The sequence below is a fragment of the Corynebacterium sp. HMSC074C04 genome, from assembly GCF_001838295.1.
Classification (GTDB): Bacteria; Actinomycetota; Actinomycetes; order Mycobacteriales; family Mycobacteriaceae; genus Corynebacterium; species Corynebacterium amycolatum.
Genome location: NZ_KV836264.1, coordinates 94,288 through 151,958, shown reverse-complemented (window position 1 = coordinate 151,958; position 57,671 = coordinate 94,288). Strand labels below are relative to the sequence as shown.

Annotated in this window: 49 protein-coding genes, 1 pseudogene and 1 riboswitch (1 of these 51 running past the window's edge); of the genes and pseudogenes, 18 read left to right on the top strand and 32 right to left on the bottom strand. The window is 59.4% G+C overall.

From position 1 onward, the window contains the following. The 24 genes and pseudogenes from HMPREF3011_RS00665 to dacB form a co-directional block, all read right to left on the bottom strand. A protein-coding gene (locus tag HMPREF3011_RS00665) for an acyl-CoA dehydrogenase family protein (protein WP_070840975.1) crosses the window boundary here: on the bottom strand, window positions 1–889 show its 5' portion. Its footprint begins 323 nt before the window's first position; the window shows 889 of its 1,212 coding nt (coding positions 1–889); the start codon lies at window positions 887–889; its stop codon lies beyond the left edge, outside the window. A 42-nt stretch (window positions 890–931) separates the two neighbouring features. Beyond that, window positions 932–2,338: an acyl-CoA dehydrogenase family protein gene (locus tag HMPREF3011_RS00660; protein ID WP_038626632.1), complete on the bottom strand. Its 1,407-nt coding sequence runs from the start codon at window positions 2,336–2,338 to the stop codon at window positions 932–934. A gap of 122 nt (window positions 2,339–2,460) precedes the next feature. Continuing rightward, a complete protein-coding gene (locus tag HMPREF3011_RS00655) occupies window positions 2,461–3,948 on the bottom strand; it encodes a metallophosphoesterase family protein (protein WP_038626634.1) in 1,488 nt (495 codons plus the stop codon). A 131-nt stretch (window positions 3,949–4,079) separates the two neighbouring features. Continuing rightward, window positions 4,080–5,612: a lysine--tRNA ligase gene (gene lysS / locus HMPREF3011_RS00650; RefSeq protein ID WP_038626637.1), complete on the bottom strand. Its 1,533-nt coding sequence runs from the start codon at window positions 5,610–5,612 to the stop codon at window positions 4,080–4,082. A 70-nt stretch (window positions 5,613–5,682) separates the two neighbouring features. Continuing rightward, a complete protein-coding gene (locus HMPREF3011_RS00645; protein ID WP_038626639.1) occupies window positions 5,683–7,245 on the bottom strand; it encodes a polyamine aminopropyltransferase in 1,563 nt (520 codons plus the stop codon). After that, window positions 7,246–7,755 carry a DUF350 domain-containing protein gene (locus HMPREF3011_RS00640; protein ID WP_080972847.1) on the bottom strand — a complete coding sequence of 170 codons (510 nt, stop codon included), beginning with the start codon at window positions 7,753–7,755 and terminating at the stop codon, window positions 7,246–7,248. It lies immediately after the preceding gene. Between the two features lie 2 nt (window positions 7,756–7,757). After that, window positions 7,758–8,222 carry a DUF4247 domain-containing protein gene (locus HMPREF3011_RS00635; RefSeq protein WP_049181136.1) on the bottom strand — a complete coding sequence of 155 codons (465 nt, stop codon included), beginning with the start codon at window positions 8,220–8,222 and terminating at the stop codon, window positions 7,758–7,760. A 4-nt stretch (window positions 8,223–8,226) separates the two neighbouring features. Then, complete coding sequence (locus HMPREF3011_RS00630) at window positions 8,227–8,766, bottom strand: DUF2617 family protein (protein ID WP_141745472.1); 540 nt, start codon at window positions 8,764–8,766, stop codon at window positions 8,227–8,229. Between the two features lie 11 nt (window positions 8,767–8,777). Further along, entirely contained in the window at window positions 8,778–9,407 is a 630-nt protein-coding gene (locus tag HMPREF3011_RS00625) for a DUF4178 domain-containing protein (RefSeq protein ID WP_038626641.1), read from the bottom strand. Window positions 9,408–9,562: 155 nt separating this feature from the next. Next, window positions 9,563–11,758: a PhoX family protein gene (locus HMPREF3011_RS00620; protein WP_070840974.1), complete on the bottom strand. Its 2,196-nt coding sequence runs from the start codon at window positions 11,756–11,758 to the stop codon at window positions 9,563–9,565. 246 nt (window positions 11,759–12,004) lie between these two features. Further along, window positions 12,005–12,427 (bottom strand): aspartate 1-decarboxylase, encoded by a 423-nt coding sequence (gene panD / locus HMPREF3011_RS00615; RefSeq protein WP_038626645.1) that lies wholly within the window; start codon window positions 12,425–12,427, stop codon window positions 12,005–12,007. 314 nt (window positions 12,428–12,741) lie between these two features. Next, a pseudogene (panC, locus tag HMPREF3011_RS00610) lies at window positions 12,742–13,683 on the bottom strand (pantoate--beta-alanine ligase); the annotation flags it as partial. A gap of 97 nt (window positions 13,684–13,780) precedes the next feature. Next, the gene (locus HMPREF3011_RS00605; RefSeq protein ID WP_038626649.1) at window positions 13,781–14,701 is read right to left on the bottom strand and encodes a Rossmann-like and DUF2520 domain-containing protein; all 921 of its coding nucleotides are present in this window, start codon (window positions 14,699–14,701) and stop codon (window positions 13,781–13,783) included. Between the two features lie 64 nt (window positions 14,702–14,765). Next, on the bottom strand, window positions 14,766–16,016 hold the full coding sequence (locus HMPREF3011_RS00600; RefSeq protein WP_038626651.1) for a DUF6779 domain-containing protein: 1,251 nt from the start codon (window positions 16,014–16,016) through the stop codon (window positions 14,766–14,768). After that, window positions 16,013–16,519, bottom strand: coding sequence for a DUF3180 domain-containing protein (locus tag HMPREF3011_RS00595; RefSeq protein WP_038626653.1), 507 nt, complete (start codon window positions 16,517–16,519; stop codon window positions 16,013–16,015). The genes HMPREF3011_RS00600 and HMPREF3011_RS00595 overlap by 4 nt, the downstream gene beginning before the upstream one ends. A gap of 2 nt (window positions 16,520–16,521) precedes the next feature. Next, on the bottom strand, window positions 16,522–17,034 hold the full coding sequence (gene folK / locus HMPREF3011_RS00590) for a 2-amino-4-hydroxy-6-hydroxymethyldihydropteridine diphosphokinase (protein ID WP_038626655.1): 513 nt from the start codon (window positions 17,032–17,034) through the stop codon (window positions 16,522–16,524). Continuing rightward, a complete protein-coding gene (gene folB, locus HMPREF3011_RS00585; RefSeq protein WP_005510214.1) occupies window positions 17,031–17,435 on the bottom strand; it encodes a dihydroneopterin aldolase in 405 nt (134 codons plus the stop codon). The genes folK and folB overlap by 4 nt, the downstream gene beginning before the upstream one ends. A 5-nt stretch (window positions 17,436–17,440) precedes the next feature. Beyond that, window positions 17,441–18,382 (bottom strand): dihydropteroate synthase, encoded by a 942-nt coding sequence (gene folP / locus HMPREF3011_RS00580; protein WP_038629186.1) that lies wholly within the window; start codon window positions 18,380–18,382, stop codon window positions 17,441–17,443. Window positions 18,383–18,468: 86 nt separating this feature from the next. Further along, entirely contained in the window at window positions 18,469–19,044 is a 576-nt protein-coding gene (gene folE / locus HMPREF3011_RS00575; protein ID WP_049181131.1) for a GTP cyclohydrolase I FolE, read from the bottom strand. 9 nt (window positions 19,045–19,053) lie between these two features. After that, window positions 19,054–21,726, bottom strand: a complete 2,673-nt coding sequence (gene ftsH, locus HMPREF3011_RS00570) for an ATP-dependent zinc metalloprotease FtsH (protein WP_070840973.1) — start codon at window positions 21,724–21,726, stop codon at window positions 19,054–19,056. Between the two features lie 269 nt (window positions 21,727–21,995). Continuing rightward, on the bottom strand, window positions 21,996–22,580 hold the full coding sequence (gene hpt, locus HMPREF3011_RS00565) for a hypoxanthine phosphoribosyltransferase (protein ID WP_038626661.1): 585 nt from the start codon (window positions 22,578–22,580) through the stop codon (window positions 21,996–21,998). 122 nt (window positions 22,581–22,702) lie between these two features. Then, entirely contained in the window at window positions 22,703–23,776 is a 1,074-nt protein-coding gene (gene tilS, locus HMPREF3011_RS00560; protein WP_224786628.1) for a tRNA lysidine(34) synthetase TilS, read from the bottom strand. Next, window positions 23,769–25,049: an amidase family protein gene (locus HMPREF3011_RS00555; RefSeq protein WP_052155545.1), complete on the bottom strand. Its 1,281-nt coding sequence runs from the start codon at window positions 25,047–25,049 to the stop codon at window positions 23,769–23,771. The genes tilS and HMPREF3011_RS00555 overlap by 8 nt, the downstream gene beginning before the upstream one ends. Window positions 25,050–25,097: 48 nt before the next feature. After that, window positions 25,098–26,348, bottom strand: a complete 1,251-nt coding sequence (dacB, locus tag HMPREF3011_RS00550) for a D-alanyl-D-alanine carboxypeptidase/D-alanyl-D-alanine endopeptidase (protein WP_246821369.1) — start codon at window positions 26,346–26,348, stop codon at window positions 25,098–25,100. Window positions 26,349–26,360: 12 nt separating this feature from the next. Between dacB and HMPREF3011_RS11285 the strand changes: the two genes are divergently transcribed. From HMPREF3011_RS11285 to HMPREF3011_RS00530, 5 genes are all read left to right on the top strand, one after another. Next, window positions 26,361–26,639 (top strand): hypothetical protein, encoded by a 279-nt coding sequence (locus HMPREF3011_RS11285; protein WP_246821368.1) that lies wholly within the window; start codon window positions 26,361–26,363, stop codon window positions 26,637–26,639. Between the two features lie 60 nt (window positions 26,640–26,699). Then, window positions 26,700–27,173 carry an inorganic diphosphatase gene (locus tag HMPREF3011_RS00545; RefSeq protein WP_005510088.1) on the top strand — a complete coding sequence of 158 codons (474 nt, stop codon included), beginning with the start codon at window positions 26,700–26,702 and terminating at the stop codon, window positions 27,171–27,173. A 153-nt stretch (window positions 27,174–27,326) separates the two neighbouring features. Continuing rightward, window positions 27,327–27,623, top strand: coding sequence for a rhodanese-like domain-containing protein (locus tag HMPREF3011_RS00540; RefSeq protein WP_038626665.1), 297 nt, complete (start codon window positions 27,327–27,329; stop codon window positions 27,621–27,623). A gap of 157 nt (window positions 27,624–27,780) precedes the next feature. After that, window positions 27,781–28,635 carry a MarR family winged helix-turn-helix transcriptional regulator gene (locus tag HMPREF3011_RS00535; protein WP_038626667.1) on the top strand — a complete coding sequence of 285 codons (855 nt, stop codon included), beginning with the start codon at window positions 27,781–27,783 and terminating at the stop codon, window positions 28,633–28,635. Beyond that, entirely contained in the window at window positions 28,632–32,681 is a 4,050-nt protein-coding gene (locus HMPREF3011_RS00530; RefSeq protein ID WP_070840971.1) for a Pls/PosA family non-ribosomal peptide synthetase, read from the top strand. The genes HMPREF3011_RS00535 and HMPREF3011_RS00530 overlap by 4 nt, the downstream gene beginning before the upstream one ends. A 306-nt stretch (window positions 32,682–32,987) precedes the next feature. Here the strand turns inward: HMPREF3011_RS00530 and metE are convergent, their stop codons facing one another. Beyond that, window positions 32,988–35,297 (bottom strand): 5-methyltetrahydropteroyltriglutamate--homocysteine S-methyltransferase, encoded by a 2,310-nt coding sequence (gene metE, locus HMPREF3011_RS00525; RefSeq protein WP_038626671.1) that lies wholly within the window; start codon window positions 35,295–35,297, stop codon window positions 32,988–32,990. 38 nt (window positions 35,298–35,335) lie between these two features. Beyond that, a riboswitch (cobalamin riboswitch) is annotated at window positions 35,336–35,508 on the bottom strand. A 214-nt stretch (window positions 35,509–35,722) separates the two neighbouring features. Here metE and HMPREF3011_RS00520 point away from each other — a divergent pair. Continuing rightward, window positions 35,723–36,844, top strand: a complete 1,122-nt coding sequence (locus tag HMPREF3011_RS00520) for a Dyp-type peroxidase (protein ID WP_038626673.1) — start codon at window positions 35,723–35,725, stop codon at window positions 36,842–36,844. 239 nt (window positions 36,845–37,083) lie between these two features. Here the strand turns inward: HMPREF3011_RS00520 and ppk2 are convergent, their stop codons facing one another. After that, window positions 37,084–37,983 carry a polyphosphate kinase 2 gene (gene ppk2, locus HMPREF3011_RS00515; RefSeq protein WP_005510168.1) on the bottom strand — a complete coding sequence of 300 codons (900 nt, stop codon included), beginning with the start codon at window positions 37,981–37,983 and terminating at the stop codon, window positions 37,084–37,086. A 153-nt stretch (window positions 37,984–38,136) separates the two neighbouring features. Between ppk2 and HMPREF3011_RS00510 the strand changes: the two genes are divergently transcribed. Further along, window positions 38,137–38,613, top strand: a complete 477-nt coding sequence (locus HMPREF3011_RS00510; protein ID WP_038626675.1) for a DIP1984 family protein — start codon at window positions 38,137–38,139, stop codon at window positions 38,611–38,613. A 456-nt stretch (window positions 38,614–39,069) separates the two neighbouring features. Here HMPREF3011_RS00510 and groL read toward each other — a convergent pair whose 3' ends face one another. Next, window positions 39,070–40,695 (bottom strand): chaperonin GroEL, encoded by a 1,626-nt coding sequence (gene groL, locus HMPREF3011_RS00505; protein WP_038626677.1) that lies wholly within the window; start codon window positions 40,693–40,695, stop codon window positions 39,070–39,072. A gap of 366 nt (window positions 40,696–41,061) precedes the next feature. Between groL and HMPREF3011_RS00500 the strand changes: the two genes are divergently transcribed. The 8 genes from HMPREF3011_RS00500 (at window position 41,062) to HMPREF3011_RS00465 (ending at window position 50,180) form a co-directional block, all read left to right on the top strand. Then, complete coding sequence (locus tag HMPREF3011_RS00500; RefSeq protein WP_038626679.1) at window positions 41,062–42,447, top strand: dipeptidase; 1,386 nt, start codon at window positions 41,062–41,064, stop codon at window positions 42,445–42,447. A gap of 225 nt (window positions 42,448–42,672) precedes the next feature. Next, window positions 42,673–43,227 carry a 2-isopropylmalate synthase gene (locus HMPREF3011_RS00495; protein WP_038626681.1) on the top strand — a complete coding sequence of 185 codons (555 nt, stop codon included), beginning with the start codon at window positions 42,673–42,675 and terminating at the stop codon, window positions 43,225–43,227. A 219-nt stretch (window positions 43,228–43,446) separates the two neighbouring features. Beyond that, window positions 43,447–46,584, top strand: a complete 3,138-nt coding sequence (locus HMPREF3011_RS00490; protein ID WP_070841000.1) for a Na+/H+ antiporter subunit A — start codon at window positions 43,447–43,449, stop codon at window positions 46,582–46,584. Further along, window positions 46,581–47,096 (top strand): Na(+)/H(+) antiporter subunit C, encoded by a 516-nt coding sequence (locus HMPREF3011_RS00485; RefSeq protein ID WP_038626682.1) that lies wholly within the window; start codon window positions 46,581–46,583, stop codon window positions 47,094–47,096. The genes HMPREF3011_RS00490 and HMPREF3011_RS00485 overlap by 4 nt, the downstream gene beginning before the upstream one ends. Continuing rightward, window positions 47,086–48,789: a Na+/H+ antiporter subunit D gene (locus tag HMPREF3011_RS00480; RefSeq protein WP_038626684.1), complete on the top strand. Its 1,704-nt coding sequence runs from the start codon at window positions 47,086–47,088 to the stop codon at window positions 48,787–48,789. Before HMPREF3011_RS00485 ends, HMPREF3011_RS00480 begins: the two co-directional genes overlap by 11 nt. After that, window positions 48,789–49,442: a Na+/H+ antiporter subunit E gene (locus HMPREF3011_RS00475; RefSeq protein ID WP_070601049.1), complete on the top strand. Its 654-nt coding sequence runs from the start codon at window positions 48,789–48,791 to the stop codon at window positions 49,440–49,442. Before HMPREF3011_RS00480 ends, HMPREF3011_RS00475 begins: the two co-directional genes overlap by 1 nt. Further along, on the top strand, window positions 49,423–49,833 hold the full coding sequence (locus HMPREF3011_RS00470) for a monovalent cation/H+ antiporter complex subunit F (RefSeq protein WP_070840970.1): 411 nt from the start codon (window positions 49,423–49,425) through the stop codon (window positions 49,831–49,833). Before HMPREF3011_RS00475 ends, HMPREF3011_RS00470 begins: the two co-directional genes overlap by 20 nt. Further along, entirely contained in the window at window positions 49,830–50,180 is a 351-nt protein-coding gene (locus tag HMPREF3011_RS00465) for a monovalent cation/H(+) antiporter subunit G (RefSeq protein WP_038626688.1), read from the top strand. Before HMPREF3011_RS00470 ends, HMPREF3011_RS00465 begins: the two co-directional genes overlap by 4 nt. 170 nt (window positions 50,181–50,350) lie before the next feature. Here HMPREF3011_RS00465 and HMPREF3011_RS00460 read toward each other — a convergent pair whose 3' ends face one another. The 4 genes from HMPREF3011_RS00460 to HMPREF3011_RS00445 all read right to left on the bottom strand — a co-directional run bounded on the left by HMPREF3011_RS00460 (window position 50,351) and on the right by HMPREF3011_RS00445 (window position 53,693). Continuing rightward, a complete protein-coding gene (locus HMPREF3011_RS00460; protein WP_038626690.1) occupies window positions 50,351–51,574 on the bottom strand; it encodes a glutamate--cysteine ligase in 1,224 nt (407 codons plus the stop codon). Window positions 51,575–51,591: 17 nt separating this feature from the next. Next, window positions 51,592–52,149 carry a hypothetical protein gene (locus HMPREF3011_RS00455; RefSeq protein WP_070840969.1) on the bottom strand — a complete coding sequence of 186 codons (558 nt, stop codon included), beginning with the start codon at window positions 52,147–52,149 and terminating at the stop codon, window positions 51,592–51,594. 224 nt (window positions 52,150–52,373) lie between these two features. Continuing rightward, window positions 52,374–53,303 carry a LytR C-terminal domain-containing protein gene (locus HMPREF3011_RS00450; RefSeq protein ID WP_222867383.1) on the bottom strand — a complete coding sequence of 310 codons (930 nt, stop codon included), beginning with the start codon at window positions 53,301–53,303 and terminating at the stop codon, window positions 52,374–52,376. A gap of 42 nt (window positions 53,304–53,345) precedes the next feature. After that, the gene (locus tag HMPREF3011_RS00445; RefSeq protein ID WP_070840968.1) at window positions 53,346–53,693 is read right to left on the bottom strand and encodes a DUF3263 domain-containing protein; all 348 of its coding nucleotides are present in this window, start codon (window positions 53,691–53,693) and stop codon (window positions 53,346–53,348) included. Window positions 53,694–53,888: 195 nt separating this feature from the next. On the opposite strand from HMPREF3011_RS00445, the gene HMPREF3011_RS00440 reads away from it, so the two are divergent. Both HMPREF3011_RS00440 and HMPREF3011_RS00435 read left to right on the top strand, forming a co-directional pair. Then, on the top strand, window positions 53,889–54,470 hold the full coding sequence (locus HMPREF3011_RS00440) for a peptide deformylase (RefSeq protein ID WP_038626702.1): 582 nt from the start codon (window positions 53,889–53,891) through the stop codon (window positions 54,468–54,470). A gap of 3 nt (window positions 54,471–54,473) precedes the next feature. After that, entirely contained in the window at window positions 54,474–55,646 is a 1,173-nt protein-coding gene (locus tag HMPREF3011_RS00435; RefSeq protein ID WP_052155547.1) for an N-acetylglutamate synthase, CG3035 family, read from the top strand. Window positions 55,647–55,692: 46 nt separating this feature from the next. On the opposite strand, the gene HMPREF3011_RS00430 is transcribed toward HMPREF3011_RS00435, so the two are convergent. Next, window positions 55,693–56,520 carry an RDD family protein gene (locus HMPREF3011_RS00430; RefSeq protein WP_222867038.1) on the bottom strand — a complete coding sequence of 276 codons (828 nt, stop codon included), beginning with the start codon at window positions 56,518–56,520 and terminating at the stop codon, window positions 55,693–55,695. 121 nt (window positions 56,521–56,641) lie between these two features. Here HMPREF3011_RS00430 and HMPREF3011_RS00425 point away from each other — a divergent pair, with 121 nt between their 5' ends. After that, the gene (locus tag HMPREF3011_RS00425; protein ID WP_070840967.1) at window positions 56,642–57,439 is read left to right on the top strand and encodes an exodeoxyribonuclease III; all 798 of its coding nucleotides are present in this window, start codon (window positions 56,642–56,644) and stop codon (window positions 57,437–57,439) included. The last annotated feature ends 232 nt before the right edge of the window (window positions 57,440–57,671 follow it).

The following is a 57,671-nucleotide window of genomic DNA, read 5'->3' as shown; positions in this document are numbered from 1 at the left end:
CGCTCTGGGTGTGTGCCGGTGCATCGTAGTCAATCTCGATGCCAGCCTCTTCCAGAATGCGACGCAGCTCTTCCAGCGAAGCACGGGAGACACCGATGGCCATACCGGCAACCAGCGGAAGAGTGTTGTCGAAGGTCGCCATTGCGCCGGCGAAGGACTTCTTAACGTCAATGTCCGGGGAACCCAGCAGATTCTCCTTCGGGACGCGGACGTTGTCCAGGCGGAGCACTGCAGTATCCGAGGAACGAATACCCAGCTTCTCTTCCAGGCGCTCCACGGTGAAGCCCGGGGTGCCCTTCTTCACCAGGAAGGACTTGATGGCAGCGCGGCCCTTGGACTTGTCCAGGGTCGCCCACACAACGACGGAATCGGAACGCTCACCAGCAGTAACGAAGATCTTCTCACCGTTGATGACGTACTCGTCACCATCGAGCTTGGCAGTGGTGGAAACAGCGGAGGAGTCAGAACCGAAGGACGGCTCGGTAATTGCCATGGAAGCCCAGGTCTTACCGAAAGCCTCCAGCTGCTCATCAGTAGCAACAGCTGCGATAGCTGCGTTACCCAGACCCTGGTACGGCAGGGACAGGGTCAGACCCACGTCACCCCAGCAAGTCTCAATAACGTTGAGCAGCGAAGCCATGTTGCCACCGTTTTTCACACCGGTACGCTTCTTTTTCTTGTCATCGCCACGTCCACCGGAAGCACCGGAGAAGCCACGGCCACCATCTGCCATGCCGTCCATCATGGAGGCAAGGGTGTCGAGTTCCTTCGGGTACTCGTGCTCAGCGAGATCGTACTTACGGGAAATCGGTCGGAAGATCTCAGCGGCGGCCTGATGCGACTGGGACGCGCCCGCCTTGAGGAACTTCGGCAGTTCGAGGTTAATCATTTTCTTTCCTCTTAATTCTTTTCGGCTGAAGTATCTAGCGGTTTACAGAACGACGATGCCTTCGGCGACACCAATTGCGCGGAGGTCACGGTACCAACGCTCAACCGGGTGCTCCTTGGTGAAGCCGTGTCCACCGAGCAGCTGCACACCGTCGGAACCAATCTTCATACCCTTTTCCGTGGCGAAGGTCTTAGCCAGAGCTGCCTCGCGAGCGAAGCCGCGGCCCTGGTCAGCGCGGGAAGCACCGCGGAGGGTGATCATACGGAGACCATCGAGCTCAATCTTGATATCGGCGACCATGAAGGCCACTGCCTGGCGGTGGGAAATCGGCTCGCCGAATGCCTGACGCTCGTTGACGTAAGGAATGACGTAGTCGAGAACTGCCTGAGAAGTACCCATTGCAAGCGCAGCCCAGCCGAGGCGGGAACGACGCAGAATGTCGAGGTATGCCTCTTCACGATCCTCAGCAGAGGTGCTAGCACCGCCGAGAATGTTCTCAGCCGGAACCTTGACATCCTTCAGGATGACACGGCCCATTGCGGCACCGCGCAGACCCATGGACGGGTCAGCCTCAACGTGGAGGCCCTCAGTGTCGGACTCAACGATAACCAGAGCTGGCTTACCCTCGAGCTCAACACCGATGATGAACAGCTCAGCTGCGCCGGCGTTCGGAACGAAGGACTTAACACCGTTGAGTACCAGCGAATCGCCCTCGCGCTTCGCGGTGGTTTCAGGCTTGCGCGCGTCGAAAAGCGGACGCGGCTCTGCGAGAACAACAGCGGCAGCCGGGACGTTCTCGCCAGCGAATGCCGGCAGGTAGGTCTTCTGCTGCGAGTCGGAGCCGTGAGCGGTCAGGGTGGCAGCGACACCGGCCGGAGCCAGCACAGCCAGAGCCAGACCCATGTCTCCGTAAGACAGAGCCTCTGCGACCAGCGCGTTGGTGGTGACGTCCTCACCTGTAGCGATGCCCTCGAAAGCCTCCGGAACGTTGATCATGGTGACGCCCAGCTCAGAAGCCTCAGAGACGAGGTTCTCCGGCGGAGTTGCCTCGTGGTCGGACTTGTAAGCAGCCTCGCGCAGACGAGACTCAGCGAACTCCTTCACCGTCTCGACGATCATCTGCTGATCCTCGGTCGGGGTGAGGTCGAAGAGCTTCTTTGCCTTCTCCTCGGCTGCGGCCTCCTGTGCAGCCTGGGCTTCCTCAGCCGGACGCTCCGGCTTACCGGAACCGGAAATCTTCTTAAACTGACGATTCGCGGCACCAAGGGTCTTAAAACCGGACTTGGTGGACTGGTACACCACGCGGTCGATCTTTGGCTGAAGGTCGTACTTCTGGGCGAAGTCCGAACCAGTAATCGACGTGATGAACCGCATTGCCGCTCCGATAGCGTCGCGACCAGGGTTATTGCGGCCGACAGTCGAATCTTCGCGGTTCTTCTTCTCGCTCATGTGATCATGGCCTTTCGAGTCAGAACTATTACTGGCATAACAATAAATGAATCACGTGACCGTTGTCACAGGAATTGAAAAAACATTGCCAAGTAACAGAAAACTTTCAGGTTTCTAACTTGTCAGGCGATAACACGGTTAACAACGTAGTTGCGATCAGCGAGCTCACCAAGCAGCGCCTCGGGCTCGAAGCCGTACATCGCCCAACGGGCACGCGCAGTCCACGCAAGCGCATCTTCACTGCTCAAACGATGGAAATTAACCTGGTAACCACCGGAATAGACATGCAGCAGCGTGTAGCCACCGGGGTATGCCTTGCACGCGCCGGTCTCCAAATAATCAACGCCGGCACCAAAATCACCGCGAGTACGCTTTGCACGGTGGGTGTGACCTGCTCCCGCGAAGAATACACCCGAAGCGTCGTTAAGCAGCTGCTGCAAACGTCGTGCATCAGCGCTATTGAGAATGAATATGGGGCCGGCAGCATTTGTCCAGCCAGCCTCAGAAGTAATTGGGTGATGAGCCAGCACAACCGTCGGCTTGTTGGGGTCGCGCTGTAGTTCTTGCTCTAGTGCATCGAACTGTCCCGGGCTAATCTCGCCACCGGACTGATCCAATTTCGACGAATCCAGACCGATGACGCGGACCGGCCCCTGCTGAGTGACCCACAGTTCTTGTCGCGGACGCCCCAGTAGGACTCCGAAGGGATCGCGATGATCTTCGGTGCCCTCCAAAACCGGGAATTCGTCGTAGCCAGCAGACGGATCGGCATCTGGCTTATGCGGACGATCGTGATTTCCGCGGGTGACAAACCACTGCTGCCCCTGAGCGCCAAAAGTATTCATAATCTCGGCAAATCGACGTACCTCCACCGGACGTGCCTCCGACGTGGCATCACCGTTGATGAAAACCCTTTCAATACCCATCCCCCGAAGCTCAGCGAGGGCAGCCGTCAACATGACCTCGGGGTACGGTGCGGCACCGGCTTCAGGGAAAATAGGTGCAGGCAAATTGCCGACAACAATACCGTGCCCGTTTTCGCCGATATGCGTGTCGTTGAGGATGGCAATCGTGGTCAGATACTCCCCCTCCGGAGCGACCAACGTCGTGAACCGTCCAGTTTGTTCAGGCGTATCGGGGAGGTTTCGGGTAATTAATCCCGGCTCGGCGACCAGCCCATTCGATCGACATTCGAAACGGTACGTGGTTCCAGGCCGCAGCTTATCGACGGTCACAAAGTGGTAGCCAACCTGCGCCTCGTCCTTATACACCACGGGCAGCTCGCCGCCCTCATCAGCGTCGACTGGCACTAGCGCAACTTCAGTATCGGCCGGTGCCAGTGGAGCCAGCTTCCCCCACGCTGGATGTGGGCCTGCATACGTCGCCCACGAAAATGTCACTGACGTATCGGTCACGGTCACGACTTCCAGATCCGTCACCACGAGGCCACTGGTCAAACCTGTTAATGGAAACGGCGCCTGGTTCGGAGCCGCCGATGCAACTGCTCGCGTCCCGACGCTATTGACGGCCACCGCTACCGCTCCCGCTGCTGCTCCCAAGCGCAATACGGATCGCCGATTAATTTTCTTATTCCCATTTACCGAAGTCATGGGTGAAGAAATTACGGGATAAAGATAATCCCGGTGATAACACCGGGATAACTACACATGAATTCGCCGACCAGCCGTAATTTTCCGGCTGACCACTACTTGAATAACTTCATGCTAAAAAGAAGCGTCGCTTACGCTTCCGGCTTCACAATCGGGAACAGCACGGTTTCGCGAATACCGAGACCGGTCAAGGCCATCAGCAGGCGGTCAATGCCCATACCCACACCGGTCGTCGGCGGCATGCCCTGTTCCATTGCGTGCAGGAAGTCCTCGTCTAGAACCATGGCCTCGTCGTCGCCACCGGCGGCCAGTCGCGCCTGGTCCTCGAAGCGCTCACGCTGGACAACCGGGTCAACCAGCTCGGAGTAGCCGGTAGCCAGCTCGAAGCCACGGACGTAAAGATCCCACTTCTCGGTCACGCCCGGCTTGGAGCGGTGCTGACGAGTCAGCGGAGAGGTCTCGACCGGGAAGTCGCGGACGAAAATAGGACCGTCGAGCTGATCTTCACAGAGCAGCTCCCAGATTTCCTCGACCAGCTTGCCGTGGCCCCAGCCGCCCTTCTCCGGAACCTCAAGTCCAATCACGTCGGCGATTGCTTTTAGCTCCTCGACGGTCGAGTCGATGGTGACTTCCGGCTGACCAGGGAACTTGCGAGCAAGTGCCTCGTTCAGCGACGGGTACATCTCAATCTGCTTCCACTCGCCGCCGAAGTCGAACTCCGTGCCGTCGGCAAGCGTAACGGTCGTCGAACCGAAGACCGCGACGCAGATTTCCTGAATGACCTCGCGGACGGTGCGGGCGGAGTCATCGTAGGTGCCGAAGGCCTCGTAGTACTCCAGCATCGCGAACTCCGGGCTGTGCGAGGAGTCGATGCCCTCGTTACGGAAGTTACGGTTAATCTCAAAGACTCGCTCCATACCGCCGACGACGCAGCGCTTGAGGAAAAGCTCCGGCGCGATACGCAGGTAGAGATCAATGTCCAAAGCGTTGGAATGAGTCACGAATGGACGTGCAGCTGCACCGCCGTGCAGAGTCTGCAACATCGGGGTTTCGACCTCGAGGAAACCGCGACGTTCAAGGGCGTGGCGCAGCTCGCGGATGACCTTGATGCGAGTCAGTGCGTTAGTACGAGCCTGCTCACGCATAATCAGGTCCGTGTAACGGTGACGCACACGGCTGTCCTCGGACAGATCAGCGAACGACACCGGCAATGGACGCAGAGCCTTCGAGGCCATCTGCCACTTGGTAGCCATTACGGACAACTCGCCGCGGCGCGAAGAAATTACGCGGCCAGTAATGAGGACGAAGTCGCCCATATCTACGTCCGACTTCCAAGCAGCCAGGGCGTCCTCGCCGACCTCAGCCTTGGAAAGCATGGCCTGCAGGGTCGTGCCGTCGCCCTCCTGCAGAGCGGCAAAGCAGAGCTTGCCGGTATTACGGATAAACATGACACGACCAATGACGGTCACGACATCCTGAGTCTCCTCGCCGGCCTCGAGGTGGCCCCACTCTTCGCGGACATCCTTGAGAGAGTGCGTACGGGGAACCTCGACCGGGTACGGCTGAATTCCAGCCTCGAGCAGGCGGTCACGCTTCTCGCGTCGAATGCGCAGCTGCTCAGGAACGGTGGCGGTGTTTTCAGGGGTCTTCTTCGCGTCAGTCACGGCTATAAAGGTTAGCCGACTACACCGCCGACCTGCTACTCGCCCGGCTCTTTGCGAAATACTCAGCGCACTACTCCCCCGCCTGCCGCCAACCTCGACGAATATCCTCCACAATTCGAGGATGAGCCAGTGTCGACGGTTCCAATTGTTGCGGACCGTTATCAGCACCGAACACAGCCGCAGCCCGAGCCACGTCAGGAGTGAGGAATTTCAGCGGCGGGGCGCCGTCGTAAAGCTCGAGCGTAGGAGGCTCAGGCTCGGCCTGCGCGAGTACAAACCCCCAGTCCCCGAAGGTGGGAACATGCACATGGTACGGAGTGGTCGACCAGCCTGCGGCACGAATCGAGCTGTCGGTGCGCCAGAAGGCCTGCGGCGTCGAAAATGGCGAACCCGACTGCACCACCAGCTTCGCGCCCGGCGCGGCCACCGTACGGATTAACCCGTAAAACTCCTGAGAGTAAAGCTTGGCTAACACTGCGTTGTCGGGATCGGGAAGATCTGCGTAGATGGCGTCGAATTTTTGCGTCTGGGTCTTGCCACGTGCCTGATCGTGGAGCCATGCGAAAGCATCCGCAGTAACCTTCTCCACTCGGGGATTGTCCAGGCTGCCGCCGTTATCTTCCCGCAGCACAGTGCGGGCGACCTCGATGACGTCCGGATCCAGATCGACCTGAACAATGCGCTCGATGTTGGGCATCCGCAGCAGCTCCCGGGCAGCCAGCCCATCTCCCCCGCCGAGAATCAATGCCGACTTCGTGTCTTTATCCACCGCCGGGTAGACCAGCGACTCGGTGTAGCGGTACTCGTCACGACTGGAGTACTGCAGTCCCCCGTCGAGATAAAGCCGCCGGTCCCCGCCAAATCGGGTGACGACGATGTCCTGGTACTTCGAGTGCTTGGCAAAAACAATGGGTTGGGCGTAGAGCGACTGCCGGGCGGTCGCCTCGATGTCCCGGATTCCGGCCAGCAACGCAACCAACCCAACCAGCGCCGCGACGAGGGCGGCGACAGCTGTGACAAGTGCCCGGCGGGACAACATCTGCTTCAGTAGCAGCGCGGCAATTACCAATGCCGCGGTGACGTTGATCAGTCCGGCGATGGCAGTGGCCTTCAGCATTCCCACTGTAGGCAGGAGCACAAACGGCCAGATTAAACCGCCGACCAAGGCTCCGAAGTAGTCCGCGGCGTTGAGATTCGCCAGCACGCGACCGGTGTCCTCTGCGGAGGACGTCCGACCGGTCTGCAGAAGTGTCATGAGTAACGGCACCTCGGCGCCAACCAGCGTTCCGATTATGAAAGTGGCAGCGACCAATGCTCCTAGGCTCTCACCTGTAACCGAAAATACCCAGTACAGGGCGGTTGCGGACACACCGCCGAGCAAACCCAAAGCACACTCGATACCGAGGAAAGACACCGCGGCACGGCGCACAAACGGTTTCGCCACGACGGCGCCAAAACCCAGCGCTGCGACATAACCGGCCACAATCAGGGAATTCGCAACGACGTCACCGCGGCCAAGAGAAGCCGACAGCGCCAGTAGCGCCAGCTCATAGACCAGGCCGCAGGCAGCGCAGGCCGCCACAGAGCCCAGCAGGAGAGCCCGCCAACGCCGGGAAGTCGTGGTGGTCTCCATCTATGACAGCGCCACCGCGTTAATCACACCGATAACGATGAAGGCGGTCGCAGCCAACGCCGCTCGGGGGCGTACTTTCGCGTCCATCACGACATCACGGAAGCGCCCCGGAATCAGGGCTTCCAGCACCAGCAGCGATGCTGCCTGCAGCACAATGCCGAGGGCACCGTAGACGAGGGTCTCCCCCAGGCCAATCATCAGGGCGTCGTCGGATGCGCGGATTACCGAAACGACAATGCAGGCCAGCGCAATCTGCTGTGAGCCCGCTATCATCGCGGCGCCCGCACGGTTTTCGAGAAACACCAGGTCGCGCAGTTTCCCAGGGGTAATCAGATCAAGGACAATGAATCCGACTACAAGCACTAGGGCACCCGCAAGGAAGTAACCGATGGTGGCCGGTACTCCGACGGCCAGATGCTCGCCCACTGTTGACTGCGCTGTCTCTGATGTCTCCGACTGCGCCGTGAGGATAGCCGTCCCGGTGGTGGCCATGTACGTTACTGGTCCCATGTTTATTTCGCTCCTCCGAATGATCCGGCCGATCCACCCGAACCGCCGGAGGGGGCGGAGGGACCGAAACCGGGGCCGAGATAGATGAAGTGCCCACCCGAATAGCGGCCACTAAGTGATTCTCTGGTTATCAGGCACGTGTCCTTCGACCCTGCCTCAGGGGTCTGACGCGAAACGATGAACAGGTGCTTCTTCGTCCTCAGGTACGCCGCCCCGCCATCTTCGTTGTAGGCCTGTGGCTTGATCTCTTCTTTCAGCTCACGCCCCACCTCAATGGGGTCGCGGTCGCCACAGGTCCAACGTCGATCAATTCCGCTGCTGACCTGCGTCGCAGATGCTGCGCCGGGCGCGGACTGATAGCGCTCGCTAATCCTCTCTTCCGCAGATTTCCCGCCGACGAAGAAACCAGCCAGCGTGACCATAATGCCGACAACGATCAGTGCGTAACCAATACTTCCGCGTCCCATAGACTCAGGAACCTCCCTTTACGCGGTCTGCCTCAGCCCCATGGTTACCAGCAACGGCAGTCCAAGTATTCGACGTCCACACGAGCTGCCCCGGCGGGTAGCCGTGCCACGTATCCCAGCGATACCCCTGCTCAATCGGCTCCGCAGACAACACAGTCAGCGCGCCGGGAGAACCGGGAAACTCTGCGACGACCGAATGGGGATGTCCCGCTCCGAACTCACGCCGTAAAGCATTTGCGCGCTGAGCGAAGGCTTCTGGCGAGAGGTTCTCCACACGAGCTTTCACCATCACGCCCGCCCCGCTCAGAGGCACACCGTGTGTCGCAGTACAGGAAATCTCCTCGGTAAAGCACGGGTTCTCCCGCTTACCGACGAAAACCACATGCGACGCTCCGAGGACACCGAGCGTCAGCGACGGTGTTTTGCCGTCGGGGTGTGAGATAACCGCCTCGCAGAGGGTGTCCGGGACTTGGCCGTCAAAAGCAACGCGGAGTTGCTCCGCAGCGGTGTCTTTGAACGGCACATCTAGAATTGCCAGCGACATAGTGACCGTCACTAGCGATTGTCCGTGTCCGGATTATGGTCCGGCGCTGCCATAACATCAATCTCACCGGGAAGAATCCTAATACCGGTGGATGCCTCCCACATCGAGTCACCGTAGCGTTCCAGTCCGAGCAAGCGACCGTCACCGGACTTGTAGTCGACGAAGTCCGTAGCCCCCTCGGGCGGCAGCCCAGTGGTGCCAATCGCGGTGTAGCGGGCGGTCCCCCGCTCTTCCTCCCAGTACTCCACACCGTCGACAACGATGGGATTAGCTGGTTTGAAGCTACCTGGAAGCTTGCGCCACCAGGTGAGGATGACTTCACCCTCATCTTCCTCAACGCCGAACCAAGAACCATCTGCCCCACCGTCGACGAGATGTTCCCACCAGCGGAACGGTCCCTGAGAGAGCTCAAGTGATCCGCGCACAACATGAGAGGCACCACCGTAGTTCAGGATTGCGCCCGGTGCGACAGAGGTTGGGCCGTACTTGCGGTACTCATCAGTCATCAGTGGATCGACGAAGCGCTCCCGATCAGACCCCGGAACCTGAGTATTCCGACGCGCTACAACAACGACGATGACCCCGATGACAACGAGGATGATGCCGATTATGACAATGCTGTTCACTAGGATTAATCCCATCGATAGTGTGGTGGCGCTGAGAAAACGCCCGATTACTAACTTTCTACCGAATACAGTCGCGGCGCGTCGTCGAACATTATTTTCGTTCGAGACGCGCCGCGATAGGTCTACGCGCTAATCCGCGCGTTTTTGCTTAGCTCCTTGCCAAGGGCAACCTACACACCAATCTTCTTGCCATCAGTGCGTACAACCTGGACGACTGCCGGGCGTGGCTGCTCCTTGCCACCGTCCGGCCAGTGCGAGGTCGGGTTGGTGGTCGGGTCCGGGTTGTCGCCGACCGGGTGGCCCTGATCCGTTTCAATCTCGCCCGGGTGCTGGACGTTGACCATCACGCAGTTGGAGAAGATTTGCGGACCACAGGTCTCAGCAGCAACCGGAACAGTCAGGAAGCACTTGGTCTCACCACGACGCTCGCCTTCGACAGCAACGGCGAACAGGCCGTCGTTGGAGTCCAGGGCGTTGCCGTCTGTGGAAACCCACAGGTTGCCGTACTCGTCGAAGGTGACGTTGTCCGGGCAGGAAATTGGCGAGACCGATTCCTTGTCGAAGCCACCGAAGTAGGTGTAAGCCTCGTTCGGGTCACCGCAGACCAGCAGAAGGTTCCACTTGCCCTTGGTACCAGCGTGGTCATCTTCCATCTCCAGAACAAGGCCATTCTTGTTCTCGGTGATTGGTGCAACCTCAGTCGCACCCTCATAGGGGCGCCCTGCGCCATCAGTCTTCTTGGCGGCCTTGTTGTCCTGGGTCTTGCCAGAGCTATCCGGGCTCGCCTTACCGCGGTACTTGTTGTTGGTCAGCGCCGCGTAGACCTTACCGGTCTTCGGGGACGGCTCGATATCCTCCGGGCGATCCATGCGAGTCGCACCGACCTTGTCACCGGCGATGCGGGTGTAGATGCAGACCTCTTCGGCGGTCATGCCATCAACGTGGGACTCGTGCTTGCCGTCTGCCTTGGCGGTCATCAGCGGAAGCCACTCAATGTCACCGTCGAAACGGCCGTCCTTCGGCAGCTCACCGGAGCCGTCAATCTCGGACTCGGAATTACCGTTGAACTTACCGACGTAGAGCGTGCCCTCGGACAGAATGCCCATGTTGTGCTTGAGGTCGCCTTCCTTAACCTTGCGGGAAGAGACGAACTTGTAGATGTACTCGAAACGCTCGTCGTCGCCGGAGTAGCACACAACCGTGCCGTCGTCGGTGACGTAAATCTGACCGGCTTCATGCTTGAAACGACCCAGTGCGGTGTGCTTGACCGGGGTGGAGTTCGGGTCAGATGGGTCAATCTCCACCAGCCAGAAGAAGCGGTTCGGCTCATTCGGCTCCTTGGAGACATCGAAGCGGTCGTAGTACTTCTCCCACGCGCGATCGGACAGCTCTTCATTCTTGACCGAGTAGCGCTTGAGCTTCTTAACTGTGTCCTCGTCCTTGAGCTTGCCAACGTTGCCGAAGTACTGGTCGACGTTCTCCTCGCCGGACAGGTAGGTACCCCACGGAGTAACACCACCGGAGCAGTTGTTCAAAGTTCCCTCGACCTTCATACCGCTCGGGTCAGCCTTGGTCTTCAGCAGATCGTGACCAGCAGCCGGACCGTCAACTGTGAACTCGGTGAAGCCAGTGATACGACGGTTACGCTTGTCGCTCAGGATCGGCTTCAGGAATCCCTTGTCATCCTCTTCCACAGCAAGGATGGTCTGCCCGTGGGCAGCCAGTCCGATGTCGACCTGCTCCTTAGTGGCATCTTCCTTCTTGTAGGCACGGAACATCATCGGCTCAGTGGTGTACTCGTGCGAGCAGACGTACAGCAGTGTGCCGTCTTCAGCCTTAATCAGGCCAGCGAAGTCATTGTTGAAGCCGAACTGCTTCAGCTGGTTTTCCGGAGTCTGCTTGTCAAAGTCGAACTCCGGGCCACCTTCGTGGATTGGGTCGCCCCAGCGAATCAGAACATTCTGCTCGTAGCCGTCCGGGATAACGACTGCGTCTTCCGTGTTCGGCTTAACGGCGTCGAAACGCATACCCTCCGGCGATTCGCCCTTGCTACCGTCACCGGCAGCAGTGGTACCGGAGGCATCGGAGCCACCTGCGGCACTGCCCGAATCATCAGAGGAGCAAGCGGCCAGCACGGCGCCACCGCCGACCGCAAGAGCACTAGCACCAGTGACCTTCAGTGCAGCACGACGGGAGAATGCGCGCTGGGAGAATGCCTGCTTCGCAACATCACCGAAGTACTGGTTGTCAGAGAACTCATTCGGAGCATCGTCAGCACAAGCATTACCACACTTGTAAGTGCAGGTCAGGGAGCTGCGAGAGGTAGCAAACGGATTTGTCAGCAGATTCTTGCCAATACGAACCACGGGGGACACCGCCTTTGTATAGCTTCGACTAGATGAGGAAATGGAAAACTAAAACTTTTAGATCCTCTAAGAAGCTAAGGACGTTGCGTTACCTTTCGGTTTCTAAAGATCAACTCGCCAATGAGCTTTAGCTGACGGTCTAATGGCTTACAATTTAACGCAAAGTAAACACCCTGGTGTGTGGTTTTCCCGCTCGGCTTTCCCTCCAACTACGCAGTCGAGACCCAGCTCTGCGGGCTGCGTGGACTAGCCCTGGTTCTCAGGACTACGCGGATTCTTCAAATCAGAGCCTTCCGGCACATCCGCCGGGTCAGTGCCGCTTTCTAGAATCCTGTTATTCTCATCGACGAAAATGACATTCGGCTTGTACGTACGCGCCTCAGCGTCATCCATCATGCCGTAGCCGATGATAATAACCAGGTCACCCGGCGAAATCAGACGAGCGGCGGCACCATTGATGGAAATGATGCCCGAGCCGCGCTCTCCGGTAATGCAGTAAGTGGTAAGCCGGTTGCCATTATTGATATCGACAATGTCGACGGCCTCGCCTTCAAGCAGGTCGGCCGCTTCCATCAAATCAGCGTCAATCGTGCACGATCCAACGTAGTGAAGATCAGCCTGAGTCACCGTGGCACGGTGAATCTTGGACTTCAACATAGTGCGAAACATGAAAAAGGTAGGTCCCTTCCTGGATTCGTCCCCTGGATGCTTGCCTACCGCGGCACCCCTTAGCGTGGCAGGTTGTTAGTCGGCACACTATAATACGACAACTTCCCAGCCACGAAAAACTACTTCGAAAAGCCGTCCTACTCGCTGTCCTGCTCAACGCCAAAGCCGGCGTTCTTCAGGTTTTCTTTGCTGGACTCATCTTTCAGGCGGGCATCTCGAGCAGCGCGGACCTTTTCCTGCAGCTCAGCCAACTCAGCGGCCTCTTGCTCAGTCAGCTCGCCGTCCAGACCCGCAGCCGACAGGGCCGCTGACGCAATTTCGGCGTCCTTCTGCCCGAGCTGACCGAAACCGTTTGCCGAATCCGGGCGCGGCGCACCCAGAATCAAGCCAACATTATCAATGAGACGAGTAGTGCCGACCTTCGCAGCAACCAGTAGGCGAGCTTCAGTCTCCTGGCCGTCGCCGCGCAACGCCTCGTCGGAAAGCGGGGCGAGCGCAGCGTCACGCAGCTCCAAGTAATCCAACTCGACCTCAGGCTGGCTGGCGAGCACACCACGCGCGGTTTCCAGCACAGCATCCGCACCACGGTCCGCGACAAAAGCACCGGCAGTCAGCGCAGCGGACAGGGTTACTGCGAGATTGCGCTGCTCCTCGGAGAGGTAGCGGTTGCGGGAGCTCATAGCCAGCCCATCGGCCTCGCGGATCACTGGCACACCGTGCAGCTGCACCGGCATATTCAGGTCAGTGACCATCTGCTGCATCAGGCACAGCTGCTGGTAGTCCTTCTCACCAAAAACAGCATCAGTGCAGTTGGTGATGTTGAAAAGCTTGTTAACCACTGTCAACGCGCCGGCGAAATGCCCCGGGCGAGTAGCGCCTTCAAGCTCCGACGCCAGCGGACCCGGCTGCACGGTCGTACGGAAACCGTTGGGGTACATCTCCTTCGCGTTCGGAGCAAAGACCAGCTCAGCACCTACAGCGCGGAGCTTCTCCACGTCTTCCTCCAGAGTGCGCGGGTAGGCGTCAAAGTCCTCCCCCTCACCGAACTGCAGCGGATTGACAAAAATCGACACCACCACAACCGCGCGCGGCAGCGTCTTCGCGGCCTGTACTAGTTCAAGGTGCCCCTGGTGCAGCGCACCCATCGTAGGTACAAGCACCACCGGCCGCCCGGTCTTCCGCAACGCACGGGTGACCTGCGCGATTCCCGCAATAGTCTTGTGAACAGTTGTCTCTCCGGCGGTATAACCCGTCATGTTTCCTCCGCGTTCAGATCTACCGGACCAAGCTTTTCGTCCGACGGCAATACCTTACGCCACATCCCGGATGACCAGAACAGCCAGTCCGCTCAGGTCATCGGCGTAGGTACCGCAAAACCTCGTTGGCGCCGCGCAGCTCGGCGATGCGCTCGGCGAGGGCCAGGTAGGCGGTTCCCATTTCCGGCGCCACCGCTTCAATTTCACGTTCGTGCTTGACGACGGTCCCCAAGTCGTCCCGCGTCACCGGGCCAGTCAGCCCCCGGGAACCCCACCTCAAGGCATTGTCCAATGAAGCTTCCAGCAGTGGGCGGAGCAGCTCGGCGGCTTGGCCTCGACGCAGCTCAGCTATGTCGGTGTCTTCGGCTGCTGCATCTCCGCCGATAGTGGTTGCCAGCATTTCTACTGCATCGACCACAACTGCGCCCAGACCGTTTGAGCCGTGTGCCATGGCCGCGTGATAGAGGCCGCGGTGCCGTTCGTTGATGAACACCGGACGACCGCCGAGTTCACCAATGAGCAGTTCACTGACTGTTTTCGCGAGCTCATCCCCGACCGTGATACCCCATGGGCAACCGGTCAGGAGCTCGGAGTCGTCGTCAAGCCCTGCGAATGTCATTGCGGGATGGGCGGCGATGGTCAGCGCGCCGGTGAGCGCGACCGGATCGAGCACGGCACGCCCGAGGGAACCAGAAGTATGCATGACGATGCGCCCGGGACCAACGTGGCGGGCGACTTCCTCGGCGACCTCTGCGATGGCGCGATCCGGCACAGCGATGACGATGAGCTCGCAGGTGGAAGCTGTGTCGGCAATGCTGCTGACCTGTGCGTTCGGGAGACGTAGATGCGCTCGTGTGACAGATTCTGGTGAGCGCGCGACCACGTGAGTGACACGATGTCCACAGCGCTCTAACGCCTGGCCGAGCGCAACCCCGACTTTTCCGGCAGAAATAATCCCCACCGTCAACCGCGGAGCGGTTGTCCGATGGGGATGGGAATCATGCTGGCTTTGCGTCATGACTGACTAGGTTAGACCAAACCAGCTATGTGCGGTGAGTAGGTCGCGCACACTCGGTAAGCGACTAGGCTTCTTCGTCCTCGCGCTGCTCCCTCTTCTTGCGCATCTGCGCCATCAGCTCGGCAACCGTCAGGCTGCCCTTGTTGTCCTCAGCACGGCGCCGACCGTGGCTTGCAGGCTCCTGTTCAGGAGCCTGAGCTGGCTCTTTTGCGAGGTCCTCATCGCGAATGGTCTGCAGCTGGCGAGTCGGAGAGTCCGAGGCGGCGTCCGATTCCGGCGCAGCGAATGGGTGCCGTGCACCGTGTGCCTCGTGCGCACCGCCCTGAGAATCTTCCTCTGCGGCGTCCTCGGCCGGGGTTTCCTGCCAGTTGATGGCGCGGAAAGAGTTAGTGGAGAACTTCTCCTTGGAAACGGTTTCGTCATCCTTGGAGTCGGCGACTTCGGGGACGTCAACCGGCTGACCAGACGGCGAGAATGTACGGCGCATGTCGGTGGCCTCGGCATCTTCAACCGGCGAAGCGGAGCCAGTGCCACCGTGCTGGGTATGAGCACCGACAGTGCCGTTGGCGGTCATTTCAGCACGGTGGGAAGTCGCGCGTGGTGTCGGCCGGTCGTGGCCTGTCGGGTTCTTCATTGGCGAAGCCTGCTGCGGCGAGTCAAGCTCACGCAGACGCTCGGCCTGAGCGCGAAGAGCAACCTGCTCGTCGTCGAAATCCTCACCCATGAACTCAGCAAGCTGGGCGCGCAGTGCAAAGACCTCAGCGCGCAGCGCCGCAATGTTGTCATCGTTGTTGCCCTCAAGCGAATCCAAGTAGTTCTGCTCGAGAATCAGTTCCTGCTCACGGTGAGTGGCCAGCTCGCGGTCAAGCTCCACCTTGTGCAGCTCCTCGATTGTCTCCAACCGCTTGCGCTCCAGCGCAATAGTCTTGCGGTATCGAGTCACCAGCACAGCCCCGATAACTGCCGACCACAACGCCAGCAGCACGGCAACCTTCATCCAGCCGGCAGAGCTGGCAAAGAGCATGACGATACTGGCAATCACCGCGAGCACCAGCAGCACAACCATGAGAATGACGGCGGTTTTCTCCGTCATACCATCGGTAGAACTAAATTTCGTCACATCATTGCTCTGCTCATCTGCATATGCCGCATCAGCCCCGGAATTAGCTCCAGCGGAGTAGCTTTCGAAGGCTGAAGAAGGCGACGGGGACGGAGACTCAGCCATATCCGACGAAGTAGCTGCCGCGTCGCTCTGAAAATATGCGGCATCACCCGAGCGCTTCGGGTCATTACCGGCGTTGGAGAGGTCAGTCATAACTCCCACCCTACCGAGTTAGTTCCCATTTCCCCGCTAGGAGGCGAAGAATTTTCGCCATCAGTTGGCAATTGGCAAACTTTTTCCAGCCACAACCCCGCCGCAGCGAGCAAAATGCCAGATACTGTGCCGACAATCATGATCGGTCCATCGGCCTGTGCGGCCGCAAGTTCCGTCCACTTCGGCAAGGCCCACAGCACGCCACCGGCGTACAGTCCTCCGAGAATCGCACCCAACCACGCGGATGCCGTACCGACCACCAGCCATCGCGACAACGTTAACGGCTGCACCTGACTGCGATCCTGCCCGACCTTCGCCTCTTTCAGTACCGACTTAATCCACCGCGCTGCCGCCACACAGACTGCTGTGAGCAACCAGGGAAACCCCAGGTCCCACCAACTTCGCGGCCCGAGCGCACCGAAAAACTGTGCCAGAATCATCCATGACGCCAGCGCGAGAACCAGCGCAGATGCTGCCAACGTAATTGGTGAGGTCGGTTTCATCTCTAGGCCCCTTCTCCATCCGCGCTGTCTGCTAGGCGCACCGCGTTTACGTCTTCAAGTGCCAGCTTATCGACGAGTTCCGCGACCCGAACTCCCTCCAATTCGGCATCCGGGTCGGCATCGAGCCATGGCACCAGCACAAAGGCACGCTCGGTTGCCCACGGGTGCGGCAGGGTCAGAGTCGAATCGTCAGAAATAATCTCCTCGCCGGATTCCTTGTCGATGACCTGCACAATGTCCACGTCGAGCGCCCGCGGCCCCCAGTGAATTTCACGCACTCGACCAGCGTCATTTTCCAGTTTCCAACCAGCTTTCAGTAGCTCCATTGGTGTCCGGCGCGTGTCAACAATGAGTACGGCGTTGAGGAAGTCACCCTGCTCTACCCCACCCCAAGGCGGGGTGGCATAAATTTTTGAGGCTGCGACCAATTCATCGGCGAAGAAGTCCTGCACACCTGTTAGGTTTTCTCGCGCGCGATCCATGTTCGCGCCGATAGAAAGAACTGCGCGAATCATGCCAACCGCTTCTTCCGCGAACGGCGGGCTGTCACCGCAGCGTCATCGAAGTCGAGCGGAATGGGCGCATGTGGTTTGTGAATGGTCACTTCCACCGCATGCAACAGTGGGGACAATCCGCGTTCGGCGCGGGCGTCGTCGTCGGCAAGCACTGCTTCGGCGATCTCGGTCGCGACTGTTTCAATGAGGTTGCGAGGAGTGCCGGTCAAAATCCCGTGCGCTGTGGCTGCAATGTCGGCGTAGTTGACGGTGTCGTCCAGCTCATCGCTCGCAGCAGCACCGGAGAAATCCAGCCACAGGGTGACATCACAGATGAAGTCCTGGCCATCCCGGCGCTCGAAGTCGAGACAACCGTGGTAGCCGTGGGCTTTCAGACCTTTGAGTTCAATACGATCAGCCACTGTGTTTACGCGTCTCCTTCCAGAGTCGACTCGGCTGGTGATTCCGCAGCCGACTCGTCGTGCTGCGCAGCGCGGTTAGACCCACCTTCCGGATAGTCGCCGGCCGCTGTGTAACCGGTCAGTGAACGTCCAAGGTTCCATGCCTGCGCCACACGCACTGCGTCGAGGTTGTCGGCCACATTGTGAACTCGAACCGCCCATGCGCCCGCCGCTGCGGACAGCGCGGAAATTGCGGTAGTCGCGGCATCAGCCTGCTTTGGTGCGCGTACCTCACTGCCAACGGCGGCGACGAAACGCTTGCGGGAAGCACCGACCAACACGGGGAAACCGAGGTCAATAAGCTCCGGCAGGTCGTGGAGGAGCGCCCAATTGTCATCGGCATTTTTGGCAAAGCCCAGGCCTGGGTCGAGGACAATATTTTCCTCGACGATTCCGGCGCCCATGGCACCGTCGACAAGCTGAAGCAGGTGCTCACGGACATCGGCGACAATGCCGTCCGGGTGAGTTTCGGCGCGCCCAGAAGCGGAGCCGAAGCGATCGGTCTTCCAGTGCATCAGACAGATGGGCACATCGGCATCGGCGCAGACTGCGTACATGTTGGGGTCTGCGAGACCGCCGGAGACATCGTTGATGAATACCGCACCCTCGGCGATTGCTGCCTCTGCGACACTTGCGCGCATTGTATCGACGCTGATCAGGTGCCCGTCTGCCGCGAGCTCGCGGACCACCGGCACGACCCGGGCAATTTCCTCATCCTCGGAAACGCGGTGTGCGCCAGGGCGAGTGGACTCGCCACCGATGTCGAGAATATGTGCGCCTTCAGCGAGGAGCTCGTGCGCATGGGCAATCGCCGCGTCGAAGGTCTTGTACAGGCCGCCATCGGAAAAGCTGTCCTCGGTGACGTTGACAATGCCCATCACCTTGCAGAGCTGATTCTCGACACCCATCTCCGCCTGCTGTCCTGCCTGCGCTTGCAAGGGGGATTCAGTCACCTTGTTGTCCAGCCTTTCCAATCGACCATTTAACTGTTGCGTTAGCTCTTGCGGATCAGCGCCATTGCCTCTGCGCGCGAACGGGCATCCGTCTTGAAGCCACCGCGGACGGCTGATGTCACCGTGCGCGCACCCGGCTTGCGGATACCGCGCATGGCCATGCAGAGATGCTCCGCTTCAATAACGACAATCGCCGAGGCCGGATCCAGCCGCTCCACCAAGGCATCCGCAACCTGACTGGTCAGCCGCTCCTGCACCTGCGGGCGCTTCGCATAGCCATCGACCAGACGAGCGAGTTTGGACAGGCCCGTCACACGACCGTCCTTGCCCGGAATGTAACCAATGTGGGCAACGCCAAAGAACGGCACCAAGTGATGCTCACAGGTGGAGTAAATCGGGATGTCCTTGACCAAAACGAGTTCCTGGTGATCCTCGTTGAAGGTCTTCGCCAGCACCTCAGACGGATCTTCAAACAGGCCCGCGAAAACCTCGCGGTAGGCTCGCGCCACTCGCGCCGGTGTCTCCTTCAGGCCTTCCCTGTCGGGATCCTCACCGACGGCAATCAACAGTTCACGAACCGCAGCCTCGGCTCGCTCCTGATCGAATTCGCGCTCCATGATGTGTACTTATCGCTCCTCGTTGGTGTCCGGCTTGTCCTGCCAGGCGCTGTTGTCTTCGTTTCGCTTGACGACGCTGTCTTTATCCGAATCGTGCATCTGTGCACCCTTGTCATCGGAGTTGTCGGCGTTCTTCGCGTTTTCCGAACGTTCTGTGTGTTCCGGCTGCTCGTTATCCGGCAGGCGGAATCCGCGCAGTTCCTGCTGCTGTCCCGCCGACGGCATCACCGTAGTCGGGGTGGCATCGCTACCAGAGTTTTCCTGGTGGTGACGTCCACCCTGCCTGTCCCACGGTATCTTCGGAGGGGCAGGGATATTCGCGGGGCCGTTGCCACCGTCGCTACCAATACCGGTTGCCTTCGAGCCGAAGTCCGGGGAGCCTGCCGGGTAGTTAGCAGTGCCCGGGTGCTGGCCACGCGCGTTGCCCTGGCCATCCTGCGAACCCGGCTGGCTCTGCCCCTCCGGGCGAGGAGCCGGTGCCGGTGCCGGTGCGGCAGCCGAACCGTGCGTGCTGCCGGTATCCTTCGGCGGCCAACCTGGTGCGGTCCAACCAGCCGGCGGTGGGGTGCCACCGTAAACCGGAACATTTGGTCGGTCCTGCTGAGTGCCTGGCAGACCCGGAGCACTAGCATTACCGGCACCAGCGGAGCCTGCCGCCCCCTGACCATTGCCGTTGTTGCCCGCGTCCTGGTTCTCCGGTTCGCGGCGACGCACCGGCGCGAAGATGTTGACACGCTTCGGCGGTTCCTCACCGCGCTCGATTGCCAACTCCACCGGTGTCTTCACCGGTTCGCGGCCATCGGCCGGGTGTTTGGTGTCCCTATCGAAGAAGTTCAGACGCTCACGCGGAACGACATCGGTGAAGATGACTTCCAGATCCGGACGACGTAGGGTCTCCTTCTCCAGCAGTTTCTCAGCCAGAACATCGAGAGTGTCGCGGTTTTCCTTCAAGATGGCGTAGGCCTCGTCATGAGCCTTATTGATCAGCAAACGAACCTGCTGATCAATGGTTGCTGCCACCTCCGGGGAGTAGTCCAGAGAGCCGCTGCCACCGCGGCCGACGAACGGGTCGCCCTGCTCCTCCCCGTACTTCACCGGGCCGAGCTCCGGCGACATTCCGTACTCGGTCACCATGGCGCGAGCAATCTTGGTGGCCTGCTCAATATCGGCAGAAGCACCGGTAGTCGGCAGCCCGAAGACCAGCTCCTCGGCAGCGCGACCACCCATGGCGAAGACCAGACGAGCAAAAAGCTCTGGCAGGTTATACATGCCCTTGTCGTCCTCGGGGACGGTCAACGCATGGCCACCAGTGCGACCGCGAGCCAAGATGGTGACCTTGTAAACACGCTCGATGTCCTTCAGCGCCCACGCAGCCAGGGTGTGACCACCCTCGTGGTAGGCGGTGACCTTCTTCTCCTGCTCGGAGATTACCTTGGAGGTACGGCGCGGACCACCGATAACTCGGTCGACTGCCTCTTCCAGCGCATCCGCAGTAATGATATTGCCGTTGACGCGAGCGGTCAGCAGCGCAGCTTCATTCAGCACGTTCTGCAGATCAGCACCGCTCATACCGGCGGTGCGCTTGGCCAGCGACGTCAGATCCGCGTCCGGCCCCAGCGGCTTGTTCCGAGCGTGGACCTTCAGAATTGCCTCGCGGCCCTTCAGGTCTGGTGCACCCACCGGAATCTGTCGGTCAAAACGGCCCGGGCGCAGCAGCGCCGGGTCGAGAATATCCGGACGGTTGGTCGCAGCCATGATGATCACACCTTGACGATCACCAAAACCATCCATTTCCACCAGCAGCTGGTTCAGGGTTTGCTCACGCTCATCATGGCCGCCGCCCATACCGGCACCACGCTGGCGACCGACGGCGTCAATCTCGTCGATGAAGATAATGCACGGGCTGTTTTCCTTGGCCTGATTAAACAAGTCACGGACACGAGAGGCACCGACACCGACGAACATTTCGACGAAGTCCGAACCCGAGATGGTGTAGAAAGGCACTCCTGCCTCACCAGCGACGGCGCGGGCGAGCAAGGTCTTACCGGTACCGGGAGGCCCGTAGAGCAGGACACCACGCGGAATCTTGGCGCCGAGCTCCTCATAGCGAGCTGGGTGCTGCAGGAAATCCCTAATCTCGTCGAGCTCCTGGACGGCCTCATCGGCACCAGCAACATCCTCGAACGTATTGGTCGGGGTCTCCTTGTTCAGCAGCTTGGCGCGGTTGCCACCAAAGCCGAACATGCCGTTCTTGCCGCCTTGCATGCGGCTGAAGAAGTACATGATGACGAAGAAGAAGATCACCATCGGCAGCAGGAAACCCAAGGTGGACATCAGGAAGGAATCCTGCGTGACCTTGGTATTGAACTTCTCCATGCCCTTGGCGGCAGCGACCTTGTCAAAGACCTGGTCGGTCGCACGCGCTGGATACTTGGTCATCACCTTCGTGACGTCCTCAGTACCCTCGACCTCCACGCCCTTCTTCAGGGTGAGGCGAATTCGCTGTTCGCGATCGTCAATCTGAGCTTCCGTGACATTGCTCTTATCCAATTGGGTCAGGGCAACGGACGTATCCACCTCGCGGTATTCCCGGGAATCATCCGCCAGCTGAGTAATAGCAAAGAGGATAATCAGGATGATGCCGGCAACGGTGGCAAACCGGAACACCTTTTTCTTGTCCATACAGTGAGTTCGCTTTTCGCTCTCTACATCTATTAGTTGCTTTTATTAATTGTACGCATCAACGAGTTCTTCTCGAAGACACATCAATGACACAACATGGGGCCAGGGCTCATGGCACCTGACCCCACAGTAGGCATAACGCATCGCAACCGAAAAAAGTTTCCAACTCCTACTCTTCATAGCTAGAACACAGCTAGAACAGCGTGAGGGTGCGCGCGCAATGCCCGTCGTAAAGCATCGGCACTGTGCAGTAAGTGCCGAAGATTGACCTAGTTCTGATAAACGCGCGGGTGCAGCGTGCCGACGTACGGCAGGTCGCGGTAGCGCTCGGCGTAATCCAGGCCGTAACCGATGACGAACTCGTTCGGAATATCGAAGCCAACATCCGCAACGTCCAGTTTGGTGCGCACAGCCTCCGGCTTACGCAGCAGCGTAATGACCTCCAGGGAGCGCGGATTACGGTTGCGCAGGTTCTTCATCAACCAGGACAGGGTCAGACCAGAGTCAATGATGTCCTCAACGATCACGACATCGCGTCCCTCAATATCGCGATCCAGATCCTTCAAAATACGCACCACGCCTGACGACGAGCTGGAGTTTCCGTAACTGGAAACCGCCATAAACTCCATCTGGCTGGGAATGCTGAGCTGACGGGCGAAGTCAGTCAGGAAGAACACCGCGCCCTTGAGCACTGCGACCAGAATCAGATCGCTGTCGGCATCTTTGTACTTCTCATTCACACGATGCGCCATCTCGGCAATGCGAGCATGCAGCTCCTCTTCGCCAATGAGAACTGCCTCTACCTCATCGCCGTAGGGGTTTGCGGGGACGTTGAAATCCTTCACATCATGCATCGCATTTCCTTTCCGCACTTCTATGGCGGCGTGTCGATGGAGCGTAACTGCCCCAGTGCAAGTTCAGGGTTAAGGCAACCGATAGTTCTCAGCCGCCGGAAGTTGGATTGCGGCACCTTTTCTTAAGACACCGCAGGACGATTCATTACCAATTGTAGAGTGCCATCTTTTCGCTCAACGACCAACCTGGCATTTCTGTCAGCACCATCGCGCCCGCGGGTCACCGGCACTTCCCCCTGGCCGTGATAGCGGTGCACGAGCGCCATAACCATGTCGATCTGTTTACTGCTGGGCTCGGCACCCGCTTGCCTCAACCAACGAGCGAGGACGCGCACCGCGATGGCGTCGTCAAGCTCAGCGACCCCTCGCACAGACAGGCTCCCGCTTGCCGACGTCACTTCCTCCCCCAGCAGCGCATCCAGAGCCGACTCGGCGTGAGCGTCCAAAAAGTCATTGTCGACTGCTGCAATCCCCGCAGTCTTAGCGAGATTTTCCGCAACTCCCGGACCCAGCTCCTGCTCCAGCAGCGGCAAAATCGTCTTTCGAACCCGGACACGGGCGTAATGGTCGTCCTGATTGTGTGGGTCGTGCCAGACTTTTAGGCCCAGCTCTTCACAGCAGCGCTGAGTGTCGGTGCGTCGCACACCGAGCAGCGGACGCAGAATCCGAGTCCCGTCCGACCACGTGAGATTGTCTCTGATAGCGGACAGCGCCTGCGGGCCGCCCCCTCTGGCCAGCCGCAGCAAAACTGTTTCCGCCTGGTCGTCCAACGTGTGGGCGAGCATCAGTGCCGCACCTCGAGATTGGGCAATCTGCCGTAGGACTCGGTGTCGAGCCAAACGCGCCTCGTATTCGGGACCGCGGTCGGAATCGTTATTGATATCGACCGCGATAACCTCGGCCGTAGCCCCCATCCCCCGAGCCATGGTGGCGGCACGCTCGGCGACTTCTGCAGAGCCCTGCTGAAGCTGATGATCAACGACGACGGCGTGAACGTTGCGGCCGGCCAGTGCCCCCTTGGACCCGAAAGCTTCCGCACAGGCCCCGGCGGTCAGGGCGAGCGAATCCGCACCGCCGGAAAGCCCAATGACGATACCGCTGCCCAACTCCTGCCCCACCTGCGGCACTATCGCGCGAACAGCTTGCCGAATGATGAGGAAATGAGGGCTGCGGTCCGGCCAAAAAGGTCTAGCCAACGCGCCCACCACTTGCGATGGTTTCCATCGCTGTAAGCAGAATTCGCTCCTGAGTCGGGCGCGCGATTAGCTGCACCGGCAATCCAGAAGTCGGCTCCACAACGATGCCGGCCGGGAATCCCAGGTAATTCCACGTCGAAACGTAAGGGGTGAAGCGCAGATTGGACAACAGGTTCACAATCCAGGGCATGCGATGCCATGCGCGGATCCGCGGTGGATTCTTGGCCAGAGCCGGAGTAATCAAGATGGTGTCACCCGGCAGCTCACGCTCGATGCGGGCGCCATCGCGTGCCACTTGGCGGCCATTGATTGTGAAACGCAGCAAGCGCCCAATGCCAGCGTGGACTCGGTTGCGCCACTCCAGGTGATCCGGGCACGGCTCGTCACGAAGCTGATCTGCCACCCCCGCAGTCCAGCGCGCGAGCATCGGCAGCGGGTTCAGCGAGTACGGCATGTTCTTTTCCGTGACGGCAAAGCCCTTGTCCGCGAATACTCTCGCCGCCTGTTGCGCCGCATCGACGTACTCCGGTGCAGCCTTTAACCCGAATACGGGCGCAGTGGTGTCCACGCTGACGGCGAAGTTTTCAGGCAGGGTCTTCGCCGGATCCTCCGCATCCACCATGCCATTTGTGAGGATCTTGGTAATCAGGCGCAAGTCCTCGTTGTTGACTGTGAGCACCCCTTGGACAGACATTCCGTACCAGTCATTGCCGCCCACGCGCCCCGGCATTGTTCCCGGGGTCGCCTTCAGGGTCGAAAGCCCGCAGCACGCTGCAGGGATACGCAGCGACCCCATGCCGTCGTTGCCCTGCGCAAACGGAACCATCCCAGCGGCGACAGCCGCTGCGGATCCGCCGGAGGACCCACCCGGAGTGTGCCCCGGCAGAATCGGATTATCGACGGCCAGCCCCGGCAGCGTCGTCGTCCCCCACGTACAGAACTGCGGATTCACCGTAGTTCCCACCGCGATTGCACCGGCGCTAGTCAACTGCTGGACAAACGGGTTCTCTAGAGCAGTGTTTTCCTTCAGCGCGAATGGCACACCTGCGAGCGGCAACTCCGAGAGGTTCTCGCTGTGCTCGAGTTCCCGCGCAACCTGCAGAGCCCTATCCGCCCACACTTCACGGAAGGCATGAATCCCTCCATCCAGTCTGGCGATAGCGTCGAGACTGCGCTGCACGCTGTCGACCGGGCTTAGCTTTCCCTCGCGAACCTGCGCGGCAATCTCGTGGACGGTGGGCAAGTTCCTAATCGCGGAAGTGTGAGAGGCCATTGCGGATTCATCTCCTCAAATTATTTTCAGTGGTAAATGAATCTCAGTTTAGATATCTGCCAGGGCGCTCGCTGCCTTATCGGACGCAGCTCTTGCCGGCAACAGGCTCGCCTCGTTGGAAATCAGTGCGAACGTCAGCACCTGTCCCGACTTCGTCACCACATACCCCGCCAACGCCGAGGCTTTATTCAGCGTGCCTGTCTTCGCACGGACGATGCCCGCCCCGGACTGGCCGGCAAAGCGCGTCGCCAGAGTGCCGGACACCGCCGCCACCGGCAGGCTATCCAACAGTGGGCGCAACGACGTGCTTTCCGACGACTCCTGTGACTCCCCCAGTCCCCCCTGCTCGGCCGATTCCACCGGACCCGCGGCGGAATTGAGCACCTCGGAGAGATGCTGCGGAGAAATACGGTTATCCGTGCTCAGGCCGCTGGAGTCCGACAGCACCGCACCATCGAGAGGAAAACCGTGCTCCGCGAGAGTGTCACGCACGGCACGTGCGGCCCCATCAAAGGTCGGCGGCAGACCGCGAGAGATAGCCACCTCACGGGCAATGGACTCGGCGAGCACGTTGTCGCTGTAGTTCATCATCTCGTGCACACGGGTAACCAGCGGGGCTGACTGCACGAGCGCGATGAGGTTTGGATCCAGAGGCAGTGACTGACCATCCTTGGCCGCATCCCTCAGACTGCCTCCGTTTTCCGCACCAAGCGCCTCGGCCAGTGCATCAGCGGCATCCACAGCCGGCGTGGCGCTGCGCTGCGATTCTTCATTCGTCGGATCGATACGACCGGCGTCCATCATCACCGACTCCACCGGTGCGATGTAGCCGTCCTCCAGCCCCGCACGCTCCCAGGTCTCGTGGAAACTCTCGGTGAATAGAGAGTTGTCGAGATAGACCTTGCCGACCCCCTCCGGAATGACCACGGAAATCTTTTTCGCCAACTCAGCGATTGAAGCCGAATCCTGGAAGAACCCTTCCCCGTCCTTGCTTAAGGTGGGGTCGCCCCCGCCGTGCAAAACGATGTCATTAGTCCCCGTAACCCGGTAGACGCGAGTGGAAACCCGATGATCTTCACCTAAGTCCAACAGCGCGGCAGACGCGGTGAGAATCTTCATGCTGGACGCCGGCAAGGCCACCGCGGTGTCATTGATCCCCCACAGTTTCTGGCCGGTCGAAGCATCGCTGACAATTCCATGCAGCTCACCGAAAGCTGGATCAGCCGCAGCAGCGTCCATGATGGCGCTGACTTTTTGGGCCAGAGTGCCGTCGTCAAGCGAAGACTGCGCAGCCGTCACAGGAGCGGAAACATGACTGACGGCGGGCGGCGCATCGACCACAGTCTGACGATTGTTATTGACGACAACCGCTACGCCGCTGCCCGCTGCAATAACGAGAACACCGGCGATGGCACCGCCGATTTTCAGTCCGCGCGACTTCTTGGATTTGCCGGATTTTACGGAACTGGGCGATTTGGCGTGCCCTTAGCGGCGGTTTTGGAGCTGTCAGAGTCGGTACTCCCCACGGTCACAAACACCTTCTTCCTGGAAACAAAACCTCACTTAAGGTGCACAAATAAACGGTTTTGAGCGGGTTTCGCATAAGATAGCCGTCAGAGAAGTGTACACCGATTATAAGGAGTCATCGCCGTGAGCGTTGAGGTCACTATTGAGATCCCGAAGGGTCAGCGCAACAAGTACGAAGTCGACCATGAGACCGGCAAGGTCTACCTCGACCGTTACCTGTTCACCCCAATGGCCTACCCGGCCGACTACGGCTTCATCGATGAAACCCTCGGCGAGGATGGCGACCCGTTGGACGCTCTCGTAATCCTGCCGGAGCCGGTTTTCCCGGGCGTTATTGTCAAGGCTCGTCCGCTCGGCGTTTTCAAGATGACCGACGAGGCCGGCGGCGACGACAAGCTGCTGTGCGTCCTGGATGACGTCCGCTTTGACCACTACCAGGACATCGACGATGTCTCCCAGTTCACCAAGGACGAGATTGAGCACTTCTTCGTCCACTACAAGGACCTGGAGCCGGGCAAGGAAGTTTCCGGTTCGGGCTGGGGCGACAAGGCCGAGGCTGAGCGCATCCTGGCTGAGGCTATCGAACGCCACAAGTAAGAGCCACAGTTAAGAATTGCGCTGACCACCCCCCCTTCCTGGGGTTCACCCCTTTGACGCAGTTCCTGTGATTCAGCGCTACGGCCGTCGGAGTTTTCCTCCGGCGGCCTTTGCGCTTCCGGCGATAAGGCCAGATTGCGTATAGTGCGCACTATGGAAACCGTAAACGTATCTGAAGTACCCGAAGACGCACAGATCATTGATGTCCGCTCACAGATGGAGTGGAATGACGGCCATGCCACCGGCGCCATTCACATCCCCATGGAAGAGATTCCGTCCCGCTACGGCGAGCTGGATCTGGATTCCGACATTTACCTGATGTGCCGCTCCGGTGGACGTGCCGCTCAGGTTTCTTCCTGGTTGGAGAAGAACGGTATCGACACCATCGTCATCACCGGTGGCATGATCGACTGGGAGCACTTCGGCCGCCCGATGGAGAAGGCCAACTAAATCAACTACAACTGCCCTGCCTACCTGCAGGGCAGTTTTTCATTTATTTACCCACCCCAAAGCACCGACCTTCTAACAATCCGCAGGCAAACAGGGGCATTATTAGTTGGCCATGTCCCATTATTGATGGTTCCCCAGATTGTCTAGTATGGGAAGTATGTCTGATTCATCCGTACTTTCCTCGGCAGACTCCGCCGACGCCAGCGGTGGTGTGGCAGCCGACGTAGGCGCGAAGGTGCCTGCTGTCGACGCACAGAGCGGCACCAAGGCGAAGAAGGCTCGCAAGGGGGCGAAAGCCAAAAACAAGGCCAGTGCTAAGGCCAGAACTAAGTCCAAGTGCAAGCCCGGCTCCGCAAGCGAACCCGCCGTCGCACCGGCGGCCCTGCGCAAATCCGCGTCCTGGTGTCTGGCAAAGCTCGACGCGGCTGTCCGTACCAGTGTCAACGCGGCTCTTGGCCGCACTCAGATTGAGTCGATTTCCATCCGCGGGTATTGGGTTCTGGAGGCCATCGCCGATGGCGGCGACATGGCTCAAACCGAGCTGAGCGCACTGCTCGGCATGGATCGCTCTGACATGGTTCGCCTAATCGACTCTCTGGAGTCGGCAAATCTAGTCGAGCGCACCCGGGACTCCAAAGATCGTCGCCGCCAGCTCATCGCGCTGACAGAAACGGGCAACACCACCCGCGCATCTCTGCGACGCTCACTCCGCAGAGCCGAGCGCGCCGCCGTCTCCGAATGTGCACCCGAGGTACGCGCACTGCTTGCATCGCTTGCCGACGACTCCGCTGCAAGCCACGAAAATGACACCGGTACTCCGCTTTCTGACAATGCCGGCGCGAAGAATCCTGAGACCGCTACCCCAGAGGCCACGGCCACTGAGACAGACACCAAGGGCATGGCGGAGAATAAGACGCAGGCGACGTCGTCAAGCGATGCCCAGCGTCCTAAACGGAAGAAGTCGAAGAAGAAGAAAAAGCGCAAGAAGAATAAGAAGGGGGCTCTCAAGTGACAACCACTGAAGCGAAGTTCCTACGCACTACGGAACAGCCGCTTGAGCGCACACTCATTGACATTGTCCGGGCGACCGCGCGAAGGTTCCCTGAGGCTGAGGCCATCGATGACGGCGAGGTTGTCGTCACGTATGCGGAATTGATCAACGAGATTGATTCCACAGCTACGTGGCTCTACGAACAGGGCATCCGTCGCGGCGACCGCATTGGTGTGCGGATGCCGTCGGGAAGCCGCGAGCTCTACCTGGCAATTTTGTCCATTATGGCTGCCGGTGCCGCCTACGTTCCGGTGGATGCGGACGACCCCGACGAGCGTGCCGAAATGGTCTTCGACGAGGCCGGTATCGCCGGTTACTTCGATGCTGAAGGCCTACATTTGGCTGGCTCCACGGCACGTAATCGCCCCCGCCCGCTGGACTCCGACGCCGACTCCGACGAGGAAGAGACGGAACCGACGCCGCCAAGCGCACGCGAGATTATCTCGCAGGAGCCCACTCCTGACGATGACTGCTGGATTATTTTCACCTCTGGCTCCACCGGTAAGCCCAAGGGCGTGGCGGTCACCCACCGCAGCGCCGCCGCTTTTGTCGATGCGGAGGCCCGATGGTTCTTGGCCAACCACCCGGAAGGGCCGCTCGGCCCGGACGACCGCGTTCTCGCCGGCCTGTCCGTCGCCTTCGACGCCTCCTGTGAGGAAATGTGGCTGGCCTGGCGAAATGGTGCCTGCCTGGTGCCGGCCCCGCGTTCGCTGGTGCGCTCCGGTGTGGACCTGGGCCCATGGCTGATTTCCCGCCACATCACCGCTGTTTCCACGGTGCCGACACTGGCCGGCCTGTGGCCCGCCGAGGCACTCGACAGCGTGCGCCTGCTCATCATCGGCGGCGAGGCCTGCCCGCAAGAGCTGGTCGAGCGACTGTCCACCCCAGAACGCGAAATGTGGAACACCTACGGCCCCACTGAGGCCACCGTCGTGGCCTCCGGCATCGAGCTGAAGCCTGGCAAGCCCGTGACCATTGGTTTTCCTCTGGACGGCTGGGACCTCACCGTTATCGACGAGGAGGGCAACCCCGTCCTACCGGGCACCAAGGGCGAGCTGGTCATTGGCGGTGTGGGACTCGCACGATACCTGGATCCGGAGAAGGACGCCGAGAAGTACGCGCCGCTGCCAGCCCTGGGCTGGGAGCGCGCGTACCGCACCGGCGACCACGTCATCATGGATGAGGACGGACTGTACTTCACCGGCCGCGTCGACGATCAGGTGAAAATCGGCGGGCGCCGTATTGAGCTCGGCGAGGTCGAGGCGCACCTGGCTGCCCTCCCCGGCGCTACTCAGGCGACTGTCGTGGTGCAGAAGACCGGTGCTGGCGACTCCATCCTGGTCGGCTACGTCGGCGCCGGTGGCGACGCCGCAGCCATGGACTACGACAAGTGCATGGACACTCTCCGCGATGCCATGCCAGCCGCGATGGTGCCACGCCTGCACATCATGGATGAGCTGCCGGTACGCACCTCCGGCAAGGTCGACAAGGCGGCGTTGCCGTGGCCACTGCCTGCGCGTGCGGGGGAGGGCGACGTCGACAAGCTGAACCCTGTGGAGAAATGGCTGTCCGATATCTGGGCGGACGTGCTGTCCGTACCTGCGCCCGGCGCGGCCTCGGACTTCTTCGCCCTGGGCGGCACGTCGCTGGCGGCGGCGAGCGTCATCGCGCGTATTCGTCAGCGCGCCCCACAGGTCGCCGTGCGCGATCTCTACGACCACCCACGCCTGGGAAACCTCGCCGAGGAACTGGTCGCTCGCGGTTTCATCAGCGACGACATGCTTGCCGACGACGCCAGCGACCCCACCGCCCACCTGGAAAAGGTGCCCGAGCCGACGCCTGTCTCCCGCAAGACCCGTTGGGCGCAGGTCGGCCTCATGGTGCCGCTGCAGTGGGCACGTGGTATGCGCTGGGTAACGTGGCTTGCGATTATCAACTGGGTTATCGGCGGGCCGCTGGCACTACCAGGCTGGTTGGTGGCTGTACTGGCCGTGTTGTTCCTGACCCCGCTGGGGGTTATGCCCATCAACGCGGCGACGACACGCCTGCTCACGCGCAACATCGCCCCGGGTGATTACCCGCGTGGCGGCTCGGTGCATCTGTGCCTATGGGCGGCTGAACGCCTGGCAGAGAGCTCCGGCGCCCACTCAGTGGCGGGCGCTCCGTTCGTGCTGTGGTATGCCCGCATGCTGGGTGCCCGCATTGGTAAGGGCGTGAATCTGCACGCGCTGCCGCCGGTGACGGGTCTGGTCAAACTGGATGATTACTGCTCGATCGAGCCGGAGGTAGACCTGTCCGGATACTGGGTCGATGGTGATGTCGTCCACGTCGGCGAGGTCACTATTGGCAAGCACGCCCGCATCGGTGCCCGTTCAACGCTGCTGCCCGGCGCGCGTATCGGCAATGACGCTCACATCGAGGCGGGGTCCACCGTCACCGGTGAAAAAAAGGTCAAGGCTGGTGCGCGCTGGTCGGGTTCCCCGGCTCGCAAGGTCGGCCGGTCCAAGCACCGCTTCCCGGAGGAAGTCCCGCCGGCGCGTCGCCACTGGGTGGCTATCTACGGTCTTACCGCTGTCTTGCTGACGCTGGTGCCGCTGTCCGCTGCGGTCGCGATGGCTGCTGTCATCGGTTGGGGCACGGGACTTATCGACGGCACCACCGAGCTAACCACCTCGAATCTCTGGCCAACGCTGGGCAGCGCCGTGCTGTGGGCTATTCCCGCCACCTTCGTCGGTGTTGCGGTGTATGCCCTGCTGACGCTGATTCTCGTGCGCCTGTTCAGCATCGGCCTGAAGCCGGGAGTGTTCCCGGTGCGTTCGCGCGTGGGTTGGCAGTCCTGGGCGACAATTCGCCTGATGGATGCTGCTCGTCACGACCTGTTCTTCATCTACGCCTCCATGCTGACTCCACTGTGGCTGCGTGCACTGGGCGCCCAGATTGGTCACGACAGCGAGGTCTCCACCGCGATTGGTATTCCGAAGTTCTTGCACGTCAAGGACGAGTCCTTCTTGGCTGACGACACCATGGTCGGCAGCTACGAGCTCGGCGGCGGTTGGCTGCTGGTAGGCGACTCCCGCATCGGCAAGCGCGCCTTCCTGGGCAACTCCGGCATCACGCTTCCGGAACGCAAGCTGGCGAAGAACTCGCTGGTGGCCGTGCTGTCCTCTACTCCGAAGAAGACCAAGTCCGGTTCCAACTGGTGGGGTTCGCCACCAGAGCGCATGCGCCGTGTGGGAACCGTCTCCAGTGATGAGTCGGCGCAGACCTACCGTCCGACTACGGGGTTGAAGGTCGCCCGCAGCATTGTGGAGACGCTGCGTGTCCTGGCGCCGATGGTCTCTCTCATGCTGGCGACGATCACGCTGTTTAGCCTGCAGGGAATTGGTATGTTCACCGCGGAGCTGGTCACTGCAGGTGGCGTTGGCGCTGCCCTGCTCGGCCTGGTGGTCGCGTGGCTGCTCTCCCCTGCCGTGCTACTGATTATTGGTGCGCTGGGGCTGCTCATCACGGTCGTGGCCAAGTGGGTGTGCGTCGGCAAGCACAAGCCCGGTGACCACCCGCTGTGGAGTAAGTTCGTCTGGCTCAATGAGCTGCAGGATACGTTCGTCGAAATGGTCGCCGCGCCGTGGTATCTGAACCCGGCGATGGCCACCGGCGGTATCGCACGCGCGATGCGGCTGCTCGGCGCGAACGTTGGCCACGGCGTGTGGCTGGAGACGTACTGGCTGCCCGAGACCGACCTGATCACGATCGAGCGAGGTGCTTCTGTCGGCCGCGGTTGTGTCGTTCAGACGCACCTGTTCACCGACCGCGTGATGACGCTCGACACCGTCCACATCGGACACGGCTCCGTCCTGGGACCGCACTCAGTCGCACTGCCGGCATCTGTGCTTGACGACGGCTGCCGCGTCGAACCCGGTTCTCTCGTTATGCGCGGTGACCACGTTCCTGCGCATACCTCCTGGCGAGGTAACCCGATTGAGCCGGTAGTGGCAAAGAAGAAGTAGCCCGGCTTGTGTAGGGCTTTGTAGGAGCTTTGTTGGGGCCTTGTTGGGGCCTTGTTGGCACAACGGGCTGCAAATGTGAAACTGTGCAAGCTTATAGCACTTTCAAGCCATTTTTCGGGCAATTTTTGCTATAAACGCAGTCAGTAACTCACATTGGCCCGCTGCCGCCAGCCATAAACGCAGTCAGTTACTCGCATTGGGGCTAAGTAGGGCTAAGTAGCAAAAGGTGCCCACCCGGCGACACGCCGAGCGGACACACTTTTGCTACTTAACCCGCTATTTATTTTTCGGCTTTTTGGTTCCGGCTTACTCTGCTAGCTGCAAACGAGCCTGCTTCGCTGCGGCTACCAATACTTTCAGTGAAGCCGTAACCTCTTCCCAACCTCGGGTCTTCAGACCGCAGTCCGGATTGATCCACAGCAAGCTGGGGTCAACACTTTCGAGCGCATCTTCCACGAGCTGGCTGACTTCTCCGTCCGTCGGCACGCGAGGCGAGTGGATGTCCCAGACGCCTGGACCAATCCCACGAACGTATCCCTCATCCTTCAGCGCTGCGAGCACCTGCATGCCGTTGCGAGCTGCTTCGATGGACGTGACATCGGCGTTGAGTTCATCGACGGTGTCAATGAGCTCATTGAAGTCCGAGTAGCACATATGCGTGTGAATCTGAATCTCGTCAGCCACGCCAGAGGTAGCCAGGCGGAAGGACCCCACAGCCCACTTCAGGTAGGCGGACTGGTCCGCTTCATTCAGGGGCAACAACTCGCGAATGGCTGGCTCATCGACCTGCACAATCTGCGCTCCAGCGGCCACGAGATCTGCAATCTCATCGCGCAAAACCAGCGCAACATTATCCGCAGTGTCACCGATTGGCTGGTCATCACGGACAAACGACCATGCCAACATGGTCACTGGCCCAGTGAGCATTCCCTTGACGGGAAGGTCAGTCATGTTTGCCGCTGCCTTGTACCACTGCACCGTCATTGGCTCTGGCCTGGTGATATCACCGTAGAGGATCGGCGGCCGCACGCAGCGGGAACCATAGCTTTGGACCCAGCCATTGGCGGTCGCGAGGTAGCCGTCCAGCTGCTCCGAGAAGTACTGGACCATGTCGTTGCGCTCAGGTTCACCGTGAACCAGCACATCGAGCCCCAGTTCTTCCTGCTGTTCAATGGCAGATCGAATTTCAGCGAGCATTGACGACTCGTAGTCAGCTGGGGTGAGCTCTCCCGAGCGCAGCTGTGCACGTGCACGTCGAATGCTATTGGTCTGCGGGAAGGAACCGATTGTGGTGGTCGGCAGCGGAGGCAGGTTAAGGGTCTCAGCCTGAGCCGCCTGGCGAGCTGCAAACGGGGAACGGTTACGGTCGCTATCCTCGATTGCCGCCAAAGCTTCACGAACTTCAGGCTTAACAATCCGCTTCGATTCTGCCCTCGATGCCAGTGCTGCCCGGGACTCCCTCAACACCTTCAAATCCGCGGCATCGAGTTGGCGGTCATTCAACTTAGCATCAAGCGCCCTCGCCAAGAGTGTCACCTCGGCGATTTTCTCATCGCCGAAGGCCAGCCACTGCAGCACCTCGGCTTCTTCTTCGCTCGGGTTTTCCGAGGCCAGGGAGTACGGGACATGTAGCAGCGAACAGCTAGTCGACACCGCGATGGGGCCTCGAGCTGCCAGCTTCTCCAGCGTCGCCAGGGCTGCATCCAAGTCGGTGCGCCACACATTACGACCATCGACGATTCCCGCGACCAGCAGTTCCTTGCCAGTCCAATGCGGCAGCTCGGAGCTACCAGCTACCAGGTCGCAACCAATGGCCTGCACGCCTGTGCCAGAAAGGGTTTTCAGTGCCTGACCACCATCACCAAAGTAGGTCTGCACCCACAATTTGGCATTTGCAGACTCCGACACGCCAGCCAATTTCTCGTAGACCTGGCGAGTCCTAGCAAGTGTCACTTCGTCGAGGTCAGTGACCAATACCGGCTCATCGAGCTGAATCCACTCAAAGCCTTTCTCTCCCAGTTGAGCAATGACGTCAGCGTACGCATCGGTCAACTTTTCCAAAAGGCCAAGTGGGTTAGAACCATCGTCGGTACGCGACAGGCTCAAGTAGGTCACTGGACCAATCAAATGTGGACGCAACATGGTTGTGGCGCCATTGTTCAAGCTGCAGGAATCGTCCAACCAGTCAGTGAGGTCGATGGTGAATTCCGTATTGGCCGACAGTTCCGGAACGATGTAGTGGTAATTAGTGTCGAACCACTTGGTCATTGCGGATGCCGGCTGCGTCTTTGTACCGCGAGCGGTGGCGAAGTAGTGGTTAATCCATTCTGGCAGATTGGAACCGTCCGTTTTCGGGGCATCCTGGAAGCGGGCTGGAAGCACTCCAAGCAGCGCCGATGTATCCAGCATGGAGTCGTAGAACGAGCGCCCAATTGTCGGAACCGAGTCGATTCCCGCCTTCAGCGCCGCGCCGATGTAGCTATTGACAGTATTGCGCGCCGTCGCGGCCAGCAAGCCGCCGGTCGCCGGGTCGCGCCAGTAGTTTTCCAGAGCTCTTTTGAGCTCACGATTACGCCCTATCCGCGGAATGCCCGCGAGGGTTGCGTGAATTGCCATGATCTCGTGATTTCCTCGTCAGTCGTGATCAGCATCGGATATGAAATTGCACAACCGGCAGGCATTCGGACTTGTCATCACTGAAAAGATTGGTTATCAACGCGTCGGATAAACCAAAGTTCTGGCGGTGATGCTTACCGTTGCGGGACAGTTCCGGACTTGCACCGGGATTCCCCTGCATAACTCGAGGGCCTATTGCGCTAGGCTAAAAACACACCTTGCGCGGAAAACGTGCGATATGCAGCACTTTCCTTTATGAACTCCTTCGAGGCGGCTGTGGATGTGAAGTATATCGCAATATACAAATATCTCATTCACTTAGCCCCTCCCCAAGCCTTTGCTTTGAGCTCTCCTGCTGGGGCCAAAGTGATTAAGCTCGTAGTCATAAAGGCTATTTATCCCACCTTTTCAAGGAGTGACCTCGAGTGACACAGGCTTCCGAAACTTCCCTGAGGGGCGCCAAGATTCCGTTCGATGGTTCGGTCCAGTCAGGCATTGAACAGCCCGGCCAAGCGCATCTTCGCCTTGTCGCATTCGATTTGAAGGACGGCATCGACGCAGCAGATCTGAAGGAACTGTTCTCCTCGCTTACCGACGTTGCCCGCCGCCTCACCCAAGGCCAGGACATCGAGGGGTATCTGGAACCGGAAATGGTCGCAGCCACCGCAAACCTGACCATTACCGCGGGTTTCGGTGAGCGTATCTTCGACATCCTGGGCAAACCAGAGCGCAAGCCCGCTGGCCTGCACGATATCCCTGCTTTCCAACACGACATGCTTCGCCCGGAATGGAGCCAGTCGGACTTTGTGTTGCAGCTGTGCGGCGATGACCTCGTCACCGTTACCGCGGCGGCCAGATTGCTGGAAAAGAAAGCGGCTACATGGGCTACCGTGAAGTGGTTCCAGAAGGGCTTCTCCTACGCCTGGGGTTCGCAACCTTACGGCGCCACCCCACGCAACCCGCTGGGCCAGCTCGACGGCACCGTCAACCCTTCGACTCCAGAAGAATGGTCCGAGCAGGTGTGGATTGACTCAAAGGACAAGGCAATCAACAATTCCTGTGTCATGGTTGTTCGCCGCATCGCACTCGACCTGAACAACTGGGATGAACTCAGCACCGACGAACGCTCCATCGTTATCGGCCGTGACTTCCACACCGGCGCTCCTCTTTCCGGCGGCGAAAGCGAGTTCGATGAAGAGGACATGGACGCCATCGATGACAAGGGAGAGTACCTCATCCACCGCCAGTCTCACTTGGCACTGTCCCGTGAGCAGGACGGCCAGCCTGACGACGCCCTGCGTCGCCGCGCCTATGCATACGAAGACCAGCCCGGTGAGCCGGCCTTCCCGTTCCAAGGACCGAACGTCGGCCTGGTCTGGGTTGCATTCCAGAAGAACCCGGACAACCAGTTCAGCGCAATCCAGGCCCGCTTGGATCGCGGCGATCTGCTCAATGAGTGGAACCGCCACATCGGCTCCGCTGTGTACTGGATCGCCCCTGGCACCACCCCAGATTCCTACTGGGGCCAGGAGCTGATTGAGGGGTAGAGGGCTGCGGTCTGGCGGGCTACAGTCTGGCGGACTAAAAAGCTTACGGGCTGCAAATGTGAAACTGTGCGAGGTTATGACACTTTCGGGCAAAATTTCTGGCCGTTTTTGTCATAAACTCAGGCACTAACTCGCATCGCCCCGGCGCTGCCAGCCATAAGAAAACGCCCGCCGAGTGCCTGAGCACTCCTGCGGGCGTTACTACTAGACAAGAACTCTGTCAGTCACGAGCCACCGAACTAGTCACCAATCTGGTCGCGGCCACGCTTAACAATCTTCGGATCCGGAGTACCGACCAGCTCGTGGTCCTTCTCCGTGTACTCAAACTTGCTCAGCACGTAACGCATTGCGTTGATGCGGGCACGCTTCTTGTCGTTGGACTTAATGGTGATCCACGGGGACTCATCGGTATCCGTGTAACGGAACTGCTCTTCCTTCGCGCGGGTGTAGTCACCCCAACGATCCAGCGATGCGAGGTCCATCGGAGAGAGCTTCCACTGACGTACCGGGTCGACCTGGCGAATAGCGAAGCGAGTGCGCTGCTCTTTCTGGGTCACCGAGAACCACAGCTTGGTCAGCGAAATACCGGAGCCCAAAATCATGTTCTCCAGCATCGGAACCTCACGCAGGAACTCTGCGTGCTGCGACTCAGTACAGAAACCCATCACGCGCTCAACGCCCGAACGGTTGTACCAAGAACGGTCGAAGAAGACGATCTCGCCAGCGCACGGAAAGTGCTCAATGTAGCGCTGGAAGTACCACGAGGTGGACTCACGCGGCGACGGCTTTTCCAGAGCCACGGTACGAGCACCACGCGGATTCAGGTGCTCGTTAAAGCGCTTAATGGTACCGCCCTTACCAGCGGCGTCACGGCCTTCGAAGAGGATGATGTGCTTCTGACCAGTTTCCTTGGTCCAGTTCTGCCACTTCAGAAGCTCAATCTGCAGCTTCCTCTTAATAGACTCGTATTCCTTGCGCGTCATGCGCTCCTCGTACGGGTAGCCATCGCGCCAGGTATCAACCCGCTCACCGTCTGGAGTGACCAGTACCGGATCGTCCTCATCAGAATCATCGACGACGTAACCTTCGGTCTTCGCCAAATCGACGATGTGGAATTCCTCTTCATTCTTGTCAGCCATACCCTTTATCCTACTGAATTTCTCTGCCACACGTCCCCCATGCGGGTGCCCTTACCTGCAATTTCCCAGCAGTTAACGTTCCGTCTTACCGAAACTGAGGGGTGGGACTGCACGCAGCGACCGTCGATAAGCACTGCGCGTACAATAAATGCCATGTTGTTATCCGAGGCTCTTGCCGCACGATCCGAGGTCTCTGACCGTCTCGCTGAAATTAATCGCCGTCTCTCGCTGGTTGCTCAGGTGCAGGAAGGCGATACGCCTGATGAAGATCCGCAAGCACTTATCGCCGAAGCCGAGCGTCTGATGACACGCTTCGAATGGCTGGTGCGCTCGATTAACGCAACGAATTCCGCTACTGCCTTCGAGGACGGAACGCTTAGCGACGCACTTGCGAAGCGCGACCACCTGCTAACACGGCGGCGGTTCTACACCTCCGCAGCCGATCAGGGCTCTGGGCGGCGGGATCGATACTCAGCTTCGGAGATTCGCTATGTCGCCACCGTGGATATCCGGTCGCTGCGCCAGAAAGCCGACAAGGCAGCGAAGGAATACCGGGACTTGGATACCCGTATTCAGCAGGCGAACTGGTCGACGGAGCTTATAGAGGCCGAGAATAAGCCGGCCGAGTAGCTAAGCAGCAAGGGCCGTTAGTGAAACTGGCAGAGCGGAAATTGCGGAATAACCAGTAAGACTCGTTAGCGGGATTTGTAGAATCTAAAAAGTCGGTAGTTGCATCCAGATTGTCGGCGAGCGCGACGGCCCGTCTCTGGCCTTAAAGAGGCACCAAGGATCTCACCTCTGTACTGAGGCAACAGGATGAATAACAGACAGTCCTCGGCATTGCGTACATGGGTACAGATCATCGGTTATTTTTCACTACCAAGCGCTGAGGCGTCTGATGCAACGAGGGTGGGTTCGGGGACTTAAAACTTTCGTCAAATTACACAGAAAAAGCGCCGCTGAGGGACAACCCTCAGCGGCGCTTTTTAGGCTAACTCAAGCAGTTAGAACCTGGGTGCCAGCTGAAAAGTTCAGGCTCGGCTGCAGCTACCAGCTACAGCCATGCCTTAAGCCCATGGCCTTCGTTTAGAAGCCCATGCCACCCATCTCGTCGCCACCCGGCATTGCCGGCATAGCCGGTTCCGGCTTGTCAGCAACAACAGCCTCGGTGGTCAGGAACAGAGCCGCAATGGAAGCGGCATTCTGCAGTGCGGAGCGGGTAACCTTCACCGGGTCGTTGATACCAGCTTCCATCAGGTCGATGTACTCGCCGGTAGCAGCGTTCAGGCCCTCACCCTGCGGCAGGGAAGCAACCTTCTCGGTAACGACGCCCGCCTCGAAACCAGCGTTCAAAGCAATCTGGCGCAGCGGTGCTGCGAGGGCCGCACGCACGATGCGGACACCGGTTGCCTCGTCGCCGGTCAGACCCAGCTCGTCGTCAAGCACGTGCGAGACCTGCAGCAGTGCGGAACCGCCACCAGCGACGATGCCCTCTTCCACAGCAGCCTTTGCGTTGCGGACGGCATCCTCAATGCGGTGCTTGCGCTCCTTGAGCTCGACCTCAGTTGCGGCACCAGCCTTGATGACTGCAACACCGCCGGCGAGCTTAGCCAGGCGCTCCTGCAGCTTCTCCTTGTCGTAGTCGGAGTCGGAGTTCTCGATCTCAGCGCGGATCTGATTGACGCGGCCCTCGATAGCGGACTGCTCGCCAGCGCCCTCGACGATAGTGGTCTCGTCCTTGGTGACGACAACCTTGCGAGCGCGACCCAGCAGCGGCAGGTCAGCGGTCTCGAGCGACAGGCCGACCTCCTCAGAGATGACCTGGCCATCAGTCAGGATAGCCATGTCCTGCAGCATTGCCTTACGACGGTCACCGAAGCCCGGAGCCTTGACAGCGACAGACTTGAAGGTGCCGCGGATCTTGTTGACGACCAGGGTGGACAGAGCCTCGCCCTCGACATCCTCAGCAATGATCAGCAGCGGCTTGCCGGACTGCATGACCTTCTCCAGCAGCGGCAGCAGATCCTTGATGTTGGAAATCTTGCCGGAAACCAGGAGGATGTACGGATCCTCCAGAACGGCCTCCTGGCGCTCCATGTCGGTGGCGAAGTAACCGGAGATGTAGCCCTTGTCGAAGCGCATACCCTCGGTCAGCTCCAGGTCGAGACCAAAGGTGTTGGCCTCTTCCACGGTAATGACACCTTCCTTGCCGACCTTGTCCATGGCGGTGGCAATCAGCTCACCGATAGCCGGGTCAGCAGCGGAGATACCAGCGGTAGCAGCAATCTGCTCCTTGGTCTCGATGTCCTTAGCGGACTCCAGGAGCTTCTCGGTAACAGCCGTGACAGCCTTCTCGATGCCGCGCTTGATGCCCATCGGGTTGGAGCCAGCAGCAACATTGCGCAGACCCTCGGAAACCAAAGCCTGAGCCAGAACGGTAGCGGTAGTGGTACCGTCACCAGCGACATCGTCGGTCTTCTTGGCAACTTCCTTGACCAGCTCAGCGCCGATCTTCTCGTAAGGATCCTCAAGTTCGATTTCACGTGCAATGGAGACACCGTCGTTGGTGATCAGCGGTGCGCCCCACTTGCGCTCGAGGACTACGTTGCGACCCTTCGGGCCCAGCGTAACCTTGACAGCGTCTGCCAGGGTGTTCAGACCCGTTTCGAGACCGCGGCGGGCCTCCTCGTCAAATGCAATCATCTTAGCCATGAGGTTTGAAGAATCCTCCGTCTATTTATGTGGCACTTACATTGGAAGTTGACCCAGGCGCCCGCGACGGCATGTGATTCGAGGGAAGCGCCGCCCTCTCCATCACCGGAGTCAACACTGTACTTTTTAACGACTTTCCAACACTTGTTTCAGCGTGCGCTGCAGTATGTGCTGCAGTTTGCTGCAACTCGCATACAACACACACATACACAAAGTGTGAAGTTGTTTTTATTAGCACTCAATTGGAGCAAGTGCTAATTCACTTTTTTAGCACTCAACCCCCTAGAGTGCAAGGTTAAGCGCCGTAACTCTCAACGTCGATGCCACTGCCAACGTCATCATGGTTGTGCGCCTACACTGTCGCACATGAGCATTATTAATAAGGAACTCACGGACGCCCTGCGAGACCACATCTCCAGCCAACGCGAGACCATCCGCACCCAGCTGACCGAGCTGGTGGCTTTCCCCTCCGTACACGGCACCGAAGAAACCAAACAGGCTTGCATTGACGCAGCTCAGACGGTTACCGAGATGTACGCAGAGCTGGGCATCGAACTGAAGGCGCACCACACCGTCGACGGCTCGATTGCACTGTCGGGTTTCGTCCCCGGGTCGTCGGAAAGCGCGAAGACCGTACTGCTCTACTCCCATTACGACGTCCAGCCGGCGGGCGACGAGTCCGCTTGGACCGCAGATCCGTGGACGCTCGACGAGCGCGACGGTCGCTGGTACGGCCGCGGTACTGCCGACTGCAAGGGCAACGTGGTCATGCATCTAGCTGCGCTGCGCGCGCTGCGTGACGACGCGCTTGCAGGCCGCGTCGACATGCCAAACATCAAGCTCATCGTGGAAGGTTCCGAGGAGCGCGGATCGGCGGGCCTGAACAACCTCATCGCCACGCAGCCGGAGCTTTTCGACGCCGACGTTATCCTCATTGCGGATGTCGGCAATGCCGAGGTTGGCCAACCGACACTCGTAACCACTCTGCGCGGCACCGCCGATGTGGAAGTTCGCGTCGATGCGCTTGAACAGCCTGTTCACTCGGGCATGTTCGGCGGCGCGGCTCCGGATGCACTCGCGGCGCTGATTCGTATGCTCGACAGCCTGCGCGATGAAAATGGCTTTACCTCTATTGACGGCTTGGACTGCTCGCAGCACTGGGAGGGCCTGGATTACGCGCCAGAAACTTTCCGCGCCGATGCGGGTGTGCTTGACGGCGTAGACCTGATTAGCAACGAGGACACTTCCGTCTCCGACCTGACCTGGGCTCGTCCGTCTGTGATTGTGACCGGAATCGATTGTCCACCAGCGACCAATGCTGTCAATGCAATCTCATCGACCGCTATGGCGCACATCAACTTCCGCATCCCAGGCGGCGTCGACCCGGCCGAAGCACAGGACGCACTGGAGAATCACCTGCGCGCACATGCTCCGTGGGGCGTGAAGGTGACGGTTGAGCGCGACGAGTTGGCGAACCCATTCCGGGCCAATGTTGAGGGCAAAGTTGTGCAACTGGTTGCCGACAGCCTGTCGGCCGCCTACGGCAAGGAAACCGCAAGCATGGGCGAGGGCGCCTCGATCCCTCTGTGCGCCACTTTGTTGGAGGCCGTACCAGGTGCTGACATCGCGCTCTACGGCGTGGAAGAGCCACAGGCCCGCATTCACTCGGCCGACGAGTCGGTGGACCCGAACGAGATTCGCGACATCGCTATTGGCGAGGCAGTTTTCTTGGCTTCCGTCAACGGAATTTAAGTCAAAGCCAAAAATATTGGCTGAATGACTTGTGTCACATCTTTTTTCTGTAGTAAGGTTCGACCCATGCAGCAGAACATTCTTATTCGAGTAGCGAAGGCTACGAACCCCGGTGGAGGCCGACAGGACTGACCCCTCCACGCGGGGTCTCTGGCCGCAACTTCTCGAAGCACTTGGTTGGTCCGCCACTCACAGCAAAGCAATTAAGCAAAGGACCAGAAAAGAATGTTTTCCACTCGCACCCAGAAGAATATGTCCACTTCGACGACCTTCACGGGCAAGCGCCCTTCGTTGGAGCACCAGGACAATGGCAATGTGCGAACTTATTCCGACGATCCGTTTAGGGCTCGCTTCGGACATCGCCTGCCTCGTGGCTTGAGGCAGGAAGCCCGTGGCATGAACTGGCAGAAGTTCAAGGACACTTACTCCCCCACTAACGGCCCAGTCCAAATCAAGAATTTCGAGGCAACCCGTGGCACCCTGGGCCGCTGGAACTTCAACGCTGATTTGTCGCTGACCGACAAGGACGGCCACACTCGCACTTTCACCCAGGAAATCACCGCTATGGGGCCGGTGTCGGCTTGCACCAACTTGCTGGCTGATGCAGGTTACCGCGTTGAAATCGTGGAATTCCACCAGTTCGAGATTTTCGAAGCTACGGCTACCTTTGTCTACGCAGGCCACAACAATGACCATGTGTGGACCATGGGCTTTGGCCAGACTCCGGAGGCTTCTGTGCTCTCCGCTTTGGTCTGTGCTGCTAACCGCCTGCATGGCTAATGCGCAGGTGACATTCGAGTAGCGCACGAGTAAGAAGTGCACCGATTTTGGGGCTTGGCAGTCGATTGCCAAGCCCCAAAAAATACCCAAATCCTCACCCCCGAATTTTCACCACACCGGAAAAAATTTCCCATTTTCTCACACTCGGTTAACCCCGTTTTGGATACTTAAATCCCTAAAACGGGGTTGCATGAACCGGTGGGTTCCATTCATTATGGAATGGTGACTTCCCTCCTGTGCATCCTGTTCCTTACGGCAGCGATTGCACCATGGACGATTAAGTGGCTCGGAACCCGCGGGGTCCTCGTTCTCAGCCTCCCTCTGGCAGGTGGCGCTATCTACACCGGTGCCCATCTGGTTCGCTTAGCTCTAGCGAATGCAAACGGGGAAACTTCCGCAATCACGCAACCCGCCGTCACGCATTTTTCGTGGATGCCCATTATCCACTTGGATGTAAACCTGCGATTAGGCCCTATTGAATCGCTCTTCGGCACACTGGTTTTGACCATCGGCTTTCTCGTACTGGTGTATTGCTCCGGATACTTCGTCAATCCGCCGCCCGGAAAACGCCGTCGCATAGGCTCCTTCGCAGCCCAGATGGTTGCCTTCGCCGCGGCTATGTACGGCCTGGTCATCAGCGACAGCATCATGCTGATGTTTGTCTTCTGGGAAATTACCTCGGTTCTTTCCTTCCTCCTGGTGGGCTACTATGCCGAGCGAGCTTCCTCCCGTCGCGCAGCAGGGCAGGCGCTCCTGGTCACGACACTTGGCGGGCTAATCATGCTGGTCGGTATCGTCCTGATGGGAGTGACCACCGGGTTCTGGAACTTCTCCGACCTCACAGCACCTGGCGCGCTGACCACGTCGCAGCTAAACTCCACGGCGGTCTCCACAGCAGCAATCCTGCTGGTCATCGGCGCACTTTCTAAGTCCGCTATCGCGCCCTTCCACTTCTGGCTGCCCGGCGCAATGGCTGCCCCTACCCCGGTTTCTTCCTTCCTGCACTCGGCAGCGATGGTCAAAGCCGGTGTGTTCCTGGTCGCCCGCCTCGCGCCAACTTTCAACGCCACCAGCGCGTGGCAACCAATCATCATCCCGCTCGGCCTTTTGACCATGATCATGGGCGGCTGGATGGCTCTGCGCCAGAAGGATCTCAAGCTGATCATGGCGTATGGCACTGTCAGCCAGTTGGGATTCATCATCACGGTAGCGTCGATAGGCACCCGCGCGACGCTACTGGCCGCCCTGGCGCTGACTCTCGGCCACGCCATGTTCAAGGCCACGCTGTTTATGATCGCGGGAACGATTGACAGGCTGACTGGTACGCGCGATATCCGTAAGCTCTCCGGGCTGGGCAAAAAGTCGCCACAGCTGCTGGTGATTTCGATTCTCGCTGCCGCCTCGATGATGGGTGTGCCGCCGTTCTTCGGCTTTGTCGCGAAGGAAGCGGCGCTGGAGGCCACGCTCAATGCCGAGCCGCTGCACGGAATGCCGTCGGTGTTCACCACCATTGGCCTGGTCGTGGGATCGATTCTGACCGTGGCGTACTCTCTGTACCTACTGCGTGCCGCTTTTGCGACCAAGTCCAGCACGCACGCCAGCGGTGGTGGCACTTCTCCTGCCGTCGCCGAGATGGATTCCCCGACCTGGGATCAGATTGGCCCGGCATGGCTGCTCGCGCTGGCAGGTTTGGTTTTCGGCCTGGTTCCGCGCGTCCTCGACTCGATTATCTCGCCTTACCTCACCAGCGCATTCCCGAATACGGAAGCAGAATCGCACCTGGCTCTCTGGCACGGATTCACCCTTCCGCTGGCGCTGACGGCCACAATTCTGCTCGCGGGTGCCATCATGCATTGGCAGCGTAATCTGGTGCGTCAGCTGCAGTTTGATCAACCGGCTCTCGGTAGTGCCGATGCGCTTTACGACGGAATCCTGGACTTGGCCCGCCGTCTTTCTCTCCGTGTCACTGCTGCGACCCAGCGTGGTTCCCTCCCGTTAAATGAAGCGGTCATTTTGCTGACCCTCATCGTGCTGTCCATCGGTGCGTTGTTGCTCGGCGAGCGCGATGAGCTGCGAATGGAACTGTGGGACTCAGCTCCGCAGGGTGCAGTTGCGCTCATCATGATTATCGCGGCGCTGGCCGCTACCCGGCAGAAGAACAGGCTTTCCGGAGTCATCCTGGTAGGCGTGACCGGCTACGGCTTGGCCATTATCTTCGCCATGTTCGGCGCACCTGACTTGGCTCTGACGCAGCTGCTGGTTGAGACGATCTCAATGATTATTTTCGTGTTGGTGTTGCGTACGCTCTCCCCGCGGGCACCGGCATCGAACCCGAGGTGGACACGACACCGTGCTTGGTTGGCCATTGCAGTCGGTGTCACGGTTCCCGTGTTGGCCGCTTACGCCATGGGCTCCCGTCGTACTGAGCCAATCTCCGGCGACATTCCGCCACTGGCTCACGACATTGGGCACGGCCAGAATGCGGTGAACGTACTTCTTGTCGACATCCGTGCCTGGGATACCTTTGGAGAAATCACCGTGCTGGTGATGGTGGCTCTGGGGATTACCTCACTGGTCTTCCGCACGCATACCATGCATATGCGTTCAAAGATTAAGCCGCAGCGGAATCGAGCTCGCCGCACCAACCGTTGGTTGAACACTCTCGATGAGTCCGGTGAAGCCGAGCGGTTGCGCTACCCGATCATGGTGCTGGTGGCATCGCGCGTGCTCTTCCCCGCCATGATGGTGGTTTCCTTCTATCTCTTTTTTGCCGGCCATAACGATGTCGGCGGTGGCTTCGCCGGTGGTCTCGTGACTGCGCTGGCACTGACCATGCGTTATCTCATCGGTGGTCGTCGTGAGTTGGCGGCAACTCTGCCGATTCCTAACGAGATACTTCTCGGCGGCGGTCTGCTGGTGTCGGCACTCAGCGCGTTGTGGCCACTGTTTGTGGGGTGGGCACCGCTAACTTCTACGTATGGCTCGCGGGAAATTCCGCTGCTCGGCGATGTCACTGTTGTCTCCCCCATGCTCTTTGATCTGGGTGTGTACATGATTGTGGTTAGCACGATTGTCTACATCCTGCGCAGTTTGGGCGGTGGCATCGATGCTCAGATAAACCTTCGCGCTGAGCGCAATCGTTCACGTCGTGTGAATCGAGCCGCACTCGGTCAGTCCCGCCAGCTGCGCAGCAAGTTGGCGGCGGCTAAGCCCGCAGGTGTTAAGTCCGCAGGCGCTAACCCCGCAAGCGTTAAACCTGCCGGCACTAAACCCGCAGGCTCTGCCAACACAGCCACCTCAGAGGCCTCAGAAACGACAGCCCCAGCTAGGACCGAAGGAAAGGACACTCACCAGTGATTCTCAATTTTGTTCTGCTAGCTACTGTCGGCACACTGATCGCTACAGGGGTGTACCTGTTCCTCGATCGTTCGTTGACAAGGATGCTCATGGGACTGTTGCTGATGGGCAACGGTATCAACCTGCTCATCCTGCTTGGTTCCGGTTCCCCGGGGCAGCCACCGATTTGGGATAGAGAATCGCTAGTCAGCGATGCCCAGGCCGACTCGCTGCCTCAGGCCTTCATCCTCACCGCGATTGTTATTTCCATGGGCATGACCGCATTCCTGTTGGCTCTGCTCTATCGCCAGCACCGCTACCGCATCGGCGATCACGTGCAAGATGACCACGAGGACCGCAGCCTGGCAATGCGTCGGGCCAGCGACCCATCAGCTGCTCCGGATCACGACAAATCCGACGACCCCACCACCGGTCGACCCACAGAGGCCGGCGATAGCTTCGGTCCGGCCAGTTTCGAAAAGCCCGTGACCCCGCCATCAAACTCCCCAGGAGGTGACGACGATGACGACTGAGCAACTAATTCTCGCACTAATTCCGCTGCCTATCATCGTCCCCGCCGCCACCGCCGCAATTGCTCTGCTGCTGGCGCGTTTCCCCAAAGCACAGCAGGCGATCGCGCTGTTTTCGCTCGGCAGTCTGCTGGGAGTCGCCAGCGCCTTGGTGTATCTCATCTACGCGCACGGCGTCCACACTGTCCAGGTGGGTGGCTGGGACGCACCAATCGGCATCACGCTCGTAGCCGACAACCTCGCAGTGTTGATGATTACCGTCTCTCAGCTGGTCCTCTTTGCCGTGATGTGGTTCGGCATCGGCCAGGGTATTAGCGATGGTGACGAAGATGAGCCGATCTCCGTCTTCGTTCCGACGTACATGCTGCTCAACATGGGCGTCTCAATGGCCTTCTTGGCTGGCGACCTGTTCAATATGTATGTCGGTTTCGAAGTTCTGCTCGTAGCCTCCTACGTGCTGCTCACGCTGGGGGCATCGTCGTCACGCACGCGCGCAGGCGTGTCGTATGTGATGGTCAACATGCTGTCCTCGATGGTGTTCCTGCTGGCGATTGGCCTGGTTTATCAAGCGGTCGGCACGGTGAACTTCGCGCATATTTCTCTGCGTATGGAGGACATCCCCGATGGCACCCGCACCGCGATTTTCGCAGTGCTGCTCGTTGCCTTCGCAGTGAAGGCAGCAGTGTTCCCGCTGTCGGCGTGGTTGCCAGACTCCTACCCCACCGCACCGTCGATGGTTACCGCGGTCTTCGCAGGGCTGCTGACGAAGGTGGGTGTCTACGCGATCATCCGCACGCGCAGTGTCGTTTTCCCAGACGGCAGGCTTGACGACGTCCTGATGTGGGCCGGCCTAGCGACAATGCTCATGGGCATTCTCGGTGCCATGGCCCAAAATGACATCAAACGTCTCTTGTCTTTTACGCTGGTATCCCACATCGGATACATGATCTTCGGTATTGCCGTCGGCAATACGCTGGGACTCGGCGGCGCGATTTTCTACATCGTCCACCACATTCTGGTGCAGACGGCATTGTTCCTGGTGGTCGGGCTTATCGAGCGCCAGGCGGGCTCGTCCTCCCTGCGCAGCCTCGGTAGCCTGGCCAAGACGTCGCCGCTGCTGGCGTTGCTATACCTCGTGCCCGCGCTCAACCTCGGTGGTATCCCGCCGTTCTCAGGCTTCCTGGGCAAGGTCATGCTGATCGAGGCCGGTGCCCAAAACGGTTCCGCCACCGCGTGGATTCTGGTTGCGGGTTCGATTATCACCAGCCTGCTGACCCTCTACACCATGATTCTCGTCTGGTCGAAGGCCTTCTGGCGCGACCGTTCCGACGCCCCCGAGGGCGACACTGTGCTTGCGCAGCCAGCCGCGCTCCGGGAAAGGACTCAGATGGTTGCTATCGCAGAGCGTGACGACGTCGGCAAGATGCCACTCGGCATGGTGATGCCGACGGCCCTGCTGGTGATTGCCTCTGTGGGGGTTACCGTTCTGGCCGGGCCACTGTCCAATGTGGCTACCGAAGCGGCAAGCAACGTCGCGAATGTTGATGAGTACCGCGCAGCGGTCCTCGGTATCGACTCGGCCGATGACAAGGGCCTGGAGCAGCTGGAAAACCCAGGCCGCACCAAGAGCCCATGGAAGTCGGATTCAGCGACCGAACGTGCCACCAGCACGCTGGAAGGAGCAGGTGAAAGCTGATGAGTAAAACGCGCGCCAAGGTGGCTGCAAAGCGACCACCACGTATTTCAATCCTGCTCTTCTTATTCACAGTGATTATTTGGGTCATGCTGTGGGGCGAGGTGACATTTGCCAATGTGCTCTCGGGAATCCTGGTAGCCACGTTGCTGAACCTCGCCATGCCTATCCCGCCAAACAGCGCGCTGGATATCAACTTCGGTGGCATGGTGCGACTGTTCGGTTCTTGGACAATCGACTTCGTGAAGGCCTCTATCAGTGTCGCCTGGCTGGCCATCCGACGAGATGATCCGCCACCGACTGCCATTATCAAGGTCCCCATGCGGACCAATGACGATATTTCGCTCACGACTGCAATGGCACTAATTAATCTGCAGCCGGGCGGCATCATCGTGGACATCGATAAGCGAAAAAAGACGCTGACCATGCATCTTCTCGACGCTTCGTCGACAGGCAAGGTAGCTGAACAAATCAACCAGTTGACCCGAATCGAGCGACGGGTGATTCGCGCGTTTGAGAACCGCGATGTACATGAGCAACCGACTAAGCCAGGCTCTGGCGAAGAGCAGCCGAGCAGTGCGAAAAGCGGCGAGCAAGGCGAAACGAGCAGCGAAAAAGGGGAGAAAGGAGTAGCCGATGAACCCGGAAGTTTTTAACATTCTGCTCGGAGTGGCTGCCGCAGGCTATTTCATTGCGGTGATGATTACCCTCGGGCACATGATTGCAGGTCCAAACTCGCTGGACCGCCTGGTGGCGCTGGAGTCCATGACTGCAATGTTGCAGGGCATGCTCGCTGCGTTCATGGCCTGGAGCTTGGACACTTCGGTGGTCTACCCAATGCTCATCGTTGCGCTGCTCGGTTTCCTGTCTTCGCTGGCAGTCGCCAAGTTCCGTGTCCCAGACGAAGGAAAGAAACCCGCGAAGAGCGCTCGGAAGGGCACGGGGAAAGCTGCAAGCAAGGTCGCCACAAAGAAAACCGCACAGAAAGCAGCGCCTAAGGCAACACCGACAGCAGCTCCGAAAACAGTGAAGGGAGAGCCCAAATGATTCTCGTGGCAGACATTATCGCCATCGCACTCATTATCACCGGAATGCTACTGTGCGTTGCAGCGTCCGTGGGATTAATACGCTTCCGCGACACCATCAGTCGCATGCACGCATCCTCCAAGCCACAAACGCTGGGGCTAATTCTGACGCTGTCGGGTTCGCTTTTACACGTCGCCACGCACGCGTCAGCTCACACAACTACTAGTAGTGACTTGGCTCTGTTGACCCTGATTATCCTGTTTGCTCTGGGTACATCGCCAATTGTTAGTAACCGCGTTGGCCACGAGGCGTTCAAAGAGAGGCTCGTCGACGAGGACAGCCTCGCCCGCGATGACAGCCGGGAATAACGAGAGGACACTCCCCGTCAAGATTGGACCCCGACCTGGAGCGGAACCGGGTTCGACCGGGGCCGCCCAGGGGGGCGCCTTTCTTCAGTTAGTGGCTAGGTTTATGCACCCCAAAAGTGCTATAGGCCTAGTCACTAATTTTTGTCTGGGCACACACCGCTTAACGACGGCTAGTCGTCTATCTGCTCGTGGAAATCTGCAGGCGCTATCGGATGCCCGGCGCGCAGTTCCTGCACCGCAAGATCCACGGCGGCACGCCACGGGGTGTGGCCAATGCGCTCTTCGTTCGCCCGTACGTCGTCCTCGGTAGCCATGGAAGGCAGCGCCCCGGCCGCATCCGCCACAGTGCGCTGCCGCTCGTATGCCGCGCCCATTTCCACGATGTTGTTGACGAATTCCAGTTCGGCTCGGCAACCCAGTTCGTCGGCAAGCGGGGCGAGTTGAACCACAAGCTCACGGAGTTCATCGCGAACCCACCGCTCGTCGGTATCACGATTGACGATGACCAACGCGTCCATGCCGTAGCGGGCGGCGCGCCACTTGTTTTCGGCGATGTGCCAGGACTGCAGCGACGGTAGCTCCTCGCCAGCCTCCCACATGCGGTCGTAGTAAACCGTCAAACAGTGCGTCAATGCCACGATAGCGGCGAGTTCCTGCAGGTTAGAGGTAGCGTCAGCGACACGAATCTCAATGGTGCCGTACTTTGATGCCGGGCGAATGTCCAAGTGCATCGAGCCGGTGTGATTGATGACGCCGGAGCGGGACTGGTCGTGCATGTAGGACTCCCACTCGGGCCACGAGTAAATCGCCGGCGGCTGACCAGCAGTGGGAAGCTGCTGGTAGAGCAGGCTTCGGTTGGAAGCGTAACCCATGTCCTCGCCGTTCCAGGCCGGTGAGGAGGCAGACAGCGCCAACATGTGCGGCAGCTTCGTTGCCAGGGCCTGAATGATCGGCCAAACGCGTTCGGAGTCCTTAATGCCAACGTGGACGTGGACTCCCCAGATGATCATCTGATTGCCCCACCACTGAGTGCGGTTGATGATTTCGGAGTAGTGCCCCTTAGCGCTGACCTGCTGAGCAGTACCGCGGGCGAACGGATGCGAGCCCGATGACCACACATCCACCCCAACGCGGTCAGCGGCATCGAGAACCTTGTCCAGCTGGCTTTGGAGCTCCGCTACGGCATCGGGCACGTTCATGTGCACACCGGTGACGAGCTCCACTGTGTTGGCGAGGAACTCGCGCTGGAGCCCATGTCCGGGATGCTCCGCATCGATGATGTCGAGCACCTCGGCAGCAGCGGGGGCGGTGTCGCGCGTTCGTCGGTCAACGAACGCCACTTCCCATTCCACTCCCAGAGATGGCTGCGCCGATCCGGAAAATTGCTCAGTCATACCGCTATTTTTTCACACTAGGAGTCGTTTTCCTCAGTTGGCTCCGTCCAGGTGACGGTTTTTGCGCAGGAGGCAAGGTCACCGTTGGAATCGACAAGCGCAACTGTGGTGAAACTGTCTTCATCCACCTTGGACGGAACGTTCCAGACATCTGCATTCCGTTTGTCATCGACGTGCACTTCGCCGATGACACCCAACCCTTCGGTTGCGGGGCTGCCGATGCCACTGCAGCCAGATGCACCGCGTGCCTGCACTGTGTACTTGCCCTTATCCAAGGTAGTGAACTGACCTTTTTCGTCGGAAAGGCCCATCCATCCCTTGGCGCTCATGACCTGTACAGTTGCCAGCATTTTCATTGATCCGTCGTCGTTTGTGCGGATGAAGTTATAGGCGCTGACGCGCTCGGTCAGCTTCGGTGCAGCCGGATCTATGCTCACTGGCGCAGTGCTTGTCGACGCGTCCGCGTTCCCGTCCTTGTCACTGCTGGATTCAACCCCCGAGCAGGAAACCAACAGTGTTGCAGCACAACCCAACGCGGTGGCGACAGCAACGCGACGACGCTTTACGGCGAACATAAAAACCTCACAGATCTCACTGGCTACTAGCAGAATACTAGTACCCCTTTTTCAACCGTGATCTGTTTGAGACTGCAAAATATGCAAAAGCCCCGCGTAAGCCATGAAATGTATGGCTTACGCGGGGCTTGGAAAGCTATGGGGAGGCTTCGTACCACGGCGGCAGGTCTTGACGCTTAGGCCGCAAACCTTAGTGAGAAACCGAAGTCCGGTGGGCCGGGAGTCTAGTGAGCCGGATCAGTTGCGACCACGACGATTCCCGCCGGAGCGTCCCGGAGGCGGTCATCGCGAGGTGCGGCTTCCCAACCGTTGTCGTGCGCAATCTGCTCAGCGGCGGCCTTTTCCTCTTCGTTCCTCGGGTCGAAGTAGACGGTAGTCTTCTCCCACACACCCATCTCCTCTTCAGGAGCGTTACCGGTCTCACCGGCGCCCCAGCCCTGCTCGCCCATCTGCTTGGACAGGTCATCGGCGAGGCCCACGACCTCAGAGTTATTCAGGACACTGACCTTGACAGTCTTGCGGTCAATCTGTGGCGCTTCGTTGGCCTCGTCCTGTGCCGGTGGATTCTCTGAGGGAGGAACCGGCTTGCCTGGCTCATTTGCCGGTGGCGGCGGCGGAACCTCGCCGTCACCGTCTCCAGCAGCACCATCCTTTGCCGGATCACTGCCGTTGGCCGAGTCAGCAGGCGCACCAGAGTCAGCCGGAGCGGATGCCGAGGTGTCATTCTGGCCGGTGTTCTCGGCATCGTCGCCACGTGTGCTGAGTGCGTAGGCACCGTAGGCGACCAGGCACACGCCGATAGCGAGCAGCACGATAGCGAGAACGCGCATGTAGCGGCCATCACCGGCACCGTCGCCGATGTCGCCGTCATCAACACCATCAGCAGCTGCGGAATTGCTAGCAGCAGCCCGAGAGCCAGCACCGGTAGTGGCGGCAGCGGTGGCACCAGCAGCGGCTGCGCCAGCGGCGGGAGCCGCAGATTTTGGCGCTGTGTGTTGAGCATCCGACGGCTCGGAGTACGCATGAGCGCCGCCAGCAGCGGGAGCCTCCGCGTAATCGCTGTACTCATCAAAGTCGTCGAAGTCGTCATCGAGTCGATGACGGCCCGGACGCGGCGAATTCTGAGGGTTTAGTTGGTCAGACACATCCCACATCCTATATGTTCTGCCGCCGAACCGTGAAGTGAAACTTGAACCTTATGCGTCTTGGTTATCCCGCACGGCACGCAGCCGATGAACCAACACGGGTTCGGCTGCTTCGGCTGCCGGAGAGTCGAGAAGTCGAGAAAGTACCTGGTGGTAGCGGATTGTGTTGTTTCCAAAGTCCTCGGCAAAGCGACGCCGAATTACCTCCTGCCGCGCACCGGCCATACGCGGCCCACGGCGGGCAACTTTCAGCCATTCTTTCTCAAAATCCAGCATTTTCTGCGCCAAAACGGGTTCAATGCCGCTGGTATCGCCCGCGAGTCCGAGATGCTCGGATGAGTCAGGCCGCAGCTCGGTCTCAGGTTCGTGGCTGCCGCCTATGGGTTTCTTGCTCACCATTTTCCGCACCCCGCTTTCCTTCTCACTCGCCCTGATTTTCTATTCCGCACGACACTACTTATGCAGATACTTAGTGAAGATACATAGTATGGCCCAGCCACTCAGCCTCACCTATGCCCCACCTACAACTCCCTGGCACAACTCAGACATCACCAGGCGATTTAGAAAAGATGGACGCCGAGTAGAATCATCGACATGACTATCCGTCCCATTGTGATTGCCGGAGACCCCGTTCTCCACACTCCTACCCAGCCGGTAACCGAGGACATCTCCGAGCTGCGTGAGCTCATCGAGGACATGTACGAAACCATGGACCGCGCCCACGGTGTGGGGCTGGCTGCCAACCAGGTGGGCGTCGGCAAGCGTCTATTCGTCTACAACTGCCCCGATGATGACGACGTCTGGCACCGCGGCTGCGTCATCAATCCGGTGCTGACCACCAGTGAAATCCCGAAGACCATGCCTAACGACGACGGTTCCGATGACGAAGGCTGCCTCTCTGTACCCGGCCTGTCCTTCCCCACCAACCGCGCGGAGAAGGCTGTCGTCACCGGCCTGGATGAAAACGGCGAAGAGGTCCGCATCGAGGCCACCGGTTTCCTCGCTCGCTGCATGCAGCACGAGGTCGGCCATCTGGATGGGTTCCTTTACACCGACTGTCTCACGGGCCGCTGGAAGCGCATGGCCAAGAAGGAAATCAAGCGCGCCGGTTGGACCGAGGGCAGCCTGACCTGGATGCCGGGCGTGGATCCAGACCCGTTCGGCCACGAGGATTAGATCGTGGCGGATAGGCAATTGGAGTCGTCGGCAAGCGAAAGTGCAGCACAGAAGCTACCGATTTCCCGCTGGGGCGTCGGTGAAGTGGCGGTGGGACGTCGTGTCATTGTGCGGCGCGCGCTGACCGATGAAGAGGCGCTGACCAGCGGCAAGAAGACTACGGACGTCATTGGGCATGTGCTCAGCATGGATCCGTTCGTCGTGCGTCCGCAGGTTCGTGCTGGCGTGCGTGCCGACGAATCCGTGGCAGCGGTGGACTTTAGCGATAAGCACATTTTGATTGTGAAGGCCCTGCCGGATCATCCGGTGCGCAATTCGGATATTCGCGCCGTGGAAACTGCGACAGCGAAGGCCTTCCCGGGTATCGCGCATGTGGTGGAGTCGGGCTGGCTGCTGCGAGCCGGCGATGGCATTACGGAGCGTTCCAACTCTGCGCTGCCGCTCGAACCCGGAACCAGCACTCAGCCGGTGCCGTTGGAGAAGATTAAGTCGTTTTACGATTCCCACGATTTGCCGGTGCGGATTGCGATTCCGGATAGAATCGCCAAACCGGCACAGGCACTGGTCGCGGGGCCGGAGTGGACGGTCGGGCCGGACATTACGGTTATGACGCGCGCACTCGATGGGGATTTGCCGCCTGCTGAATTGGCAGCTGAATCGGACGGCGCAGCACAGGTGCTTGATGAGCACAGCGCCGAACAGGTGCTTGATGAGCACAGCGTCGAGCTTGCAGACGTGCAGGTGGATATCGCTGATCAACCTGACGACGACTGGCTGGGGCTCTACCATTTCCGTGGTACTACGCTGCCTGAGCATGCGCTGCAGTTCCTGCGCAATGAAATTGATGGCCGCATGTGCTTCGGACGCCTGCAAGTGCCTGACAACAATGCGCCTGAAGGCATACGCACGGTAGCCATTACGCGCGGCACGCTGACCGAATCGGACGACGGCCGTGTATGGCTCGGGTTCTCCGCTGTGGAAGTCGCAGCCGATATGCGCCGCCGAGGACTAGGCACGCTGCTTGGCATTCACATGATGCACTGGGGCGCACAACACGGGGCAGATTCGGCATATCTACAGGTATTGGGCTCAAATGAGGCTGGCATTGCGCTATACCGGACACTCGGTTTTACCGAACACCACCGGCACCGCTATGCGGAGCTGACAGAGGCTTAGGTTTCGGGGCTCACGTTTCGGCCCTGCCCTGCTCGCCCTAATCGCCCTACTTCCCGCGCTTAACCCCTTTAATCCGCTTCAGCTGCTTGCCCTGCTGCTCTTTGCTGCCCATGCGATAGTCCATGCGGCGCTGCCCGCGCTGCAGCTCGCGCGTCTCCGGCTTTTCCACCACACGGGTGTGGACCGAAAGCTCATGGCGACCTCTCCCCAGTGGATCACGTGAGGCAGCCATTGCAATCCAGCCGGCCAGGCCCGCAGAGACAAACCAACCGGCGACCGGAATCATCGACGGCAGAATCCAGGCATTGCGCACAAAACCATCGCGGGCTGAGACTGGCATCCCGTGTGCACCTTCGATTTTCATGCCCATGGCGTGTTTACCCGGCGACCCGTCGAAGATGGAGTCCCCCGCCACGCGGTAGAGGTAAAAACCACCGGGACCGAGGAAGAGGCTGATCAGCATCACCATTACGCCGCTGTCCGATGCCCCCACGATGCTAGTGAGAACTGCAATGGAGGCGATCAATGCAGTGTAGATGACAGAATCCACCAACAGCGCACCACCACGACGTGCCACTGAGCCATTGGCCAGATTGGGGTCAAAGCCGAGGTGTACCGCCATTTGAGCGGTCAGCGGCGCGACTTTGGGATTAGCACTGAGCGCACCGAAGGAAGACGCCCCATAGCTAGCGGGGTACCCGCTTTCATAGCCGACCGGAATGTTTGCTACCGGATATGGCACTTCCTGATACGGCATTGCCGCATCGTACGCCGCATATGCGTCGTGTTCCCGATAAACGTTCCTGCCACTACTACCCAGGTAATCCGTCGGACTGTACTCGCCGCCGTAACGGCGATCGTCCCAGTTAGCCAACCTCGAAACTCCCTTTCCTACCGGGCTTCCGCCCACCTTGTTCGCTTTTGTCCGCTTATTTTGTCACTGCTTTGTTCAACGCATAAGGCCGCCGTTTCGTTCCCCTTTTACAATCGTTGATATGCGAATCTGTGTCTGGAACGTCAATTCGGCTCGAACTCGCCTCGACCGAATGGTGGAAATGCTGCGCCGGAATGACATTGATGTCCTGGCCGTCCAGGAAACCAAGTGCAAGGACGACCAATTCCCCACCGCTGCTTTTGAAGAGCTGGGATACCAAGTCGCCCACCACGGCCTGAATCAGTGGAATGGCGTTGCCATCATCTCCCGCGTCGGCCTTGAGGACATCCAGGCAGAGTTCCCCGGTCAGCCCGGTTTCAACAAGGACCCCGACGCAACTCCCGCATTGGAGGCCCGCCATATCGCCGCTACCTGCGGTGGTGTGCGCGTCCATAGCCTCTACATCCCGAACGGCCGCGACATCACCGACCCGCACTTCGAGTACAAGCTCGAACTTCTGGAGCGGCTCCGTCAGCACATCATCGCCACGCTTGACGACGACCCGGAGGCCACCTTCATGATGGGCGGCGACTTCAACATTGCCCCGACCGACGGCGATGTCTGGTCAATGGCAGCCTTCGCAGGGAAAACACATGTCCCACCGCCTGAACGCGCAGCTTTCTATGCGCTGGAGCAGGCGGGCATGAAGGAAGTGACTCGCCAATTCACCCCAAACCAGTGGACCTACTGGGATTACAAGGCTGGCCGCTTTTTCAAGGATGAGGGCATGCGCATCGACTTCCAGCTCGCCTCCCCCGACCTCGCGGCAAAGGCGTCCGCCGGATTCATCGACATCGAAGAGCGTCAGGGCAAAGGCGCATCCGACCATGCTCCGGTGATTGTGGATTACGAAGTGTAGATAAACGGGCAGAAAAGCGCGTAGGCCTAGTTCCTGCTAGGGGGTGTCGCTGGGGCCGTCGTAAAGCGGAGTCTTTGCTGCCAGCCCCTAAAATCAGGGGCAGAAATGGGCGATAAAGCACCCGCACAACACTTATGAGCCTAACTTTTTGTTCAATCTACAAATTTTCACCACAGAAAGTTATTTCGACGATATAAGGTGTTTAATCAGAACATCAATTCATTACGTCGGG

Excerpts from the sequence above, each read along its gene's own strand:
- HMPREF3011_RS00440 (WP_038626702.1), top strand. The coding sequence starts at position 53,889 with ATGACTATCCGTCCCATTGTGATTGCCGGAGACCCCGTTCTCCACACT.
- folE (WP_049181131.1), bottom strand. The coding sequence starts at position 19,044 with ATGGAGCGCGAATTCGATCAGGAGCGAGCCGAGGCTGCGGTTCGTGAA.
- HMPREF3011_RS00460 (WP_038626690.1), bottom strand. The coding sequence starts at position 51,574 with ATGACTGAGCAATTTTCCGGATCGGCGCAGCCATCTCTGGGAGTGGAA.
- HMPREF3011_RS00630 (WP_141745472.1), bottom strand. The coding sequence starts at position 8,766 with ATGTCGCTGGCAATTCTAGATGTGCCGTTCAAAGACACCGCTGCGGAG.
- HMPREF3011_RS00465 (WP_038626688.1), top strand. The coding sequence starts at position 49,830 with ATGATTCTCGTGGCAGACATTATCGCCATCGCACTCATTATCACCGGA.
- folK (WP_038626655.1), bottom strand. The coding sequence starts at position 17,034 with ATGATTCGCGCAGTTCTTTCTATCGGCGCGAACATGGATCGCGCGCGA.
- HMPREF3011_RS00490 (WP_070841000.1), top strand. The coding sequence starts at position 43,447 with ATGGTGACTTCCCTCCTGTGCATCCTGTTCCTTACGGCAGCGATTGCA.
- HMPREF3011_RS00495 (WP_038626681.1), top strand. The coding sequence starts at position 42,673 with ATGTTTTCCACTCGCACCCAGAAGAATATGTCCACTTCGACGACCTTC.
- HMPREF3011_RS00425 (WP_070840967.1), top strand. The coding sequence starts at position 56,642 with ATGCGAATCTGTGTCTGGAACGTCAATTCGGCTCGAACTCGCCTCGAC.
- HMPREF3011_RS00455 (WP_070840969.1), bottom strand. The coding sequence starts at position 52,149 with ATGTTCGCCGTAAAGCGTCGTCGCGTTGCTGTCGCCACCGCGTTGGGT.
- HMPREF3011_RS00470 (WP_070840970.1), top strand. The coding sequence starts at position 49,423 with ATGAACCCGGAAGTTTTTAACATTCTGCTCGGAGTGGCTGCCGCAGGC.
- HMPREF3011_RS00660 (WP_038626632.1), bottom strand. The coding sequence starts at position 2,338 with ATGAGCGAGAAGAAGAACCGCGAAGATTCGACTGTCGGCCGCAATAAC.
- HMPREF3011_RS00625 (WP_038626641.1), bottom strand. The coding sequence starts at position 9,407 with ATGGGATTAATCCTAGTGAACAGCATTGTCATAATCGGCATCATCCTC.
- metE (WP_038626671.1), bottom strand. The coding sequence starts at position 35,297 with ATGGCAATTCACGCAACCCTCGCGGGCATTCCGCGGATAGGGCGTAAT.
- HMPREF3011_RS00600 (WP_038626651.1), bottom strand. The coding sequence starts at position 16,016 with ATGACTGACCTCTCCAACGCCGGTAATGACCCGAAGCGCTCGGGTGAT.
- HMPREF3011_RS00655 (WP_038626634.1), bottom strand. The coding sequence starts at position 3,948 with ATGACTTCGGTAAATGGGAATAAGAAAATTAATCGGCGATCCGTATTG.
- HMPREF3011_RS00645 (WP_038626639.1), bottom strand. The coding sequence starts at position 7,245 with ATGGAGACCACCACGACTTCCCGGCGTTGGCGGGCTCTCCTGCTGGGC.
- HMPREF3011_RS00635 (WP_049181136.1), bottom strand. The coding sequence starts at position 8,222 with ATGGGACGCGGAAGTATTGGTTACGCACTGATCGTTGTCGGCATTATG.
- HMPREF3011_RS00535 (WP_038626667.1), top strand. The coding sequence starts at position 27,781 with ATGTCTGATTCATCCGTACTTTCCTCGGCAGACTCCGCCGACGCCAGC.
- hpt (WP_038626661.1), bottom strand. The coding sequence starts at position 22,580 with ATGCATGATGTGAAGGATTTCAACGTCCCCGCAAACCCCTACGGCGAT.
- HMPREF3011_RS00510 (WP_038626675.1), top strand. The coding sequence starts at position 38,137 with ATGTTGTTATCCGAGGCTCTTGCCGCACGATCCGAGGTCTCTGACCGT.
- folP (WP_038629186.1), bottom strand. The coding sequence starts at position 18,382 with ATGGGTGTCGAGAATCAGCTCTGCAAGGTGATGGGCATTGTCAACGTC.
- panD (WP_038626645.1), bottom strand. The coding sequence starts at position 12,427 with ATGTTTCGCACTATGTTGAAGTCCAAGATTCACCGTGCCACGGTGACT.
- HMPREF3011_RS00595 (WP_038626653.1), bottom strand. The coding sequence starts at position 16,519 with ATGAAACCGACCTCACCAATTACGTTGGCAGCATCTGCGCTGGTTCTC.
- HMPREF3011_RS00475 (WP_070601049.1), top strand. The coding sequence starts at position 48,789 with ATGAGTAAAACGCGCGCCAAGGTGGCTGCAAAGCGACCACCACGTATT.
- ppk2 (WP_005510168.1), bottom strand. The coding sequence starts at position 37,983 with ATGGCTGACAAGAATGAAGAGGAATTCCACATCGTCGATTTGGCGAAG.
- HMPREF3011_RS00555 (WP_052155545.1), bottom strand. The coding sequence starts at position 25,049 with ATGGCCTCTCACACTTCCGCGATTAGGAACTTGCCCACCGTCCACGAG.
- HMPREF3011_RS00480 (WP_038626684.1), top strand. The coding sequence starts at position 47,086 with ATGACGACTGAGCAACTAATTCTCGCACTAATTCCGCTGCCTATCATC.
- HMPREF3011_RS00500 (WP_038626679.1), top strand. The coding sequence starts at position 41,062 with ATGAGCATTATTAATAAGGAACTCACGGACGCCCTGCGAGACCACATC.
- groL (WP_038626677.1), bottom strand. The coding sequence starts at position 40,695 with ATGGCTAAGATGATTGCATTTGACGAGGAGGCCCGCCGCGGTCTCGAA.
- HMPREF3011_RS00450 (WP_222867383.1), bottom strand. The coding sequence starts at position 53,303 with ATGTGGGATGTGTCTGACCAACTAAACCCTCAGAATTCGCCGCGTCCG.
- HMPREF3011_RS00445 (WP_070840968.1), bottom strand. The coding sequence starts at position 53,693 with ATGGTGAGCAAGAAACCCATAGGCGGCAGCCACGAACCTGAGACCGAG.
- HMPREF3011_RS00605 (WP_038626649.1), bottom strand. The coding sequence starts at position 14,701 with ATGACGCAAAGCCAGCATGATTCCCATCCCCATCGGACAACCGCTCCG.
- ftsH (WP_070840973.1), bottom strand. The coding sequence starts at position 21,726 with ATGGACAAGAAAAAGGTGTTCCGGTTTGCCACCGTTGCCGGCATCATC.
- HMPREF3011_RS11285 (WP_246821368.1), top strand. The coding sequence starts at position 26,361 with ATGACTGACGGCGGGCGGCGCATCGACCACAGTCTGACGATTGTTATT.
- HMPREF3011_RS00540 (WP_038626665.1), top strand. The coding sequence starts at position 27,327 with ATGGAAACCGTAAACGTATCTGAAGTACCCGAAGACGCACAGATCATT.
- HMPREF3011_RS00640 (WP_080972847.1), bottom strand. The coding sequence starts at position 7,755 with ATGGGACCAGTAACGTACATGGCCACCACCGGGACGGCTATCCTCACG.